The sequence below is a fragment of the Massilia genomosp. 1 genome (assembly GCF_011682185.1).
Taxonomy (GTDB): Bacteria; Pseudomonadota; Gammaproteobacteria; order Burkholderiales; family Burkholderiaceae_D; genus Telluria_A; species Telluria_A rubra.
In genome coordinates this window covers 1-54,499 of the sequence record NZ_WHJF01000044.1, presented here as the reverse complement: position 1 = coordinate 54,499, position 54,499 = coordinate 1, and the positions used below count along the sequence as shown (strand labels likewise).

At 65.3% G+C, this 54,499-nt stretch carries 44 protein-coding genes; 13 read left to right on the top strand and 31 right to left on the bottom strand.

Annotation, left to right across the window (positions count from 1 at the left end; genetic code table 11):
- The first annotated feature begins 262 nt into the window (after positions 1 to 262).
- Both F1735_RS17435 and F1735_RS17430 read left to right on the top strand, forming a co-directional pair.
- Positions 263 to 745 carry a cyclic nucleotide-binding domain-containing protein gene (locus F1735_RS17435; protein WP_166885557.1) on the top strand — a complete coding sequence of 161 codons (483 nt, stop codon included), beginning with the start codon at positions 263 to 265 and terminating at the stop codon, positions 743 to 745.
- Positions 742 to 1,860 (top strand): AI-2E family transporter, encoded by a 1,119-nt coding sequence (locus F1735_RS17430; protein WP_167238106.1) that lies wholly within the window; start codon positions 742 to 744, stop codon positions 1,858 to 1,860. The genes F1735_RS17435 and F1735_RS17430 overlap by 4 nt, the downstream gene beginning before the upstream one ends.
- Before the next feature lie 4 nt (positions 1,861 to 1,864).
- Here the strand turns inward: F1735_RS17430 and F1735_RS17425 are convergent, their stop codons facing one another.
- From F1735_RS17425 to F1735_RS17325, 22 genes are all read right to left on the bottom strand, one after another.
- Positions 1,865 to 4,753, bottom strand: a complete 2,889-nt coding sequence (locus F1735_RS17425; protein ID WP_229505831.1) for an EAL domain-containing protein — start codon at positions 4,751 to 4,753, stop codon at positions 1,865 to 1,867.
- Positions 4,754 to 4,991: 238 nt separating this feature from the next.
- Positions 4,992 to 7,196: a YgiQ family radical SAM protein gene (locus F1735_RS17420; protein WP_229505830.1), complete on the bottom strand. Its 2,205-nt coding sequence runs from the start codon at positions 7,194 to 7,196 to the stop codon at positions 4,992 to 4,994.
- Positions 7,197 to 7,434: 238 nt separating this feature from the next.
- Positions 7,435 to 7,815, bottom strand: coding sequence for a DUF4404 family protein (locus tag F1735_RS17415; protein ID WP_167238104.1), 381 nt, complete (start codon positions 7,813 to 7,815; stop codon positions 7,435 to 7,437).
- Positions 7,816 to 7,822: 7 nt separating this feature from the next.
- On the bottom strand, positions 7,823 to 8,038 hold the full coding sequence (locus tag F1735_RS17410) for a VF530 family protein (protein ID WP_167238103.1): 216 nt from the start codon (positions 8,036 to 8,038) through the stop codon (positions 7,823 to 7,825).
- 99 nt (positions 8,039 to 8,137) lie between these two features.
- Positions 8,138 to 8,521 carry a hypothetical protein gene (locus F1735_RS17405; RefSeq protein WP_222853008.1) on the bottom strand — a complete coding sequence of 128 codons (384 nt, stop codon included), beginning with the start codon at positions 8,519 to 8,521 and terminating at the stop codon, positions 8,138 to 8,140.
- Positions 8,522 to 8,534: 13 nt separating this feature from the next.
- Positions 8,535 to 8,960: a hypothetical protein gene (locus F1735_RS17400; RefSeq protein ID WP_167238102.1), complete on the bottom strand. Its 426-nt coding sequence runs from the start codon at positions 8,958 to 8,960 to the stop codon at positions 8,535 to 8,537.
- A gap of 50 nt (positions 8,961 to 9,010) precedes the next feature.
- Positions 9,011 to 9,289: a hypothetical protein gene (locus F1735_RS17395; RefSeq protein WP_167238101.1), complete on the bottom strand. Its 279-nt coding sequence runs from the start codon at positions 9,287 to 9,289 to the stop codon at positions 9,011 to 9,013.
- Position 9,290: 1 nt separating this feature from the next.
- Entirely contained in the window at positions 9,291 to 9,947 is a 657-nt protein-coding gene (locus F1735_RS17390) for a hypothetical protein (RefSeq protein WP_167238100.1), read from the bottom strand.
- Between the two features lie 22 nt (positions 9,948 to 9,969).
- A complete protein-coding gene (locus F1735_RS17385) occupies positions 9,970 to 10,464 on the bottom strand; it encodes a hypothetical protein (RefSeq protein ID WP_167238099.1) in 495 nt (164 codons plus the stop codon).
- A gap of 25 nt (positions 10,465 to 10,489) precedes the next feature.
- On the bottom strand, positions 10,490 to 11,767 hold the full coding sequence (locus F1735_RS17380) for a tetratricopeptide repeat protein (protein WP_167238098.1): 1,278 nt from the start codon (positions 11,765 to 11,767) through the stop codon (positions 10,490 to 10,492).
- Positions 11,768 to 11,828: 61 nt separating this feature from the next.
- Positions 11,829 to 12,860, bottom strand: coding sequence for a hypothetical protein (locus F1735_RS17375; protein ID WP_167238097.1), 1,032 nt, complete (start codon positions 12,858 to 12,860; stop codon positions 11,829 to 11,831).
- Between the two features lie 105 nt (positions 12,861 to 12,965).
- Positions 12,966 to 15,116, bottom strand: coding sequence for a M3 family metallopeptidase (locus F1735_RS17370; RefSeq protein ID WP_167238096.1), 2,151 nt, complete (start codon positions 15,114 to 15,116; stop codon positions 12,966 to 12,968).
- A 125-nt stretch (positions 15,117 to 15,241) separates the two neighbouring features.
- Entirely contained in the window at positions 15,242 to 17,380 is a 2,139-nt protein-coding gene (locus tag F1735_RS17365; protein WP_229505829.1) for a M3 family metallopeptidase, read from the bottom strand.
- A 156-nt stretch (positions 17,381 to 17,536) separates the two neighbouring features.
- Positions 17,537 to 17,740, bottom strand: a complete 204-nt coding sequence (locus F1735_RS17360) for a SlyX family protein (RefSeq protein WP_166881904.1) — start codon at positions 17,738 to 17,740, stop codon at positions 17,537 to 17,539.
- 41 nt (positions 17,741 to 17,781) lie between these two features.
- The gene (locus F1735_RS17355; RefSeq protein WP_167238094.1) at positions 17,782 to 18,660 is read right to left on the bottom strand and encodes a DUF4214 domain-containing protein; all 879 of its coding nucleotides are present in this window, start codon (positions 18,658 to 18,660) and stop codon (positions 17,782 to 17,784) included.
- A 59-nt stretch (positions 18,661 to 18,719) separates the two neighbouring features.
- Positions 18,720 to 20,360, bottom strand: a complete 1,641-nt coding sequence (locus F1735_RS17350; protein ID WP_167238093.1) for a DUF4214 domain-containing protein — start codon at positions 20,358 to 20,360, stop codon at positions 18,720 to 18,722.
- A gap of 254 nt (positions 20,361 to 20,614) precedes the next feature.
- Positions 20,615 to 23,173 carry an Ig-like domain-containing protein gene (locus F1735_RS17345; protein ID WP_167238092.1) on the bottom strand — a complete coding sequence of 853 codons (2,559 nt, stop codon included), beginning with the start codon at positions 23,171 to 23,173 and terminating at the stop codon, positions 20,615 to 20,617.
- Between the two features lie 278 nt (positions 23,174 to 23,451).
- On the bottom strand, positions 23,452 to 25,893 hold the full coding sequence (locus F1735_RS17340; RefSeq protein WP_167238091.1) for an Ig-like domain-containing protein: 2,442 nt from the start codon (positions 25,891 to 25,893) through the stop codon (positions 23,452 to 23,454).
- Positions 25,894 to 26,061: 168 nt separating this feature from the next.
- On the bottom strand, positions 26,062 to 26,247 hold the full coding sequence (locus F1735_RS36570) for a cache domain-containing protein (protein WP_229505828.1): 186 nt from the start codon (positions 26,245 to 26,247) through the stop codon (positions 26,062 to 26,064).
- Positions 26,159 to 26,545, bottom strand: coding sequence for a hypothetical protein (locus F1735_RS17335; RefSeq protein WP_229505827.1), 387 nt, complete (start codon positions 26,543 to 26,545; stop codon positions 26,159 to 26,161). The genes F1735_RS36570 and F1735_RS17335 overlap by 89 nt, the downstream gene beginning before the upstream one ends.
- A 76-nt stretch (positions 26,546 to 26,621) precedes the next feature.
- Positions 26,622 to 28,682, bottom strand: a complete 2,061-nt coding sequence (locus tag F1735_RS17330) for a UvrD-helicase domain-containing protein (RefSeq protein ID WP_167238090.1) — start codon at positions 28,680 to 28,682, stop codon at positions 26,622 to 26,624.
- 90 nt (positions 28,683 to 28,772) lie between these two features.
- Complete coding sequence (locus F1735_RS17325) at positions 28,773 to 29,765, bottom strand: zinc-binding alcohol dehydrogenase family protein (protein WP_167238089.1); 993 nt, start codon at positions 29,763 to 29,765, stop codon at positions 28,773 to 28,775.
- Between the two features lie 100 nt (positions 29,766 to 29,865).
- On the opposite strand from F1735_RS17325, the gene F1735_RS17320 reads away from it, so the two are divergent.
- On the top strand, positions 29,866 to 30,786 hold the full coding sequence (locus F1735_RS17320; protein ID WP_167222457.1) for a LysR family transcriptional regulator: 921 nt from the start codon (positions 29,866 to 29,868) through the stop codon (positions 30,784 to 30,786).
- Between the two features lie 10 nt (positions 30,787 to 30,796).
- Here F1735_RS17320 and F1735_RS17315 read toward each other — a convergent pair whose 3' ends face one another.
- Positions 30,797 to 31,333, bottom strand: coding sequence for a DUF1003 domain-containing protein (locus F1735_RS17315; RefSeq protein ID WP_167238088.1), 537 nt, complete (start codon positions 31,331 to 31,333; stop codon positions 30,797 to 30,799).
- Between the two features lie 142 nt (positions 31,334 to 31,475).
- Here F1735_RS17315 and F1735_RS17310 point away from each other — a divergent pair, with 142 nt between their 5' ends.
- On the top strand, positions 31,476 to 31,961 hold the full coding sequence (locus F1735_RS17310; RefSeq protein WP_167238087.1) for an SRPBCC family protein: 486 nt from the start codon (positions 31,476 to 31,478) through the stop codon (positions 31,959 to 31,961).
- Positions 31,962 to 32,013: 52 nt separating this feature from the next.
- Here F1735_RS17310 and F1735_RS17305 read toward each other — a convergent pair whose 3' ends face one another.
- Entirely contained in the window at positions 32,014 to 33,456 is a 1,443-nt protein-coding gene (locus F1735_RS17305; protein WP_167238086.1) for a dihydrolipoyl dehydrogenase, read from the bottom strand.
- Between the two features lie 171 nt (positions 33,457 to 33,627).
- On the opposite strand from F1735_RS17305, the gene F1735_RS17300 reads away from it, so the two are divergent.
- Positions 33,628 to 34,569 (top strand): ArgP/LysG family DNA-binding transcriptional regulator, encoded by a 942-nt coding sequence (locus F1735_RS17300; RefSeq protein ID WP_167238085.1) that lies wholly within the window; start codon positions 33,628 to 33,630, stop codon positions 34,567 to 34,569.
- A 168-nt stretch (positions 34,570 to 34,737) separates the two neighbouring features.
- Here the strand turns inward: F1735_RS17300 and F1735_RS17295 are convergent, their stop codons facing one another.
- Positions 34,738 to 36,759, bottom strand: a complete 2,022-nt coding sequence (locus F1735_RS17295) for a primosomal protein N' (RefSeq protein ID WP_167238084.1) — start codon at positions 36,757 to 36,759, stop codon at positions 34,738 to 34,740.
- Between the two features lie 750 nt (positions 36,760 to 37,509).
- A complete protein-coding gene (hemE, locus tag F1735_RS17290) occupies positions 37,510 to 38,595 on the bottom strand; it encodes a uroporphyrinogen decarboxylase (RefSeq protein ID WP_167238083.1) in 1,086 nt (361 codons plus the stop codon).
- Positions 38,596 to 38,734: 139 nt separating this feature from the next.
- Here hemE and F1735_RS17285 point away from each other — a divergent pair, with 139 nt between their 5' ends.
- The 5 genes from F1735_RS17285 to F1735_RS17265 all read left to right on the top strand — a co-directional run bounded on the left by F1735_RS17285 (position 38,735) and on the right by F1735_RS17265 (position 48,249).
- Complete coding sequence (locus F1735_RS17285) at positions 38,735 to 40,684, top strand: dipeptidyl-peptidase 5 (RefSeq protein WP_167238082.1); 1,950 nt, start codon at positions 38,735 to 38,737, stop codon at positions 40,682 to 40,684.
- Positions 40,685 to 40,728: 44 nt separating this feature from the next.
- Positions 40,729 to 44,859: a DEAD/DEAH box helicase gene (locus F1735_RS17280; protein ID WP_229505826.1), complete on the top strand. Its 4,131-nt coding sequence runs from the start codon at positions 40,729 to 40,731 to the stop codon at positions 44,857 to 44,859.
- 55 nt (positions 44,860 to 44,914) lie between these two features.
- Positions 44,915 to 45,433, top strand: a complete 519-nt coding sequence (locus F1735_RS17275; RefSeq protein WP_229476773.1) for a hypothetical protein — start codon at positions 44,915 to 44,917, stop codon at positions 45,431 to 45,433.
- A 112-nt stretch (positions 45,434 to 45,545) separates the two neighbouring features.
- Positions 45,546 to 47,450, top strand: coding sequence for a DUF885 domain-containing protein (locus F1735_RS17270; RefSeq protein ID WP_167238081.1), 1,905 nt, complete (start codon positions 45,546 to 45,548; stop codon positions 47,448 to 47,450).
- Positions 47,451 to 47,460: 10 nt separating this feature from the next.
- A complete protein-coding gene (locus F1735_RS17265) occupies positions 47,461 to 48,249 on the top strand; it encodes an alpha/beta hydrolase (protein ID WP_167238080.1) in 789 nt (262 codons plus the stop codon).
- A 37-nt stretch (positions 48,250 to 48,286) separates the two neighbouring features.
- On the opposite strand, the gene F1735_RS17260 is transcribed toward F1735_RS17265, so the two are convergent.
- Genes F1735_RS17260 through F1735_RS17250 form a run of 3 tightly spaced genes read right to left on the bottom strand, consistent with a single transcriptional unit; the run spans position 48,287 to position 49,725 of the window.
- Positions 48,287 to 49,201 carry a hypothetical protein gene (locus F1735_RS17260; protein WP_167238079.1) on the bottom strand — a complete coding sequence of 305 codons (915 nt, stop codon included), beginning with the start codon at positions 49,199 to 49,201 and terminating at the stop codon, positions 48,287 to 48,289.
- Between the two features lie 14 nt (positions 49,202 to 49,215).
- Positions 49,216 to 49,455 (bottom strand): type II toxin-antitoxin system RelE/ParE family toxin, encoded by a 240-nt coding sequence (locus tag F1735_RS17255; RefSeq protein ID WP_229505825.1) that lies wholly within the window; start codon positions 49,453 to 49,455, stop codon positions 49,216 to 49,218.
- Positions 49,456 to 49,503: 48 nt separating this feature from the next.
- Positions 49,504 to 49,725, bottom strand: coding sequence for a TA system antitoxin ParD family protein (locus tag F1735_RS17250; protein ID WP_167238078.1), 222 nt, complete (start codon positions 49,723 to 49,725; stop codon positions 49,504 to 49,506).
- Between the two features lie 212 nt (positions 49,726 to 49,937).
- Between F1735_RS17250 and F1735_RS17245 the strand changes: the two genes are divergently transcribed.
- Positions 49,938 to 50,591, top strand: a complete 654-nt coding sequence (locus tag F1735_RS17245; RefSeq protein WP_167238077.1) for a hypothetical protein — start codon at positions 49,938 to 49,940, stop codon at positions 50,589 to 50,591.
- On the opposite strand, the gene F1735_RS17240 is transcribed toward F1735_RS17245, so the two are convergent.
- Both F1735_RS17240 and F1735_RS17235 read right to left on the bottom strand, forming a co-directional pair.
- Positions 50,545 to 51,108: a DinB family protein gene (locus F1735_RS17240; protein WP_167238076.1), complete on the bottom strand. Its 564-nt coding sequence runs from the start codon at positions 51,106 to 51,108 to the stop codon at positions 50,545 to 50,547. The two genes, F1735_RS17245 and F1735_RS17240, sit on opposite strands and share 47 nt — an antisense overlap.
- The gene (locus tag F1735_RS17235) at positions 51,101 to 51,586 is read right to left on the bottom strand and encodes a hypothetical protein (protein WP_167238075.1); all 486 of its coding nucleotides are present in this window, start codon (positions 51,584 to 51,586) and stop codon (positions 51,101 to 51,103) included. Before F1735_RS17235 ends, F1735_RS17240 begins: the two co-directional genes overlap by 8 nt.
- A gap of 281 nt (positions 51,587 to 51,867) precedes the next feature.
- On the opposite strand from F1735_RS17235, the gene F1735_RS17230 reads away from it, so the two are divergent.
- Complete coding sequence (locus F1735_RS17230) at positions 51,868 to 53,601, top strand: extracellular catalytic domain type 1 short-chain-length polyhydroxyalkanoate depolymerase (RefSeq protein ID WP_167238074.1); 1,734 nt, start codon at positions 51,868 to 51,870, stop codon at positions 53,599 to 53,601.
- A gap of 154 nt (positions 53,602 to 53,755) precedes the next feature.
- The gene (locus F1735_RS17225) at positions 53,756 to 54,313 is read left to right on the top strand and encodes a hypothetical protein (protein WP_167238073.1); all 558 of its coding nucleotides are present in this window, start codon (positions 53,756 to 53,758) and stop codon (positions 54,311 to 54,313) included.
- The last annotated feature ends 186 nt before the right edge of the window (positions 54,314 to 54,499 follow it).

The window sequence follows — 54,499 nt, the reverse complement described above, 5'->3', positions numbered from 1 at the left end:
TGCTCGTCCTGGGTAAGCACAATCTCCGTCGCAATTCGCATTAGCTTTCTCCTGGTTGATGCACAAGAATAGCGCCTCATCCGCGATATTTCAATACGAAGCACTGAGAATGCAACACTACACTAGTTATCGACACGCTTCTTGCTGTGGCAAAATAGTGGTAAACACGGACGACAGCGGCGCGGGCGGCAAATCTGCTGCACGGCCCGGTTGCATGGCGCATAATCGACATCGTGCGTGACATTCCCCCTCTGGAGTTAATTTGATCTTTGGTTTTCTGAAATCGCCGCCGCTGTCGCCCCGCCTGCACCGCCTCAAGAGTTCGGTCCTGTTCAATTCCCTGACCCCGCTCGAGCTGAAAATTGTCGATGGCCTGATGCACGAGCGCCGCTACCTGCTCGACGAAATCGTGTTCGACCAGGGCGAGGAAGGCCAGGCCCTGTACCTGGTCACGTCGGGCAAGGTGGCCATCAGCCGCGCTCAGGGCGGCGCCTTCATGGTGGTGTCGGAACTGGGGCCGGGCAGCGTGTTTGGCGACATGGCGCTGCTGGACGACTCGCCGCGCACCGCGCAGGCGCGCGCGATGGAGAACTGCGAGCTGGCGGTATTTTTCCGCGCCGATTTCCTGGGCCTGATGGAGACCGACGCCATCATCGGCTATAAAATTTCGCTGACCCTGGCGCGCCTGGTCGGCCAGCGCCTGCGCGACTGGATGGGCGGCAGTCCGCAGGTGGAAGCCTTATGACCTCGCGCGAGCGCGCCGGACCGGTGGTCTGGTGCGGCATCATCGCCGTGACCTGCCTGCTCCTGATCCTGCTCGAGCACATGCTGTGGCTGGCCATTCCCTTCATCTTCGGCACGGTCCTGTACTACATCCTGCTCGCGCCCATGCAGCGCCTGATCCGCGCCGGCGTCGGCCAGGACCTGGCCGCGCTGACCGTCGGCGGCGGCTTCGTGGCGGCCATCTCGCTGCTGCTGGTGCTGGTGTTTTCGTACGTGGCCGTGCCGGAAGAATCGTGGCAGGCGCTGCTCGGGCATTACCTGGAAGGCGGCGTCACGTTCGTGCGCAACACGATGCAGCTGCTGGAGCAAAAATTCCCGGTGCTCGAACAGATGAAGCTCACGCGCCTGGTGAACAGGCGCTTCAAGTCGTTTACCGACAACTTCGCGCAGCAGCACCTGGCCGGCCTGCTGGTGGTGATCGCCGGCTGGCTGCCGTCGCTGCTGCTGGCGCCCTTCCTGACCTTCTTCTTCCTGCGCGACGGCGCCAGCTTCAAGCGCTTTCTGGCGCGCGCGGTGCCGAATGCGTTTTTCGAAAAGACCCTGTTCCTGCTGCACGAAGTCGACCAGACCGCGCGCCGCTACTTCCAGGGGCTGATCAAGCTGACCGTGATCGACACCATCATGCTGGCGCTCGGGCTGTGGCTGATCGGCGTGTCCTCGCCGCTGGCGCTGGCGCTCATTTCGGCGATCCTGGCGTGGGTGCCGTTCGTCGGCTCCGTGGCCGGCTGCATCCTGGTGGTGGTGGTGGCGGCGACCGACGCACCCTCCAATCCGGTGATCGGCTACGGCGCCATCGGGGTGTTCGTGGCGGTACGCCTGCTCGACGACTTCATCTTCATGCCGCTCACGCTCGGGCGCAGCCTGCAGATCCATCCGCTCATGACGGTGCTGATGATCTTCGTGGGCGGCTCGCTGGCCGGCGTGGCCGGCCTGATGCTGGTGCTGCCGCTGCTCGGCGTGGTGATGGTGGTGGGCGAGACGCTCGGCTGCCTGGTGACCAATGCGCGCCTGCGCGCGCGCCACCGCAATGCCATGGCGCTGCGGGTCAGGCAGGCGAGCGTCGGGCTGGCCAAGTAACTGGCTAAGTAGGCTGGGCAGCGACGGCCGGCATGCGCGACTGGGCGACCAGCAAGGCGTCGAATTCCTCGGCCGGCAGCGGGCGCGCGAACAGGTAGCCCTGGCCGTAGTCGCAGCCGGCCGCCAGCAGCAGGTCGCGCTGTTCGTGCGTCTCGACCCCTTCGGCGATCACGCGCAGGCCCAGCTTGTGGGCCATGACGATGATCGCTTCCGACAGCGCCATGTCGCTCGACTCGGGCGCCAGGTTGCGCGTGAAGGAGCGGTCGATTTTCAGGTAGTCGATGTCGAATTTTTTCAGGTACGACAGCGACGAGTAACCGGTGCCGAAATCGTCCAGCGCCACCTGGATGCCGGCGTCGCGCAGTTGCAGCAGCTTGTCGGTCACGCCGCTGCTGGCGTCGAGCAGCAAGCCTTCGGTAATCTCCACCACCACCGCCTGGCCCGACAAGCCCAGCTCGCGCAGGTGCGCCAGCCAGCCTTCGTAGCCCTTGCCTTCGCGCTGGAATTCAAGCGGCGACTGGTTCACGCTGACCTGGAACTCGGGATGGTGTACGCGCCGCCAGTGGCTGGCCCAGCGCGCCGATTCCTTGAATACCCACTCGCCGATATCGATAATCAGCCCGCTCGACTCGGCCAGCGGAATGAATTCCAGAGGGCTCACCAGCCCGCGCTGCGGATGCTCCCAGCGGATCAGCGCTTCGGCCTTGTGGATCTTGCCGCTGCGCAGATGCACGATCGGCTGGAAGTACACGCGGAACTGGCCGCCCTTGAGGGCGCTGCGCAAGTCGTTGGTCATGCGCATGCGGTTGATCGCCGCCACCTGCAGCGCCGGCGTGAAGTAGCTGAAGCGGTTGCGGCCCGCATTCTTGGCCGCGTACATGGCCTGGTCGGCGTGCTTGAGCAGGTCGTCGATGTCGCGCGCGTCGTCCGGATACAGGGTGATGCCGACGCTGGCCGATATATAGGCCTGCTCCTGGCCGAGCGCGAACGGCGCCTGCAGCACGTCGAGGATCTTTTGCGCGATCACGCCCACGCTGCCGGTTTCACCCAGTTGCGGCAGGATCACCGTGAATTCGTCGCCGCCCAGGCGCGCCACCGTGTCCGAGTCGCGCACGCAGGCGCTGATGCGGCGCGCGGCGTCGACCAGCAGCACGTCGCCCTGCTGGTGGCCGAGGGTGTCGTTGACTTCCTTGAACTGGTCGAGATCGATGAACAGGATCGCCACGCGCGTGCCCTCGCGCCGGCAGCGCAGGATGTCGTGCTCGAGGCGGTCGTGGAACATGCGCCGGTTGGGCAGGTGCGTGAGCGGGTCGAAATTGGCCTGCTGCCAGATCAGCGCTTCCGAGGTTTTTTTCTCGGTCACGTCTTCGATCATGCACAGGTGGTGCGCGGCGTCGTCGGGGGCGTCGATGGCGGCGATCGACATGTCGACCCAGACCACGCTGCCGTCGGGACGCAGCAGGCGGCGCGCGCTCTTGAAGCTGGCGATGGCGCCGGCGCCCAGCTGCGCCATGCGCGCCGCTTCGCTTGCCACGTCGTCGGGGTGGGTGATGTCGTCGCAACGCCCGCGCTTGAGCTCTTCCGACGAGCGCCCGGTGATCTTGGCAAAGCGCGGGTTGATGTCCTTGAACTGGCCGCTGGCCGAATCGATCAGGGCGATGCCCATCGGCGCTTCTTCGAACATGGTGCGAAACCGCAGTTCGCCCTGGCGGATGCTTTGCGCGGCGCGGCGCCGTTCGCGCGCCAGCAGCGACACGTGTACGATGGCGCCGCCGACGAGCAGCAGGCCGGCCGCCAGCAGCGAGCGGTACAGCCAGGTCAGGGAGTTGGCCGCCGGGTCGCTGCTGTACATGAAACCGTCGAAGGCGGCGCCGCGTGGAAGCATGCCCAGGTCGGCGTAAATATCGGCGATGTGGCGCCAGCGGTCCGGGTTCATGTAGCCGATTTCAACCAATACCGGCTGCACCAGCGGCTCCATCTGGCGCGCCTCGAACAGCAGGTGCTCGCGGTCGTGGCGACGGGTGTACCTGGACAGGATCAGGTCGGCGATTTCTTCCTGGTTGGCCATGGCATAGGCCCAGCCCTTCATGCTGGCCGCGCGAAAGGCGCGCACCCGTTCCGGGTGGGACGCGATCTGGCGCTCGTTGGTGAACAGGTTGTCGCCGTAAAAATCGATGCCGGCCTCGCGCGGGCTATGCACGTCGTAGTTGAAGCCGAGGCGGTCCAGGTAATCGGGCTCGTTGGTCATGTAGGCTGAATAGGCGTCCACCTTGCCCTTGACCAGGTCGTCCGGATTGAAGCTGTGCTCGACGCGCACCAGGCTTTTGAGGGGGACGCCTTCCCTGTTCAGGTAAGCGATCAGCTCGTCGGCCTGGGTCAGTTCGTCGACGAGCGAGCCAATCATGACGCGCTTGCCCTTGAGGTCGCGAATCTCGGGGGTCCCCTGGCTTTTCCGGACCAGCAGCACGTAGGGGGAATGCTGGAATACCACGCCCAGCACCACCAGCGGCTTGCCGGCCAGGCGCGCCAGCAACAGGCTGCTGCTGCCGACGCCGAACTCGGCCTTGCCGGCGCTGACATTGCGCTCCGGTTCGTTGCCATCGCTGCCTTCGGCGATGTGGACGTCGAGGCCGGCGTCGCGGTAATAGCCTTTTTCGAGCGCGGCGTAATAGCCGGCGAACTGGAACTGGTGGGTGTGCTTGAGCTGGAGCGTGACCTTGTCGCGCGCATGGGCGGGCGCGACGATGCACATGGCGAACGCCGAGGCGAACGCCGAGGCGAGCACCAAGGCGAACGCCGGGGCGGACGCCAAGGCGGACGCCAAGGCGGACGCCAAGGCGGACGCCAAGGCGGACGCCGTCGGCGCGCGGCGGGCCAGGAAGAGTCGGATCATCAGTCGGTCACACCGCTAGGTATGCACTAAAGCAACGTATGGATACGATTGTACTGACCTTCCCGGCCAGGACGGCGGAAAATGCGGAATGTGTGCGTGGAACAACAATCGGTGTTGCAAAAGCGGCTGACCTGGACGCCGCCGTCCGCGCGCAGCCGGCGATTCCAGACACTTCTTGGCGGCTTCGGAAACACCGGGGTCAGACCCCCAAGGGAAAAACCGGGGTCCGACCCCTTGCCTATTTGCGGCGCGCCCCTGCCTTTGCCGCCGGCGCCGCCTTCGGCTTGCTCTTGATGGTGGCCAGGATCGACGGCCGCACTTTTGACTCCGGCGCAATGAAGGGCGACGGCGCCAGCGCGCGTTCGGTCTTGCGCTTGGGCGCGGCCGCAAACTTGTCGAGCGTACCGGCGCCCGAGGTCTGCCGCTTGCGCTCGCCCGCTGCCAGGCCGCCGTCTTCCGACGCCTGCCAGCTCGGCACCAGGTGCTTGTCGCCATTGCCGATCAGGTCGCCCCGGCCCATCTTGACCAGGGTTTCGCGCAGGATCGGCCAGTTGGCCGGATCCTGGTAACGCAGGAAGGCCTTGTGCGAGCGGCGTACCTTGCCGCTCTTGGCCGTTTCCACGATTTCGGAGTCGGCCGTCACTTTTTTCAGCGGATTCTTGCGCGAGTGGTACATGGTGGTGGCCATCGCCATCGGCGTCGGCATGAAGGTCTGCACCTGGTCGAGCTTGAAGTTGTTTTTCTTCAGCCACAACGCCAGGTTGAGCATGTCTTCATCCGTCGTGCCCGGATGCGCCGCGATGAAGTAAGGAATCAGGTACTGCTTCTTGCCAGCTTCCAGCGAGAAACGGTCGAACATTTCCTTGAATTCGTCGTAGGCGCCGATGCCCGGCTTCATCATCTTCGACAAGGTGCCTTCTTCGGTGTGCTCAGGCGCGATCTTGAGCAAGCCGCCCACATGGTGGGTCACCAGTTCCTTGACGTATTCCGGCGAGCGCACCGCCAGGTCGTAGCGCAGGCCCGAACTGATCAGTACCTTCTTGATGCCCGGAATGGCGCGCGCCTTGCGGTACAGCGAAATCAGCTTGCTGTGGTCGGTGCCGAGGTTGACGCAGATGGTCGGGTACACGCACGACAGGCGGCGGCACGATTCCTCGATGCTTTTGTCCTTGCAGGCCAGCCGGTACATATTGGCGGTCGGGCCGCCCATGTCCGAGATGGTGCCGGTGAAACCCTTGGTCTTGTCGCGGATGTGCTCGATTTCGCGCAGGATCGACGGCTCGGAGCGGCTCTGGATGATGCGCCCTTCATGCTCAGTGATCGAGCAAAAGGTGCAGCCGCCGAAGCAGCCGCGCATGATGTTGACCGAAAAGCGGATCATGTCCCAGGCCGGAATCTTGGCCTTGCCGTAGCTCGGGTGCGGGGCGCGCGCGTAGTTCATGTCGTACACGCCATCCATCTCGTCCATGGCCAGCGGCAGCGGCGGCGGGTTGAGCCAGACATCGCGTTCGCCGTGCGCCTGCACCATCGCGCGCGCATTGCCGGGGTTCGATTCGAGGTGGAACACGCGCGAAGTGTGCGCGTACATCACCGGGTCGATGCTCACTGTGTCGTAGGACGGCAGGCGGACCACGGTCTTGTCGTGCTTTTCCTTGGCCATGGCCAGGCGTTCTTCGCGCGACATGATGCGGATCGGCCTGATCACTTCCTTCGGCTGGGCGTTGTCGGTGGCGCAGGCGGACTTGTCTTCCTGGGCCATCGCGTACGGATCGTGGTGGGCGTCGATCTTGCCGGGCACATCGACCCGGGTCGAGTTATGCACGCCCCAGTCGTCGCCCGGCAGCCAGCCGGACGGCACCATGAAGGCGGTGCCGCGCAGGTTGCGGATATCCTTGATGTTCTCGCCGGCGGCCAGGCGGTGGGTCAGGTCGACCAGGGCGCGTTCGGCGTTACCGAACAGCAGCATATCGGCCTTGGAATCGGGCAGCACCGAGCGCCGCACCTTGTCGGACCAGTAATCGTAGTGGGCGATGCGGCGCAGCGACGCTTCGATACTGCCGATGATGACCGGCACGTCGGGAAACGCTTCGCGCGCGCGCTGGGCGTACACGGTGACGGTGCGGTCCGGGCGCTTGTTCGGCTCGCCGTTGGGCGTGTAGGCGTCGTCGGAGCGGATCTTGCGGTCGGCCGTGTAGCGGTTGACCATCGAATCCATGTTGCCGGCCGTGACGCCGAAGTACAGATTGGGTTTGCCGAGTACGCGGAAGGCGTCGGCCGAGAGCCAGTCCGGCTGGGCGATGATGCCGACGCGAAAGCCCTGCGCCTCCAGCAGGCGGCCGACCAGGGCCATGCCGAAACTCGGATGGTCGATATAGGCGTCGCCGGTCACGAGGATGACGTCGCACGAATCCCAGCCCAGGGCGGCCATTTCGGCGCGGGACATGGGAAGGAAAGGCGCAGCGGGAGCGCGGCTAGACCGTTTCGGGACGGTCGCAAACAGGTTGGTTGGGGAGCTCATTGGGCGGTATTGTACCGGAAAACATCGCGGAGCAAGGTGCGCCGCGTTATTTTCCAAGCCGATTGCAACGAAAAAACGTCTTATGTTTCAATAACTTGTGACGTTTCTGCTACATAAACAGGCAGCTGGCGGGGCGCGCGGGAACTGCCTGGCGCCCCGCTGTTCAAATACCCATGTTCGACAGCATGCGGCCCAGCTCGCGCAGGGCGGGCTCCAGGCGCGGGTGTTCGGCGGCGAATTTGGCCGTGATTTCCTGGGTCCGCTCGGCCAGGCCGTAGGTGGTGGTCTCGGGCGGTTCGGCCAGCAGGTGGGCGGCCGGGTCGGCCAGCTCGGCCTGCTCTGCCGCCATGGCCTGCTCGGCCAGCGCTTCGTCGCTCAGGGCGGCCTGGGCGGCGGCGGCGCGCTTGTCGAGCAGGGCCTGGATGTCGCCGTCGAGCTGCATCAGCAAGCCTTGCAGTTCTTCATCGACCTGTTCCGTCTGCGCCAGGTTGGCATGCAGGGTTTTCAGGTGCGACTTCAGGTTCGCTGTGTCGTCGTTCAACATGTCATCCTCATTCATCGGTAAATTGTGTTTCCAGAAACAGTTCTTCGACCCTGGTGCGCGCCCACGGGGTCTTGCGCAGGAATTTGAGGCTCGACTTGATGCTCGGATCGCTGATGAAGCAATTAATATCGATCCGCTTGCCGAGCTCGTCCCAGCCGTAATGCGCGACCAACCTGGTCAACAGCGATTCTAAGGTAATACCGTGTAAGTCGTGAACACTCATTGCTGCGGTCGATCCTATGGCGGGTGAAGGGAAAGCTGATACCGTCCTTATACACCCAAATCGCGGCGCGATCCATGGCGCAGCACCAGGGCGGGCCGCCTACTCGCGGAAAATCCGCACCTCGGTCCAGCACGTCTTGGCGTGTTCGACCATGTGGACGGTGCCGCGCGCGCAGCCGGGCTTGCCGTAATCGGCGTGGAAGGCCAGTACCAGGTCGATGCCGGTGGCCAGCATGCGCTGGTTCAATCCGCGCCAGGCTTGGCCGGGAAAGGCCCGGTGATCGGCACGGTTCTTTTTCATGCGTTTCACCTCCAGCCCCAGTTCGGCGGCCACCGTGACCGCGCAGGCGTCGGCGCCCGGCGTGTCGCCGGTCACGACCGTGCTGCCCGGCGGCAGCGCCGACAAGGCGCGCCGGATCGGTTCGGGATTGTCCCAGGTGGTCGAGCCCGTGACCAGGACGCAGCGCGGCATATTCTCACGCATCGGCCAGCGCCACCTACATCACCACCGAAAAATTGAACTTGCCGTTGACCGCCGCCGCTTCCTGCGCGTAGGCGATGCTCTCTTCGAGTTCTTGCACGATGTCGTCGTGCGCATTGTCTTCGTCGCCAAAGGCGATGTGCTTGTCCCGTATTACCGCCAGCAATTGTTCGAGGACGTCGACGGCCACGCCGGCGTCGGTCCACACGCCGTCGGCAGCCATCAGCTCGTCGGTCGATTCGATGCCGTCGGGAAGTTCGTCCTCGTCACCGATGTTGAACGCCAGGTCGGTGGAGTCGCACCAGTCGGACAGCGGCGCCAGGCCGGCGTCGCGGCAGATTTCATCGAGTTGGTCGATGTGTTCATGCAAGGCGTATTTGTCGGACTCGTCGGAACTGACGACGCCATCGACCAGGTAATTGGCCCACAACACTGTGCTCATAAGGCTCCTTGGGAAATCGGCTGTGAATCGGAATCCTATTAAACCATGAATCACGAGCGGCCAGACCAGCGCGCCAGCAAGGCCGCCACGCCCCACCAGAGCGCGCCCCACAGCATCAGCACGCAGGCCCAGCCCAGCGGGGACGGCGCGGCCCAGCCGCCGGACGCGGCGTTGCCGAACACCGGCAGGGAAACGGCATCGAGCGCAAACAAGGGACCGTAGATGGTGGCCGCGATGGCAGGCCCGAGGGCGGGGCTAGCGGCCCCGATCCAGCACGCCAGCGCGTGGCCGGCGCCCAGGCCGATGAACAGGACAGTGCGCAGCGTCATTCTAGCCAGGGGGATGGGTATCGTCGCGCGGCGGCAGGACCGCAGCGCGCGCCCGCGCTTCGCTGGCCAGCACCAGCCGCTCGAGCAGGACCAGATTTTTTTCGAAGTAGGCTATCTGCGCTTCCATGAGCACCAAGGCCTTGCTGCTGCTCGATTCCTTGCCGACCAACTTTTTCAGCCCGTACATCAACACGCCAGCCATCCCCAGCAAGGGAATCCAGAGGACCAGCACTTCCCGCATCAAGGGATTGACCCCTGATTCGTCCACGCCAGGCTTGATCGCCTCGGCGGAGACAATGCGCACCTCCTGCGAAGCGTAAGGCGCCATCTGATCGTAGATGTTTTCGCGGATGCGCCATCCCACCTCGCCGGCAGGCGGTGCAATCACATTTTCGACACAACGCGTAAAGGTGTCGACCAGCACATGCTTGTCATTGAAGAAACGCAACTCCAGCATCACATTCCTGACCCTGTGGGCGGACGCGTTTTTCAGTATGCCGAACACGAGCAGCTTGCGCCCGTCGTCGGACGGACTGAACGCGACGTTCTGCAGCGATACCTGTGTCAGCGGCACCGGTACCGCGCCGTCACGGCCGCAGGCCCATGCCGCCCCGGAACAGACCAGCAGGCAGACGGCGCGCGCGATAAACGTTTTCATTGGTGCTTTCGGACGAGATGGGTCAAGGCGTGGGCGATGCCGCCCGGATGGCCGCGCAGCCGAGCGGCGTGAAGCGCGCACCGGCCAGCATCGCGCCGGCCTGGAACCAGCCCCACGCGGCCAGCGCCAAAGGGAGCAGCGCCAGCAGCAGGCAGGCGGCGCCAATCAAGGTGGCGCGCCGGCCGCGCCGGATGCGCATGGGCCGCCACACCTTCACGCCGGCAGCGGGAAATTGTCCGCTGCGCAGGCTCTTGTAGCCGGGTACGCCCAGGATCGCGCCGAGCACCAGCGCCAGCTGCAGCGGCATGCCGACCAACACGCCATAAAAAACCAGCTTGACGCCATTCACGCCGCCGATCTCGCGGCACGCGGCCGACGCCGCGAACGCCGCCAGCCAGGGGAACAAGCACCGCTTCATCGCCACCAGCAGGGCGAGCCCGGCGGGCAGGATCAGCAACGCCAGGCGCAGCCGCTCGGCGCGCGTGTATTGCTCGGCAAACTCATTGGTATGCTGCACGATGTCCCTTCCGTCGCGGCCCGGCTTACTTCTTCTTGCGCGCGCCGCGCGGCGCCGGCGTGGCGCATTGCTGGGCGGCGTCATGCGCGTCGAGCACGAACAGTTTGGCGTCGTCATCCTTGGCGATCGACGGCTCCAGCTGGGCGGCGATGCGCCGCACTTCGGCGTCGAGCGCGCCGCTGCCGGCGCAAGCGGCGATCTTGCGCTTGAGCGTGGCCGCCAGCAGGGCCGAGCGGCCGTGCTTGACCGTATTGGGCATGCTCACGCGCCGGATCGCCAACACTTCCTCGAAGCGCAGCAAGGCCGCCTGCGACTGGCCCTGGTGCTGCTGCATATTGCCGATGTCGTTGAGGATGGCCACCGTTTCTTCGGACTGCGGGCCGAAGGTTTGCAGCGCCTGCGGCAGCATCGCCTCGAGCAGTTCCTGGGCGCGCTTGTGGTTGCGCTCGGCGCTGTAGCTCATCGCATGCGCGGCGCGCACTTCCAGCGTCACCGGATCGGCCATGCCGAGCGTGGCGCCGTACACCGCGATGGCGCGCTCGTACCACGCGCGCCCGGCCGCGTTGTCGTTGACGCGCATGTAACTGCCGCCGAGGTTTACGTAACTCATGCCGGTCTGGTAACTGTTCTCGCCGTAGGCTTTGCGCCGCAACTCCATGCCCTCGGTCAGCAGGCGGCGCTCGGCGCTCATGTCGCCGCCGATGCCCATCAGGCGCCCGAGGGCGTCGGTGGCGTCGGCCTCGATCTGGGCATTCGCGTTTTTGCGCGCCAGCACCAGCACCGCAGCGAGCTCCTCGGCGATTTTGGCCGACTCTTCCTTGCTCTGCAGGCCTTGTTCGGCGCTCTCGAGCATGGCTTGCGCGGCCTGGTTCGATTCCTTGCCGAAGCCGGCGCGGCAGGCTTGCACGGCGGCGGCCAGGCCGGTGCGGGCGGCGGCGGCCTCGCCACGGTCGCCGGCGCGCTGGGCGTCGAGCGCATAGGCGTGGCACAGCACGCCGGAGGCGTCGTGGGTGCGGATCTTTTCGGCGCGGGCGCCGGCGATGGCGTCTTTCAGGGCGCTGGCCGAGGCCGGGGCCTTGCCTTCGTTGTCCAGCGCCAGCGCGCTGCAATACTGGCGCTGCGGCGCGAATGCGAGCGCTTCGGCATCGGCGCAGCAGTCGGCGCCGCTGCAGCGCGGGCCGGACTCGCCCGGCTCTTCGGTCAGCTGGACTTCGCGCGGCCCGACCGGTTCGGTGGTACAGGCCGCCAGGCCAAGGGCACACAACAGGACGGAAACGAGCGGGAGAAGGCGAGGTGTGAGCATAGGAGGCAACGTTCGAAATGAGGGACGTGCCATATTATAGAGCATTGTTCCTATGCTAATTTTACATCGCCGGCGCTTGCTTCAGATGGCCGATCAGGCGCTCGACGTGGCGCACCTCGCCGATGCCCATGAAACCGTGGCGGTGCAGCTGCGTCTCGATCGGGGTGGTATCGTCGAAGCCGGCTTCGAGCAGCAGGTCGCCGCTGTCGTGCGCGCCGTCGGCACAGACGGCATGCAGCAGGCCGGCCGGTGCATAGGTGCGCACGACCAGCGGGCCATTCATGGCGATGGTCAGGGCGCGCGCGGTCGTGATGGCATGCAGCACGCCGAGCGCATCCTGGCGCATGCGAAGTGGCTGCACCAGGTGGTGGATGCCGATCCACAGCAATAGCGAGGGCACGCCCACCACCAGCAGCAGGTCCCATCCCCGCACGTCCGAATTCCATACGGCCGGGGCGCCCCCGACGCTGATGAACAGCGTAAACAAGGTCCATGGAATATAGAAAAACCACTTGCGGTATCCCTTTTTCAGATAGCTGGCCGGGATCGGCTGCGCCGCCCACACCAGGCGCTCGTCCGGCCCCAGTTCGGCCCGCAGCGCCTGGCCTAGTTCGGCGGGCAAGGTGGGGATGGCGGGCGCCAGGAGCGCCCGCTGGAAGCTGGAATGCGGGGTGCCTGGGGCCAGCGGCAGGGTGGCCGCCAGCGCCGCGACCAGCCCGTGCGCGCGCCGCACATCGGCCACCGCAAGCAAGCCGTGGCGCTCGGTGGTGTAGCCGCCATCGCCGTCGGAGACGTGGCCGGTCTCCAGGATCAGGTCGCCCCAGCCGCCCTCGTGCTCGGTGCGTTCGAGTTGCTGCAGTTGCGCCGGGGCGTACGACCTGACGCTGTCGGGTTGGTCGCCGCCGCCGAGCAGGAGCACCCGCGCGCTGGTGATGGCGTACACCGTCGAGCCCGGCAAGGCCGGGTAAGCATAGGCGAGTGTCATGTAGTGCGCCGCGATCGGCTGACCGACCCACACCAGGCGCTCGCCCGGCGTCAAGGCCGCCCGCAGGCGGTTTTGCAGAAGTGTCGAAAGGTCCGCGATGTCGGTCACACTGGCTCCATGGAGGAAATCGGCGCTCCCATTATCGCGCACGGCAAATCCGCGGACGAAAAAAATGCCGCTCGCGCTGAACGGCATTCTTGGCGTCGGTGCAGCTTACTTGGCGTTCAGGCCACGGCGTTCCAGCAGCGGTTCGATTTTCGCATCGCGGCCGCGGAAGTTGCGGTACATCTGCATGGCGTCGAGCGTGCCGCCTTTGGACAGCAGCGTCTTGCGGAAATGGTCGCCGTTCTTGCGCGACAGGCCGCCGTGTTCATTGAACCATTCGACAGTATCGGCATCGAGCTTTTCACTCCACAGGTAACCGTAGTAACCGGCCGAATAACCGCCCGAGAACACGTGCGAGAAGTAGGTGGTGCGATAGCGCGGCGGCACCGGTGCAAAGTCGACGCCGGCGTCTTTCAGCGCGGCCGCCTCAAAAGCGACCACGTCGGTCGGGATCTGCGCCGCGCTCAACTGGTGCCAGCGCTGGTCCAGGATCGACGAGGCCAGGTACTCGGTGGTGCGGTAGCCTTCGTTGAACTGTTTCGAGGCGATCACCTTGTCGAGCAATTCCTTCGGCATCGCTTCGCCGGTCTTGTAGTGCTTGGCGTAGTTGCCCAGCACTTCAGGCCAGACCGCCCACATTTCGTTGACCTGCGACGGGAACTCGACGAAGTCGCGCGGCACGCCGGTGCCGGCGAAGCGCGGGTATTTCACGTCCGAGAACATGCCGTGCAGGGCGTGGCCGAATTCGTGGAACAGGGTGCGCAGTTCGTCGTAGGTGAGCAGGGTCGGCTCGCCGGCGGCCGGTTTCGGAATGTTCAGGTGGTTGCCGATGACCGGGCGCGTACTCATCAGCTGCGACTGGGGCACGTAGGCGTTGGCCCAGGCGCCGCCGCGCTTGTTGCCGCGCGCGTAGAAGTCAGCCACGAAGATCGCCAGCGGCTTGCCGTTGGCGTCGATCACGTCGAACACCCGCATGTCGGGGTCGTACACGGGCAAGTCCTTGCGTTCCTTGAAGGTCAGGCCATACACCTTGCCGGCGGCGTAGAACACGCCGTTGGTGAGCACGTTGTTCAGTTCAAAGTAGGGGCGCAGCTGGCTCTGGTCGAAATTGAAGCGCTCGGCGCGCACCTTGTCGCTGTAGAAGGCCCAGTCGTGGGCGGCCAGCTGGAAGCCGCCTTTTTCCGCATCGATGACGTTCTGGATGTCGGCCGCTTCCTTGCGCGCGTTGGCCACGGCCGGCTTGGCCAGCTCGCCCAGCAGCTTGTTGACGGCGCCGGTATCCTTGGCGGTCTGGTCTTCGAGCATGTAGGCGGCGTGGTTGGGGTAGCCGAGCAGTTCGGCGCGTTGCGCACGCAGCGTCGCGATCTTGAGCACGACGCCGGTGTTGTCGAACTCGCCGCCACGGCTGCCGCGCGCCAGCGAGGCCGCCAGCAGGCGTTCGCGCACGCTGCGATTGGTCAGCACCGACAGCGGCGCCTGGCCGGTGGTGTTGGTGACGGGAATGGCGAACTTGCCTTCCAGGCCGCGTTTCTTGGCGACGTCGGCGGCGACCGCGATGGCGGCGTCGGACATGCCGGCCAGTTCGGCGCGGGTATCGACCACCAGCGCGGCGGCGTTCGCTTCGCTCAGCACGTTCTGGCTGAAGGTGGTTTGCAGGCTGGCCAGTTCGGCGTTGTAGCCTTTGAGCTTGTCCTTGTCGGCGGCGTTGAGCTTGGCGCCGGCGCGCACGAAGTCCTTGCGGTAGCGTTCCAGGAGGAAGGCCGATTCGGTATCGAGGCCCAGCCTGGCGCGTTTGGCGTACAGGGTGTCGATGCGGTCGAACAGTTTCTGGTTCAGCAGCATGGCGTCGCGGTGGGCGGCCAGCTTGGGCGCCAGTTCGCGCTCCAGGCCCTTGATGGTGTCGTTGGTGTTGCCGCCGGCGAAGATGCCGAAGGCGCCGCCGGTGCGCGCGAGCAGCGTGCCCGAGCGTTCCATGGCGACGATGGTATTCTCGAACGTGGCCGCTTTGCGGTTGTTGGCGATGGCGTCGATTTCAGCGGCGTGCTGGCGCATGCCTTCGGCAAAGGCCGGGGCGAAGTGCTCGTTCTTGATCTTGTCGAAGGCCGGGTAGTTGAACGGCAAGGTACTGGTTTTGGCGAACGGATTGGCGGCGTCGAGCGCGGCGGCGGCCGGCGCGGCGGAAGCTGGCGCAGGGGCGGCGAAGGCGAAATTGGCGACGGCCAGGCTGGCCGCGATGATCATGAGTTGGGGGCGGGTCATTGTGTTCTGCAGATAAGAGGGAGAGTCCGTCGTTCCCGCGCAGGCGGGAACCCAAGTTCGTGCCGAAGCCGTTAGCTGCTCAACGAACTTGGATTCCCGCCTGCGCGGGAACGACGTGGTGTAGGTCAGTTACCAGTCAACCCACGACGGTTCAGCAGCGCTTCGATTTTCGGCTCGCGGCCGCGGAAGTTGCGGAACAGGTCGAGCGCATCGGCCGTGCCGCCGCGTGACAGCAAGGTCTTGCGGAAATGGTCGCCGTTCTTGCGCAGCAATCCGCCATTTTCCTTGAACCATTCCACCGTGTCGGCGTCCAGCTTCTCGCTCCACAGGTAAGCGTAGTAACCAGCCGAGTAGCCGCCCGAGAAACTATGCGAGAAGTACGTCGTGCGGTAGCGCGGCGGCACCGGCGCGAAATCGACGCCGGCTTCCTTCAGCGCGGCCGCTTCGAAACCGAGCACGTCGGTCGGCACTTGCGCCGCGCTCAACTGGTGCCAGCGCTGGTCCACCAGCGACGCCGCCAGGTACTCGGTGGTCAGGAAACCCTGATTGAATTTTTTCGAGGCAATGACCTTGTCCAGCAATTCCTTCGGCATCGCGTCGCCAGTCTTGTAGTGCTTGGCGTAGTTGGCCAGCACTTCCGGCGCGATCATCCACATTTCATTGACCTGCGATGGATACTCGACGAAGTCGCGCGGAACATTGGTGCCCGAGAAACGCGGATACTTCACGTTCGAGAACATGCCGTGCAGCGCGTGACCGAATTCGTGGAAGGCGGTCTTGACTTCATCGACCGTCAGCAAGGTCGGCTCGCCCGCCGGCGGCTTGGGAATGTTGAGGTGGTTGGCAACGACCGAGTGCGTACCCATCAGGCCCGACTGCGACACGTATTCGTTCATCCATGCGCCGCCTTGCTTGTTGCTGCGCGCATACATGTCGGCCAGGAAGATGGCCAGTTGCTTGCCGTTGGCGTCGAACACGTCGAACACGCGCACGTCCGGGTTGTACACCGGCAGGTCCTTGCGTTCCTTGAACGTGAGGCCGTACAGCTTGCCGGCGGCGTAGAACACGCCGTTGACCAGCACGCTGTCGAGCTCGAAGTACGGCTTGAGCTGGCTTTCGTCGAAATTGAAGCGCTGGGCGCGCACCTTGTCGGTGTAGAAGGCCCAGTCGGCCGCGCCGACCTTGAAACCACCTTTTTCAGCGTCGATGACCTTCTGGATATCGTCCGCTTCCTTGCGCGCATTGGTCACGGCCGGCTTGGCCAGTTCCGACAGCAGCTTGTTGACGGCGCCCGTATCCTTGGCGGTCTGGTCTTCCAGCGAGTAGGCCGCGAAGTTCGGGTAGCCGAGCAGGGCCGCGCGTTCGGCGCGCAGCTTGGCCAGCTTGATGACAACGCCACGGTTGTCGAACTCGCCGCCATGGCTGCCGCGCTGAAGCGAGGCGCTCATCAGGCGCTCGCGCACGGCGCGGTTGCTCAGCACCGCCAGCGGCGGCTGGCCGCTGGTGTTGACCAGGGCGATGGCGAACTTGCCGTCCTGGCCGCGCGTCTTGGCGGCGGCGGCGGCGGCGTCGATGGCCGCCTCGCTCATGCCGGCCAGTTCGGCACGGGTGTCGACGATCAGCGCCGAGGCGTTGGTTTCCTTGAGCACGTTCTGGGTGAACGTGGTCTGCATGGTGGCGATTTCGCTGTTGAAGGCTTTCAGCTTTTCCTTGTCTTCGGCCGACAAGTTGGCGCCGGCGCGCACGAAATCCTTGTGGTAGCGCTCGAGCAGGTAGGTGGATTCGGCATCCAGGCCGAGCTTGGCGCGCTTGTCGAACAGGGTCTTCACGCGCTGGTACAGCTTGGCGTTGAGGAACACGGCGTCGTTGTGCGCGGCCAGCTTGGGCGACATTTCGCGGTCGATGGAATCGAGCGTATCGTTGGTGTTGGCGCCCTGCAGGGACGAAAAGGTGGTCGCCACGCGCGTGAGCAGCTGGCCCGAGCGTTCCAGCGCCACCACGGTGTTATCGAACGTCGGCGCCTTGCGGTTGTTGGCGATGGCGTCGACTTCGCGCAGGTGGTCGCTCATGCCGGCCGCATAGGCGGGCAGGAAATGCTCGTCCTTGATCTTGTCGAAGGCCGGGTAGTGGAACGGCAAGGTGCTCAGTTTGGCGAAGGGATTGGTCGCGGCCAGCGAGGTCGCGGGTGCGACTGGTGCGGCAACGGCGGCGACATTGACCAGCGCCAGGCTGGCGGCAACGATAAGCATGTTTGGACGGTTCATGGCATCTTTCACGGGCGCTAAGTAAAGCTGCCGACGGATAGCCGGCAGCGCATCAGCGCACGATCATAGCAGCATGGTCACACGCCTGTCATCCGCAATGAGATATGCATGTCCCGGCAACGATATCCGTATTGACGGACGCATGGACAGGGAAAATCAGTAGTGCGGCGGGCGGTCGTTGACCATGTTCGGTCCCGACTGGGCATTGTTGCGGATGTGTTCGGCCAGCTTGTTGACCATCGCTTCGAGCTGGTCGATGCGACGGCCTTGCTGGTACACCATCTGGTTCAGGGATTCGACCAGGTCTTCCTGGTGCGCGAGCTTGATCTCGATATCGACAAAACGGTCTTCCTGGCTCACGGCGGCGTCCTTGGGGGCAAAGCCGCCATTATGCCAGTCGCTCACATCGGCGCATCGCCCCATTCGGCCGCGGCCAGGCCGACCAGTTGCAGCGGCGCCGCCATGTCATGGTCCGGGGGCGGCGCGCCGGACACGCCGTTCAGTTCGCCGGCCATCACCGCCAGCATCTGCTTGATGACTGCCTGGAACGGCCCGAGGTCGCTGTCGGCGCTCACGGTAGCGAGCATGGCGCGCACCATCGACGCGGCCAGCTTGCCCGCGTAGCCGGCGATTTCGGTGGGCCGGTCGAGCGCCAGGGTGAAGTCGGACGCCACCGCCAGGGTGTTGTCGATGTGTTTGGCGTCGAGCAAACCCTGCGGGCTGGTGTTTTCCAGCGCCCCGGCCATGATCGACAGGGCGGCATTGGCTTGCGAGAGCGCGCCGCTGTCGATCGCACCGCTCCAGAACGCCAGGCCCTCGGCGTCGGCGCTGCGCCCGAGCACGTTCTTGTACACGGCGCTGACAAAGGCGCCCACGCCGTCCGGGTACAGCGCGTCCGATTCGACGCTCTTGCCGAAACTGTCGATCAGCTGGCGCAGGGCCGGATTGCTGCCGTAGGCGCTGTTGATGCCGACGATATCGTGCGGCGCGTCGAGTTTGGCCAGCTGTTCCTGGAAGCTGCGCATGCCGCCGGCGTCGGCGGCGCGGCCGAAATAGGCCACGTACAGCGCTTGCACCACCTCGTCGTATTCGACGTTGACGGTGGTGTCGGAAAACTTGAACAGCTCGAAGTTGACCAACTGCGGCATGGCGCTGGCCGCGCCGTTCTTGGGCAGCACCGCATAGCCGCCGCCGGCGCTGCTGGTGATGTTGTAATCGGCGCGCGCGCCGGCAAAGCCGAACAGGTCGACACCGGCGCCGCCGTTAACATGAGCTTGCATGGAAAGTCCCTTCGATCCGAACACGACGGCGCCACCACCACGGCCGGCGCCTGCCCTCACTATACCAGCGTCGGCTCCCACGACGGGTAGCCGGCGCCAATCAATTCCGCATGGCTGACAGGCAGGTCATGCTCGACGCTGGCGGGCGCCCGGGCCGGCCCCGTCATCCCGTTGAGGGTGGCGACGATGGTGGCCTGGTAATCGATCAGGTCGGTGGCGGCGGTCACGCCACCGAGCATGCCGCGCACCTTGGCGGCGGCGGCCGCGCCGCCATAGCCTTGCACTTCCTGCGGCGTATCGATGAGCAGGGTGAAGCCGGAGGCGACGGTCAGCTTGTTGTTGACCAGCTTGGCGTCGAGCACGCCCTGGGCGGTCTTGTTATCGAAGGCCCCGGCCATGATCGAGAGCGACGCGTTGGCGCGCGACAAGCCGCCGCTGTCGATCGCCTTGCTCCAGAAGGCCAGGCCGGCGGCGTCCGCCGCACGTCCGAACACGTTCTGGTAGAGCGCCTGGATGAAGGTGGCGGTATTGCCCGGATACAGGGCGGCCGACTCGGCGCTGCTGGCGAAGCTGTCGATCAGCTTATGCAGGCCGGCATCCTTGCTGTAGGCGCTGGCCAGGTCGCGCAGGTTGTCGGGCGCGTTCAGGGCGCCCAGTTGCTGCTGGAAGCTCTGCATGCCGCTGTAATCGGCCGCGCGGCCGAAATAGCCGACGTACAAGGCTTGCACCACCGCCTCGTAGGCGAAGTTGACGGTACGGTCGGCAAACACCACTTGTTCGACGTTGACCAGCACGTCCTGGCCATCGTTGCCGAACTGGTCGATGACCACATAGCCGGCCTCGATCTTGGTGATATCGTATTCGGCGCGCAGCCCCTTGTAGCTGGCTTCGTCGACCCCGCCGTAGCCGTTGATGACGTCGTTGCCGCCGGCTCCTTCCAGCCGTTCATTGCCGGCGCTGCCGCTGATGGCGTCGTCGCCGTCGGTGCCGGTAAGGTAATCCATCGCGCCGTGGGCGCCATACTTGCCGCCCAGGCCGTCGCCGCCGTAGATCCAGTTCAGCGCGGCCAGGTCGTACTGCCCGTAGGTGCTGTGAAAAGTCGGGCGGATCGCATCGTAGGACATCAGCGTATTGTCGGTATGGTCACCGTCGTAAGGCAGCTTGATGTCGCCTTCGAAGGGATGCTTCAGGCCGAGCATGTGCCCTAGTTCGTGCAGCAAGGTTTCGTAGCCGGCGCCGCCCGGGGTCAGGTCGGCATTTTGGGCGCGAAATTCCACGTTGTCGATGTAGACATACGCCTCGGCGCTGTAATCGAGCACGTAATTGAGGTACTTGCTGGTCGGGGGCGTATAACTGGTGTGCCAGCTCGACAGGCCAGTGACATCGGCGCCGGGAATATTGATCGACGCCAGGTGAATGTCGGCCCCGGTGCCGAACCCGGTTTCGACAAAGCGGATGCCGGTCACTTGCTGCAGGTAGGTAAAGGCGGTGCGCGCGGCCGCTTGCTGCGCTGCGGAAAACGCGGTTTGCCCGCGTTGTCCGTCTTCATTGCCAGTGGTGACGGAAAAGGTGTAGCGCAAATCGGTCGGCGGGCTGATGCCGACAAAATTCCAGTCGGGGCCTTCGCTGATCAAGGCGTCGATATGGTTGGCGCCGGACAGGCGCAGGTTCTTGATGTCGGAAACGAGGGTAAAGGGCATGAATACGCAATTCGTGAAGACGAGCCGGGAACGCGCAGCGCCGCGCGCGGGCGCGGAACGGAAGACTGGCGAGGGCATGGGCCGGAAACCTTACCGGCAGATACCACAAGTATCTCAAAGGAAAGTATTGACGTCAAACACTTGCTTACAAAATAGGCAGCCAAGGCCGTATTTTGTTCAAAAAACCACATTTTCCAACAACACCACGACCAAGGCAGGCGCCACCCGCACCGGGTGCCCCCTGCCTTGGCCGGCTACGCCAGATCGATCAAGTCGTTCAGTCCGACCAGCACGATAGGCTGGTCTGGCGGCGCGGCCTCATAAGCAGCCCAGGCAGCGCCGCTTTGCCCCCTGCCATTGACCATCTCCTGCAAGATGCTGGCGATGGTCGGCTGGAAGGCCGCGATATCGGTCGTGGCCGTGACCGTGGCGAGCATGCTGCGCACCATCGCGGCCGCATTGGCGCCGGCATAGCCGCTCACTTCAGCCGAGGTGTCGATGGCCAGGGTAAAGTCGGAGGCGAGGGTGACCTTGTTGTTGACCAGCTTGCCGTCGAGAATGCCCTGGGCCGTGGTATTTTCCAGCGCCCCGGCCATGATCGAGAGCGAGGCGTTGGCGCGCGACAGGTTGCCGCTGTCGATCGCCTTGGTCCAGAATGCCGCGCCGGCGGCGTCGGGGGCGCGGTTGAAGATGTTCTGATACACGGCGGCGATGAAGCTGGCGGTGCTGCCCGGATACAGGGCCGCCGATTCGGCGCTGGCGCCGAAGCTGTCGATCAGGCTGTGCAGGCCGGCATTGCCGGCGTAGGCCGCGCTGATGGCCGAAAACGTCAGCGGCGCCTTCAGGTCGGTCAGCTGCGACTGGAACGATGCCAGTCCGCCCGCATCGGCCGCGCGCCCGAAGTAAGCCAGGTACAGGGCCTGCACCACCTCGTCGTAGTCGAGCTGGAGAACGCCGCCCTTGAAGCGGATGGCTTCGACATTGCGCAGCACGTCCACGCCGCCGCCGCCGACTTTGTCGGTGACGACGAAACCGCTGTCGTCGCGCACCACGTAATAATTGCCGCGCGGGCCGCCGTAGCTGACCGAATCGGTGCCGGCCAGGCCGTCGATGAGATTGTTGCCGCTGGTCGGCAGCAACTGATCGTTGCCGGGCGTGCCCGTGAGCGTGCTCGATCCGCCCAGCGCGAACAGCAGGTGCTTGGCGGCCGTGCTGGTGTTGCCGGCCTTGTCGAGCGCGCTGACCAGGACATCGTAATTGCCGTCGGCCAGGGCGCTGCCGCCCAGGCTCCAGTTGCCATCGGCGCCGACCGTGCCTTCGGCGAGGGTGGCGCCGGCGTTGCTCAGGCGGATCGTGCTGCCGGCTTCGCCGCTGCCACTGAAGCGGACCACGCTGCCGGCGCTCACCAGCGCGCTGCCCGAGGGCGCCGCTGGCGCCACGGTATCGACGCCAAACACCAGCGCCGCGCTCGGCACCGAGACATTGCCGGCGGCGTCGGTGGCGCGCACCGTCAGCGCCACGTTCGGGCCATCGGCCAGGACCGAGGTGGCGACCGCCCAGGCGCCGCCGGCGCCGGCCTTGGTACTGGCCACCAGCGTGCTGCCGCTGTACACATCGACCTTGGCATTGGCTTCGGCGCTGCCGCTCAGCATGGGCTTGTTGCCGGACACAAAACCGTTGGGATTCTTGTCCAGGCTGGCAATCGGCGCGGCCGGCGCGGTGCTGTCGGCCGCCGGGGGCGCGACTACCGGCGGCGGGGTGACGACTGGCGGCGGAGTAAGGACTGGCGGCGGCGTCACCACCGGCGGCGTCACCACCGGCGGCGGCGTGACCACCGGCGGCGGGGTGACCACCGGCGGCGCCACCACCTGGCTCGACTGTACGCTGCGGTCGTCGAACTTCAGCACTTCGACCGAGCTCAGGGTGTCGACGCCGTCGGCGCCGCTCACGCGCAGCTTGCCGCCGCCCAGGTCGGTGAAGGCATACGCGGAGAACTTGCCGCGAAAGACGGCGGTATCGGTGCCGTTGCCACCGTTGAGCGTATCGTTGCCGCCGTCGCCTTCGAGGCGGTCGTTGGCGGCGCTGCCGGTCAGGGTGTCGGCTCCGTTGGTGCCGGTGACGTAACGCGCGCCATCGGTCGAGTTGATGCCGAGCGCGCCGCCCAGGCCGTCGCCGCCGTACAGCCAGTTCAAGGCCGCCAGGTCATACTGGCTGAAGGTGGCGTACGGACCGCCCTTGTTGGTGTACGAGAGCAGCGTGTTGCTGGTGTTGTCCTCGGCGGCCGGCAAGCGGATCGCGTCGTCGAACGGGTGCTTCAGGCCCAGCATATGGCCGAGTTCGTGCAGCAGGATCTGCAAGCCGCCCGAGCCGGGCGCCAGGGTGGCGTTCCCGGGCAGGGCGGCGGCGACGTCATCGAGATACACATAGGCTTTGGTGCTGTAACCGGTCAGCCGTTCGCCCGCGTACGTGTAGCTGGAACTCCAACTGGCCAGGCCGGCCGTGCCGCCGCCCAGGTCCTTCGAGGCCAGGTGTACGTCGGCGGCGGCGGTATCGGCCGTTTCGGCGAACACGATGCCGGTGATCGTAGCGAGGTAGGCCAGGGCCGCGCGCGTGCCGGCCTGCTGGCCCGCGCTGAAAGCCAGCAGGCCGTTGGCGGCGCTGTTGGCGCCCTCGTTATTGGCCGCAATCGAAAAGGTGTAGCGGATGGTGTTGCCGGCAGGCGTCACATAGTTCCAGTCGGGGCCGCCACCGAGCAGGGCGTCGATGTGGTTCAGGCCGGAGAGGACGGTATTGAGATCGGAGGTATTTGGCATGCAGTGGCTCGGTTTGGATATGGAAAGGTTTCCAAACGCGAACCGATCTTGAACGTCCGGCAAACAGATTTGGAATATTGCCGCGTTTTACTCGACAAGCGGCGCAGTATTCCAAATTTATGTAATGACGTCAATTAAATTATGAAATGTGCATCTTCGGCTGTACACATCGCGCCACTGCCCGCGCATGGCGACAAGCCGGCGCCGCCCGAGAAGGGCGACGCCGGCCGCGGGCCGGACAGCCTGGCGCGGCAAGCCGGTGCGGCAAGCCGGTGCGCTTACAGCGGCAGGTCGACCAGGGACGTGTGGTTGACGCCGACCAGGGCGATGGGCTGGGCCGGCAGGTCGGCTTCGTAGAAGGACGAGGCAGCCGCCCCCTGCACCCCGGCCCCGCTCATCTTCAGCAAGGTGCTGGCGATGGTGGCCTGGAAGGCCGCGATATCGGTCGTGGCCGTGACCGTGGCGAGCATGCTGCGCACCGTGGCGGCCGCCGTGTTGCCGACATAGCTGCCCAGCTCGGCCGGGGTATCGATGGCCAGGGTGAAGTCGGAGGCGATGGTGATCTTGTTGTTGACCAGCTTGCCGTCGAGGATGCCCTGGGCCGTGGTATTTTCCAGCGCCCCGGCCATGATCGAGAGCGAGGCGTTGGCGCGCGACAGGTTGCCGCTGTCGATCGCGTTGGTCCAGAACGCCGCGCCGCCGGCGTCGGGGGCGCGGTTGAAGATATTCTGGTAGACCGCGGCGATGAAGCTGGCGGTGCTGCCCGGATACAGGGCCGCCGATTCGGCGCTGGCGCCGAAGCTGTCGATCAAGTTGTGCAGGCCGGCATTGTTGGCATAGGCCGCGCTCACGCCCGAAAACGACACGGGCGCCTTCAGGTCGACCAGCTGCGACTGGAAGGACGACAAGCCGCCCGAATCGGCCGCGCGCCCGAAGTAGGCCAGGTACAGGGCCTGCACCACGTCATCGTATTCGAGCTTGAGGGTGCTGTCGCTGAACTTGACCGCTTCTATGTTGCGCAGCGCGTCGACGCCGTCGGTGCCGCTGCGGGCGGTGAGCACGAAACCGCTGCTGTCGCGCACCACGTCGTAGTTGCCGCGCGGGCCGGTGTAGTTGACCGTGTCGGTGCCGGCGCCGCCATCGATGACGTTGTTGCCCGCGGTCGGCTGCAGGGTGTCGTTGCCGGCGCTGCCACCGATGGTGCTGCTGGCCCCGACCGTAAACAACAGGTGCTTGGTGGAGGTGGTGTTGTTGTCGGCCTTGTCGAGCGCGCTCACGGTGACATCGTAAGTGCCGTTGCCCAGGGTGCTGCCGCCCAGGCTCCAGCTGCCGCCGGCGCCAACCGTGCCTTCGGCGATGATGGCGCTGGCGTTGGTCAGGCGGATGGTGCTGCCGGCTTCGCCGTTACCGCTGAACAGCACTGCCCCATTGGCCGAGACATTCACGCTCGCCGTCGGCGCCGTCGGCGCCACGGTATCCACGCTGAACTGCAGCGCCACGCTGGGGAGCGAGACATTGCCGGCGGCATCGGTGGCGCGCACGGTCAGCGCCAGGTCGAGTCCATCGGCCAGGGCCGAGGTGGCGACCGCATAGCTGCCGTTGGCGGCCGCCGTGGTGCTGGCGACCAGGCCGGCCGCGCTGTAGATATCGATCCTGGCGTTGGCTTCGGCGCTGCCGCTGACCAGCGGCTTGTTGCCGGACACGAAACCGTTGGCGTTCTTGACCAGGCTGGCAATCGGCGCGCCCGGCGCGGTGATGTCGCCGCCGGGCGGCGTCACCACCTGCGGCGACTGCACGCTCTGGTCGTCGAACTTGAGCAGTTCCACCGAGTTCAGGGTATCGCTGCCGTCGGCCCCGGTCACGCGCACGCTGCCGCCGCCGAGGTCGAGCACGGTGTACGAGGCGTAATTGCCGCGGAACACGGCGGTATCGCTGCCGCCGCCGCCGTTGACAATATCGTCGCCGCCGTCGCCCTCGAAACGGTCGGCGCCGGCGCCGCCGCTAAGCGTGTCGGGCAGGCTGGTGCCGACCAGGTAGCGCCCGCCGCCGGTCGAATTGATGCCGAGCGCACCGCCCAGGCCGTCGCCGCCGTACAGCCACTTGAGGGCCGCCACGTCGTAGGGGCTGAAGTCGGCGTACGGGCCGCCCGCGTCGGTGTAGGAGAGCAATGTGTTCGAGGTATTGTCGTCGCCCACCGGGAGTCGGGTGCTGCCGTCGAAGGGGTGCTTCAAGCCCATCATATGGCCCAGTTCATGCAGCAGGGTCTGGTAGCCGCCGGTGCCGGGCGCGAGGTTGGCGTTGGCGGCTCCGAACTCGACGTTATCGAGATAGACATACGCTTGCGCATCGTAGGCGGTCACGGTGCTGCCGCTGTAGTTATAGCTCGAACTCCAGCTGCACAAACCGCTCGTGTTGGCGCCGTTGATATTGACCGAGGCCAGGTGTACATCGGCCGCCAGGCCGCTCGCCGTTTCGGTAAACGTGATGCCGGTCAGCGCCGCCAGGGTGGCGAACGCCGCGCGCACCCCGGTTTGCTGGGAAGCGGAAAACGCGCTCTGGCCGCCCTGCGTCGCTTCATTGCCGCTCGTGACAGAGAAGGTGTACAGGATGGTATTGCCGGCCGGCGTGAGGTAGTTCCAGTCCGGCCCCGAGTCGAGCAGGGCATCGATGTGGATCAGGCCGGAGGTGGGGGTGACGGTGATGTCGGATACGGTCGCCATGCTTGTGTGCTCGTCATTGGAAGTGAAGGGGTCCAAATGACGCGCGACCGGTGTACTGACAAGCCCCGGCAGGCGATTTGGAAAGTGGCGGGCGCATGCGCCGGCGGTGAATTCAGTATTTCAAACTCGGAAGTTACCGTCAAACAAAATTTGAATCGTGCGTGCAATTTATCGCAAATAAACACCACCGCAGATGATCACCTCATCGCTCGGCTGGCAATACATTGCCTTTGGTTCAATCTTACCGCTGACAGGATTAGTGAACTTATATTCTTGCCAAAAAGAAGGATTCTTTTTGGCCATCTCGACCCGTTCTTTCACGAACGCCTTGCCGTCGATATCCTTTAACTCCATCAGATTCTTGTTCAGCATGTTCGGATGGGCGCCATGCGCGCACCACCACCCCATCGACGCCGTACGCGACCATGTACAGGTCGCGCTCGGTGAAGGGACCGTCCTTGCGGTTGATCTCGCTGTAGGTCTTGTCCTTGCCGTTGGCCTTCATGAAGACGATGGTTTTCTTGACCATGGCTTCGGCTTCCGGCCTGGTGGCGAACTCCTCGGCCACGGCGGGCGTGGCCACGGCCCAGGACAGCATCGCGGCGACCAGGGTAACAACAGCGCCGCGCGCTACGGTGGTCAATGTCGACATGAAAACTCCCTTCGGGGACGCGCGCCAGGGCGGCGCATTGATCCATCCTAGCACTTCTGTGAGGTGCTGCCGAGTGTTAAGTTTTCGGTGTTGCAAGCAGCGCCTTGAGGCTGGCCAGGCGGTCCTTGGGCGAGATCGTTTCGGCCTCGGTGGGCGGGGCGGCGCCGACGTCGAGCGCCATTTCTTTAATGAAACGCGAGACGTCGCAATGGACTTGTTCACCGGCCCGCTTGCGTTTCTTGCACCAGGTAATGTGCAAGGTGCGCTGGGCGCGCGTGATGCCCACGTACATCAGGCGTCGTTCTTCCTGGATGCGCGCGCCGATGGTTTCCACCGACGCGTCCGGATCGCCCTTGTGCGGCAAGATGCCCTCCTCCACGCCGACCAGGAAGACGTGCGGAAATTCGAGTCCTTTGGACGCGTGCAGGGTCGACATGCGCACCGCGTCCGGCTCTTCGTCCTTGCCTTCGAGCATGCTCATCAAGGCCACCATCTGGGTCAGTTCCAGCAGGTTTTTTTCCTCGCCGGATTTATCCTTGCCGCCACAGCCGCGCTCCTTGAGCCAGTTGGTAAATTCGAGCACGTTTTGCCACTTGCTTTGCGCCGCGCGGTCGTCGAAGGTATCGTACAGATAACTCTCGTACGCGATCTCTTTCATCATGTCGTCGAGCACGGCGGCCGCGTTCTCGCCGCTGCCGGACGGACCGGGACGGCTGGCGCGCGCTTCGAGCTGGTTGATGAAGTTGCAAAAGGATCGCAAAGGCAACAACTGCCGGTCCGGCAACTTCGCTTCGATGCCGCCCTTGAAAGTCGCTTCGAACAGGGAACAGTTCCATTGCTTGGAAAACGCGCCCAGCACTTCCAGGGTGGCCATGCCGACCCCGCGCTTGGGCGTGGTGACGGCGCGGATGAAGGCCGGGTCGTCGCCATCGTTGGCGATCAGGCGCAGGTAGCTGATGATGTCCTTGATTTCGGCCTTGTCGAAAAAGCTCTGGCCGCCAGAAATCGTGTAGGGAATGCGCTCCTTGCGCAGGCATTGCTCGATCACGCGCGCCTGGTGGTTGCCGCGATACAAAATGGCGTAATCGGACCACTTGTTCTTGCGCTGGAAGCGGTCGCTTGAGATCATGATCGCCACCTGCTCGGCTTCCTGGTCATCGTTCTGCATGCCCAGCACCGAGATCGGCTCGCCCAGGCCGTGCTCGGACCACAGGGCTTTTTCGAACAGCTTGGGATTGTTCGCAATGACCGCGTTAGCCGCCTGCAAGATGCGCGTGGTGGAACGGTAATTCTGTTCGAGCTTGATGACGCGCAAGTCCGGGAAATCGTCGCCCAGGGTTTTCAGGTTTTCCACCGACGCGCCGCGCCAGGCGTAAATGGCCTGGTCGTCGTCGCCCACGGCGGTAAACATCGGTTTCTTGCCGATCCCGGTGACCAGCAGCTTGACCAGTTCGTACTGGCAAGTGTTGGTGTCTTGATACTCGTCCATGAGCAGGTAGCGCAGGCGGCGCTGCCATTTGTCGCGGATCGGATCGTTGTTGCGGAACAATTCCACCGGCAGGCGGATCAGGTCGTCGAAGTCGACCGCCTGGTAGGCCGCCAGGGTCGCCACGTAGCTGCGGAACACGCGCGCGGCCTGGGCTTCGTCCTCATCCTTGGCGTTGTTGACGGCGTCGTCGGGGTCGATCAGGGCGTTTTTCCACAGCGAAATTGCATTCTGTATGCTGCGGATCAATTGCTTGTCGGTGGTAATGGCCAGATCCTGGACCAGGCCGAAGCAGTCGTCGCTGTCCATGATCGAAAAGCGGTCCTTCAAGCCCACGCCGGCCGCTTCCTGGCGCAGGATTTTCACGCCCAGCGAGTGGAAGGTGGACACGGTAAGCTGCTTGGCCTGGCGCGGTTGCTTGAGCAGCTTGGCGATGCGCTCCTGCATTTCCAGCGCGGCCTTGTTGGTGAAGGTCAAGGCGGCGATGGTGCGCGGATCGTAGCCGCGGTCCTCGATCAGGTGCGCGATTTTCTGGGTGATGACGCGCGTCTTGCCCGAGCCGGCGCCGGCCAGCACCAGGCAGGGGCCGTCAAGGTACATGACCGCCTCGCTCTGCGGAACGTTCAGGCCGAAACTGGGAGTGGTGGACATCGGGCGGGGCAATCAGGTGGGGGACGACCGGGCATTGTAACGCACCCCACCGCCGTTTCCGTCGCCCCGGGCGCGACCGCCCCGGGCGTCTCAGAAGCCCGACAAGACAATCTTCCCGATCGTGCTTCCCGCCTCCAGCGCCGCGTGGGCGCGCGCCAGGTTGGCGGCGTCGATCTTGCCGCCGCTGGCGCCCACGGTCGTTTGCAGGACACCGGCGTCGACCAGCGCCGCCACCTCGCCCAGCAAATGGTGCTGCTCGATCATGTCGGCCGTGCCGAACATCGAGCGCGTAAACATCATCTCGAACACCACGGTGACGCTCTTGCCGAACACCAGGTCCATCGGCAGCGGCCGCTCATTGCGCACGATCGCGCAGATTTTGCCCTGCGGCGCGATCGCCGTCGCCAGCGCCGCGAAATGCAGGTCGATATCGTTCAGGCACAAGATGTAATCGACTTGCCCCAGGCCCAGCGCGGCCAGTTGCGCCGGCATGTCGCCGTGGTGATCGATCACATGGTCCGCCCCCAGCGCCACGCACCACGCGCTTGAAGCCGGGCGCGAGGCGGTCGCCACCACGGTCAGCCTGGCCAGTTTTTTGGCCAGCTGGATCGCAATCGAGCCCACCCCGCCGGCGCCGCCGATGATCAAGACCGACTTGCCCGCGTCGGCCCCGCTGCGCGAGACGCCCAGGCGCTCGAACAGCGCTTCCCAGGCGGTGATGCTGGTCAGCGGCAGGGCGGCGGCCTGCTCGACGGTCAAACTGGCAGGCTTGCGCCCGACGATGCGCTCGTCGACCGCATGGAACTCGCTGTTGGCGCCCGGCCGCACGATGCTGCCGGCGTAATAGACCGCATCGCCCACCTTGAACAGGGTCGCCTGCGGCCCCACGGCGCTGACGGTGCCGGCCACGTCCCAGCCGAGCAAGTGCGGCTCGCCATCGTGGGCGGCCCCCTGGCGCTGCTTGTAGTCGACCGGATTGACCGAGATCGCCTCGACCTTGACCACCAGGTCGCGCCCTAGCGGCTGCGGCTCGGGCAGGTTGACGTCGTGCAGGGCTCCGTTGATGACGGCGATGGCTTTCATGTTGTTTCCTTGTCTGGTTGCGAGAAGATCCAGTGTAGACCGTCACGATTCGATTGATAATTGGCATAATGATTGAATGTCTCTTCGGCAAAACAAAACAATGCACCTCGACCTGACCGATGTGGCGCTGTTCGTGCGGGTCTGCGCCACCCGCAACCTGTCGGCCGCCGGGCGCGAGTTCGGGCTGTCGCCGGCGGCCTCGAGCGCGCGCATGGCCCAGCTCGAACGCCAGCTGGGCGCGCGCCTGCTGCACCGGACCACGCGCCAGATCGCCCTGTCGCAGGATGGCGAAGTCTTTCTCGAGCGCGCCGTGGCCCTGCTCGACGCCGCCGAACAGGCGCGCGCCTCGGTCGGCGCCGGGCGCGAACCGCAGGGCTTGCTACGGGTGGCGGCCTCGGTCTCGTTCGGACGCCTGCACCTGATGCCGTGGCTGCCGCAATTCCTGGAGCGCTATCCGGGCCTGCAACTCGACCTGCGCCTGTCGGACCGGGTGATCGACCTGGCCGCCAACGGCATCGACGTGACCATCCGCAACGGGCCGCTGCACGATTCAGCCCTGATCGCGCGCGTGCTGGCGCCCAGCCGCCTGCTGCTGGTGGCCTCGCCCGATTACCTGGCGCGGCACGGCACGCCGCAGCGCCCGCAGGAGCTGAGCGAGCACCAGTGCCTGGTGCTGGAAGGCCTTAATCCATGGAATTTCAGGGATACCGACGGCAGCCTGATCAGCGTGCGGGTGGGCGGGCGGATGCGCAGCGATAACGGCGAAGCGATGCGCGACGCCGCCCTGGCCGGGCTGGGCATCGCGCTGCAATCGACCTGGGCGGTGTACCAGCAGCTCAAGAGCGGCGCCCTGCTGCCCCTGCTGGCGGCGTATCCGATGGCCTTGAATTCGGTGGTCTCGGCCCAGTACCTGAACCGCAATTTCTTGCCGCCCAAGACGCAAGCGTTCATCGACTATTTTGCCGCCCGCTTCGGGCCGACCCCGTATTGGGACGAGGGCTTGCCCGGGATCGGGAATTAGGTGGCCTTGCTTACGTGGCGACCTTGTTGTCCGCGCACAGGGCGTTGAGCAGGCGCAGCTGTTCATGCTGCATGTCGAGCAGTTGCTGCTTGAAGCCATCCATCTTTTCGTGCAGGGCCATGATTTCGAGCTCGGCCTTGAGGTTGATCTCGTAATCGTTCTGGGCGTTGAGGCGGTCGATTTCGCCCTGGCGGTTCTGCGACATCAGGATCACCGGCGCCTGGATCGAGGCCAGCATCGACAGGAACAGGTTCAGCAGGATGTAGGGATAGGGATCGAAAGGCTTGGCGCCGCCGCGCGTAAGCAGGAAGGAATTGAGCGCCACCCAGCACACCAGCACCAGCGCGAACAGCATGATGAAGGTCCAGGAGCCGCCGAAGCGGGCCACGGCGTCGGCCGCGCGCTGGCCGAAGGTGGGATCGTCTTCCGGATCGGGCTGGCTGGGGGTGAGCGCGCGCCGTTCGGCGATGTGCTTGGCCACGGTGTCGTCGCTGCGTTTTTGCAGCTCTTCGATGTGCGCCAGATAGTCTTTGCGGGTGGTCCTCATGCTGTGTTCTTCACTGGTGGTGCGGGCCGGTTGCCTGCTCGATAACAGTGTATCCGCAAGTCACTTTCCAGCGCGCACAGATCGCTTGCGTTACCATCGCACTATCCGGGCTGCATGCCCTTTACCGACGAGCCAGAGCACCATGAAATTCGAACACTTAATTGAAATTAACGATCCCTTGAACCCGCTGATCGACACCTTGACGCGCGAGCAAGTGTGGCGCGGGCTGGTGCTGTGCGCCGAAATGCCCAAGCTGTTCGTGCCGCATCTGGACGAGTGTACGATCGATGAGCGCGAGAGCGGCAGTTTCCGGCGCAGCCGGCGGTTCGGCGAGCTGGTGGTGCTCGACCGCGTGCTGCTCACGCCGCTGCAGGAAGTGCGCTACGAGGTGCCGGAACAGGGCGAGATCGCCGCCTCGAGCCTGACCGTGACGATCGAAACGCCGGCCGAGCACACCCTGTTCGTGCGCTTCAAGTACGACGACGGGCATGATGCCGAGACCGACAAGGTCAATGCCATGTATGACGAGTACAAGAAGTCGGCGTACCAGGAGGCCGATATCGACACCATCCGGATCGTGCGCGAGATGGCGGGGGCGGGACGGCTCGACGCGAGCTATTTGAACTAAGCGGGCGACGGGCGGCGGGCGGCCGGCAGCCGGCGCCTGGCGCCCCTCAGGCTCACACGCCCGGCGTCGTGTCGGGCGCGCCACTGGCCTTCGGCGCGCCTTTGTCCAGCTCCAGCGCCAGGTCGCGCAGGGCGGTGCGCACGCCCTCCTCGATCACCGGATGGTAGAACGGCATGTCGAGCATCTGCGCCACCGTCATGCGCGCCTGGCAGGCCCAGGCCAGCAAGTGCCCCAGGTTCTCGGCGCGCGGCCCGATCATCTCGGCGCCCAAAAAGCGGCCGGTGCCGTACTCCCCATACACGCGCAGCATGCCGTGGTTTTGCAGCATCACCCGGCTGCGCCCCTGGTTCTCGAAGGACACCTTGCCGACCGCGAACTTGGGCTTGCCTTCCGCACACAACTCCTTGTAGCTCTCGCCCAGGGTCGCGATCTGCGGCTCGGTAAACGCAATCGTGAGCGGCGTGCGGCGCAGGCCCGGTCGCACGTCCGGATAGCGGCCGGCGTTGTCGCCCGCGATCTTGCCGTGGTCGGCCGCCTCCGGCAGCACCGGACGCTCGTTGTTGGCGTCGCCGGCGATGAAAATGTGGCTGGTGCCGCACTGCATGGTGCTGGCGTCGAACAAGGGAATGCCGCGCGCGTCCAGCGCCAGGCCGGCGTGCTCGATGCCGATCCGGTCCACATTCGGCGTGCGCCCGGCCGCCACCAGCACATACGCAAAGCGGTCGGTCTGCTCGGCGCCGGCGGCGTTACGCGTTGTCAAGACGACTTCCTCGCCCTGCTGCTCGGCGCCGATGATGCGTTGCTGGAAGCGCAGGTCGAGCTCGCGCCCGAGGGCCTTGCCGGCCACGTGCAGCACTTCCGGGTCGCTCAGCTGGGCCACGCTGCCGCCGCGCGCGAACACGCTCACGCGCACTCCCAGGCGATGCAGGGCCTGGCCCAGTTCCAGGCCGATCACGCCGGTGCCGATCACCGCCACCGATGCCGGCAAGTCGGTCCAGTCGAACACATCGTCGCTGACGATGACGCGCGTGCCCACCTCCTTGAGCTGGGGCAGCATGACCGGGGTGGAACCGCTGGCGATGACCATCCGCGACGCCGCGACCGTGGTGTGCTCGTCGACCTGCAGCGACTGCGGCCCGGTGAAGCGGGCGTGGCCGCGCAGCTTGTCCTGGTCCGGGATGTTGTCAACGCTCTCGAGCACGAAGCCGACGAAACGGTCGCGTTCGCTGCGCACGCGCGCCATCACGGCCCGGCCGTCGATGCGCACGCCCTCGGGATGGACCCCGAATTGCGGCGCCAGCGCCAGCATGTGGGCCGCCTCGCTGGCGGCGATCAGCAACTTGCTGGGCATGCAGCCGACGCGGGCGCAGGTGGTGCCGTAGGGGCCGCTCTCGATGAGGAGCGCGGTTTTCCCCTGGGCGCGGGCGGCGCGGTACGCGGCGAGACCCGCGGTGCCGGTGCCGATGATGGCGACGTCGACGTGTAACTTGTTCATGGCGGACTCTTTTTCAACTGGACGTACAAAGGATGCGGGCGGGTGCCGTTTTCAGGCGTCAACGATACGCCAATTTTCGGTTTTCCGTGGGGTGGGGCTGTTGCGCGTTGGCAGCATGAGGCGAAGCGTATTAGTATCGCTGATCAATATCACCATGGATAAGCTTAGCTGATGAGTACTCTCGACTATCGCGGCCTGGCCGTGCTCGACGCGGTGGCGGCGAGCGGCAGTTTCGACAAGGCGGCGCTGCTGCTGGGAATGAGCCAGTCGGCTGTATCGCAGCGCATCAAGGCGCTCGAAGACAGCTGCGGCCGCCTGCTGGTGGTACGTGGCGCGCCCTCGGCGCCGACCGGGCTGGGGCAGCGGCTGGTGCTGCATTTCCGCCATGTGAAGCTGATGGAAGCGGCGCTCGACATCGACCTCGGGCGCGACGCCAGCCTGCCGACCCTGGCCCTGGCGCTCGACGCCGACAGCCTGGCGACCTGGTTCGCGCAAGCGCTGCCGGCACTGCTGTCACCGCCGCGCTGCCAGTTCAACATCGAACTGGCCGACGGCGAGCGTGCGCTGCGGCTGGTGCGCGAAGGCGCGGCGTTCGCCTGCGTGGCCGAGGCCGATGGCGGCGGCGCTGGCGAAGCGGCGGTCGGCACCAGCGCCACGGCGCTGGGATTGCTGCGCTACACCTGCGTGGCCACGCCCGCGTTTGCGGGGCACTGGTTCGGCGACGGCTTCATTGCCGAGGCGGTGGCGCTGGCGCCGGCGGTGGTCAGCGAGCGCAAGCAACTGGCGCGCTTCCTGGCGCGCGAGTTCGACGGCGAGGTGGCCTTCCCGCACCACACCATGCCGGTCTCGGCGGCGCTGGAGAACTGCATCCTGCACGGCGTGGCGTACGGCCTGATGCCCGAGCTGAGCGCGCTGAGCCGGATTGCCGCCGGCCAATTGGTCAATTTGACGCCCGGCCGCACCTGGAACACGGCCTTATCGTGGCACGCCTGGAACATCGACACCCCCTTCACGCGCGCCCTGACCGAGCACATCGTCACCAGCGCCCGCCGCTACCTCCCGCAACCCCACACCGCCCCCCCCCACCGGGGTCAGAGCTTTAACTTGCAATAGTTGCTGAACGGATCAACGTTACAGAGAAATTGGACGAATGCCGGTTCAGTTGCGGCAAACGGCGTGTAGAGCCACCGAAGCCGTCGTGATAAGCCAACAAAACCGTTGCGGCCAAGCTGTTTGTTGCTAGTTAAAGCTCTGACCCCGGTGGTGGGGGGAGCTGTTGCTTCAGATGTCGAGGGGGTCGACTTCGAGCGACCATTTGACCCGGCTTTTCATGGCGCGCAATAGGGCCAGCCATTCTTTGAGAAAGGCTTGCAGCGCCGGCCGCGAGGGACTTTCCACCAGCAGCTGCGCGCGGTCGACGTTGTGTACCCGCGTCATCGTCATCGGGATCGGGTCATTCAAGGTGATGCCGTCGAATGCCAGCGCGTCGCGCGCACTCTCCAGGAAGCCAATCGCCGTTTCCAGCTCCGGCGCTTCGGCCCGCAACAGCGCCTGGTACAGGTACGGCGGCAGCGCGGCAGCGCGCCGCTCTTCCAGCAAATCGGTGGCGAAGCGGTCGTAGTCGTGGTTGACCACCGCCGTGTACAGCGGATGGCTGGCGTAACGCGTCTGGATCAGCACTTCGCTCACGCTGCCGCCTTCCGTGCGCGCCGCCCTGCCCGCGCGCCCGGCCACCTGCATCAACTGCGCGAACAGGCGCTCGCTGGCGCGGTAATCCTGCGAGAACAGCGCGGTGTCGGGATTCAAAATCCCCACCAGGGTCAGCTTCTTGAAGTCGTGCCCCTTGGCGACCATCTGGGTGCCGATCAGGATATCGACTTCGCCCCGGTGCACCGTGGCGAACGCGGCTTGCGCACTGCCCTTCAGGCGCGTGGAGTCGGCGTCGATGCGCAGGATGCGCGCCTCGGGAAAAACCAGCTGCAAGCCTTCTTCCACGCGCTGGGTGCCGCGCCCGAGCGGCTGCAGGTCGACATTGCCGCAGGTCGGACAATGGCGGGGTATGCGCAGCTCCAGGCTGCAGTGGTGGCAGCGCAGCCGGTGCTCGGGCTTGTGCAGCACCATGAACGAGGTGCAGCGGGTGCAGTTGCTGATCCAGCCGCACGATTCGCAGCAGATCACGGGCGCATACCCGCGCCGGTTCAAGAACAGCAGCGATTGTTCGCCGCGCTCGAGGCGCTGGCGCAGCGCCGCCATCAGGTGCGAGGTGATTCCGTCGACCGGCTTGTCGCGCTCCATGTCGAGCAGCTTCACGCGCGGCAGCACCGCGTCCTTGACGGCGCGCTCGCGCAGTTCGAGCTTGCGATAGCGCCCGGAGCCGGCATGGTGCCAGCTCTCGAGCGACGGCGTGGCCGATCCGAGCACGATCGGAATGCCGAGCTGGCGCGCGCGCCACACCGCCAGGTCGCGCGCGGAGTAGCGCAGCCCTTCCTGCTGTTTGTACGAGGGGTCGTGCTCTTCGTCGATGACGATCAGCTTCAGCTTCGGCAGCGAGGCCAGGATCGCCAGGCGGGTGCCGAGGATGATGCGGGCCTGCCCCTGGTGCGCGGCCAGCCAGTGCAGCATGCGTTCGCCCTCCGACAGGCTGCTGTGCAAGGTGGCCAGCATCACGCCCGGAAAGCGCGCGCGGATGTTCCCTTCCAGCTGCGGGGTGAGGTTGATCTCGGGGACCAGGATCAGGATCTGGCCGCCCTCTTCGCGCGCCAGCACCCGGGCGCAGGCCTGCAGGTACACCTCGGTCTTGCCGCTGCCGGTCACGCCGTACAGCAGGATCGGCGTAAAACCCTGGGCCCCGCCGATGGCATCGGCCGCTTGCTGCTGCGCCTCGTTCAGGCGCGGCATGTCGAGCGGCGTGTGGTCGTGCGCGGGCGCGCCCTTGGCCAGCTTTTTCAGCGCGCGATCGAGCGCCACGGTGGTGAGCACGCGCAGGTTCTTGGGCAGTCCCGGCAAGGCGACTTCGCCGAGCGGACGCTGATAGTAGTCGGCCGCAAACGCGGCCAGCGCGATCCATTGCGGCGACAGGGGCGAGAGCTCGCTGCGCACGGCCAGCGCGTCTTTGAGCTTGTCGGCCGGGACCTCGGTGTCGTGCTTGATGGCGACGATGAGCCCGACTACCTCGCGGCGCCCGAAGCTGACCAGCGCCAGCTGGCCCACGCGCGGCTCGTCGCCCGGCGTACACGGCCAGCGGTAATCGAAGCAGCTGGTGAGCGGCGTGTCGAGCGCGATGTTGAGGATGCAGTACGCCATCTGGGTTGCTTCGGTCAGGTTGAGGGAGGTGCGGACAGCCCATCGCCATGCATGTCCAGGACATCGTTTCAAGCATGCTCAGCTTGTGGACAACTTTGTGGACAAACAATTTGTGCGAGGCCAAAAGCTTTGTGCTTGCACAATAGATGAGCCGAACAACTGAAAATCAAAGAAATTTAATCCTTACGAATCAATCACTTGCGAAAACAGCCTTGGGAAGGCGGGAAAACCATGTTTGACCGCCGTTCTGTGCATAAGTAAGGCGCGGTACCCTGAAAATGTAGTCGGATTGGCCGCTTGCGGCTGGGTATCAACGGCTCCCGCAGCCGGCTGGCCGGGCCGCTGCGGGACCCGCCGCACACCTTCGGCGAGTTGCCGCCGACACAGTCCGGCACCATCATGCAGCACAGCAAATCCTCAGGTAAAACCTTAACAATCGCGCTAAGTCGCGGTAAACGCGGGACTTTTCATTTTTATCCACACTGCCTGTTGATAACTTTGTGGACAATGCTGGAAAACCCGGGTTTTCCCTCTGTACCTTGTCCACATTTTCGCCAGCCATCTCGACAGGTAAATTTTATAAACCGTTTTACATCAATGACTTAAAAGTTCAAGAAACTTTTCTTGACCGCCTGATTTTTAATCAGTGATGTTCAGAAAAATTGTGAATAAGTGGGATATTGTCATTCAGAAAACGTCTTCCGCAGCCCAGCGACACCACCCTGGCAAGGGGGCGTCGCTGTAGCCAGACTACAGGCTGGCGCGTTGCTGGCGGCTGAAGCTGTGTACTGCCTCGACCATGGCGCTGACCGACTCGGGCGGGGTGAATTGCGAGATGCCATGCCCCAGGTTGAACACGTGACCTGAGCCGTCGGACGGCTTGCCGTAGCTGCTCAGGGTACGCTCGACTTCGGCGCGGATCTGTTCCGGGCTGGCGAACAGGATGGCCGGGTCCAGGTTGCCCTGCAGGGCGACCTTGTGGCCGACCAGGGCGCGCGCGCGGCCCAGGTTGACGGTCCAGTCCAGGCCGACCGCATCGGCGCCGATGTCGGCGATCTGGTCGAGCCACAGGCCGCCACCCTTGGTGAAGACCACCGCCGGGATGCGCACGCCGTCTTTTTCGCGCTTGAGCTGGCTCATCACCTGGCGCATGTACTCCAGCGAGAAGGTTTGGTAGGCGCCGTCGGCCAGCGCGCCGCCCCACGAGTCGAACATCATCACGGCCTGGGCGCCGGCGTCGATCTGGGCGTTCAGGTAGGCCGCCACCGCCGCCGCGTTGGTCGACAGGATGTGGTGCATCAGGTCGGGGCGGTTGTACAGCATCTTTTTGATGGTGTGGAATTCCTTGGAGCCGCCGCCTTCGACCATATAGCAGGCCAGGGTCCACGGGCTGCCCGAAAAACCGATCAGCGGCACGCGCCCGTTCAGGGCGCCGCGGATCTGGGTGACCGCCTTGAAGACGTAGTCGAGCGAGTCCAGGTCGGGCGCGCGCAGGGCCATGACGTCGGCTTCGGTGCGCAGCGGACGCTCGAACTTGGGACCTTCGCCATCGACGAAGTACAGGCCCAGGCCCATCGCGTCGGGCACGGTGAGGATGTCGGAAAACAGGATCGAGGCGTCCAGCGGGTAGCGGTCGATCGGCTGCAGGGTCACTTCGGTGGCGTAGTCAGGGTTCTTGGCCAGGCCCAGGAAGGAGCCGGCGCGCTCGCGCGTGGCGCGGTATTCCGGCAGGTAGCGCCCCGCCTGACGCATCAGCCACACAGGGGTGTAATCGGTCGGTTGGCGCAGCAGCGCGCGCAGGAATGTATCGTTCTGGAGCGGGGCGAATTGGGGCATGGGGAACCGTCGAAAGCTTGGAGAAAGGCGCTATTATCGCATTCTCCCGCATTCTCACCCCCTGCGCCGCGCGAGCGCATTTGCGCCGGCGCGGGGGATTAACTATCATGCCATACCACCGCCAACCCAGTAAATCCCCATGACAGCTCCCACCAGCCAACAGAACGCCGCTTTCGGCCTCTGGCCTTCCCCGATCAGCGCCGCCATCGTGGCCGCCGGCGCCACCCCGCTGTCGCAGCCGCAGGCCGATGGCCAGGATGCCTACTGGCTGGCCGGACGCGCCAGCGAAGGCGGGCGCACCACCCTGCTGCGCCAGCGCGGCGCCGACCTGGTCGAGCTGACCCCGGCCCCCTTCAATGTGCGCAGCCGCGTACACGAATACGGCGGCGGCGCCTACCTGGTGGCGGCGGGCACGGTGTATTTCTCGCATTTTGCCGATAATTGTATTTACACGATTGCTCCCGGCGCGGCCCCGCAGGCACTCACCCGCCCGGGCAGCGCGCGCTACGCCGACTTTGCCCACGATGCGGCGCGCAAGCGGCTGGTAGTGGTACGCGAGGATCATGCACAAGGAAGCGCGCAGCCGGTCAATACGCTATGCGCCATCGGCGCCGACGGCGGCGAGACCATCCTGGCCCAGGGCAGCGACTTTTACGCCGCCCCGCGCCTGTCGCCGGACGGCCAGTCGCTGGCATGGCTGAGCTGGGACCATCCGCGCATGCCGTGGCAGGGCACCGAACTGTGGCTGGCGCAAGTCAATCCGGACGGCTCGCTTGGCAAGCCGGCGCTGGTCGCCGGCGGGCCTGAAGAAGCGCTCTGCCAGCCCGAATGGTCGCCGGCCGGCGTGCTGCATTTTGTGTCGGACCGCAGCGGATGGTGGAACCTGTACCGCCTGGCCGGGGGCGAGGTGCAGCCGCTGTGCGAGCGCGCCGCCGAATTCGGCTCGCCGCACTGGACCTTCGCGGTGTCGATGTACGGTTTTACGGGCGACGGCGAGATCGTCTGCACCTACATCGAAAACGGCGTCAGCCGCCTGGCCCAGTTGTCGCCCGAGAGCGGCAAACTGGCGCCGATCACCAATCCCTACCAAGAAATCCGCGAGCTGCGCGTGGGCGGCGGCGTGGCGCTGATCCTGGGCGGCTCGCCGCACATCCCGCTCGAGCTGGCGCGTTTCGAGCTGGCCAGCGCCACGCCGCACGTGCTGGCGCGCTCGATCAGCGCGCTGCCGGCCGACGGCTACCTGTCGGTCCCCGAGAGCGTCACCTACGCCAGCGGCGCCAACGGCCAGCGCAGCGCGCACGCGTTCTACTACCCGCCCTGCAATGCCGACGTGCGGCCGGACCCCAGCGCCAGGCCGCCGCTGATGGTGATCAGCCACGGCGGCCCGACCGGCATGGCCACCAACACCCTCAAGCTGGCCACCCAATACTGGACCAGCCGCGGGTTCGCCGTGCTCGACGTGAACTACGGCGGCAGCAGCGGCTTCGGACGCGCCTACCGCGATGCGCTCAAGGGCCAGTGGGGCGTGGTCGACGTCGACGATTGCGTCGCCGGCGCGCGCTACGTGGCCACGCGCGGCCTGGCCGATCCGGAACGGCTGGTGATCCGCGGCGGCAGCGCCGGCGGCCTGACCACCCTGTGCGCCCTCACCTTCCATGATGTGTTCAAGGCCGGCGCCAGCTACTACGGCGTGTCGGACCTGAAGGGCCTGGACGACGACTCGCACAAGTTCGAGTCGCACTACAACGAGTACCTGATCGCACCAAAGGCGGAGTCGGAAGCCCTGTACCTGCTGCGCTCACCGATCAAGCACGCCGACAAGCTGACGCGCCCGATGATCTTCTTCCAGGGCCTGGACGACAAGGTCGTGCCGCCGCAGCAGTCGGAAGTGATGGTCACGGCGCTGCGCGCGGCCGGCGTACCGGTGGCCTACATGACCCTGGAAGGCGAAGGCCACGGCTTTCGCAAGGCCGACAGCATCGTGCGCACGCTCGAAGCGGAGCTGTATTTCTACCTGCGCATCTTCGGTTTGACTACACAAGGCCAGCCGGCGGTGGTGGCGATCGAGAACCTGCCCGGCGCTGCATGAACGAACAGGAAACAGCGACCATGCGAGCGACCATGCGAGCGACCATGCGCGAGCAATTCGCGCACATGGACACGGTCGAGCAACATAGCGTCGCCATGCTGGCGATGGCGGGCGAGCCGATGGGCCGGATCCGCCTCCAGGAGCACCTCGCCGCCGCCGGTGTCGCGGTGGACAACGAGCGCATGGTGGCGGCGATGGATGCGCTGCGCGGCGCCGGCATGGCCAGCGAGTTGCAGCAGCGCGGCTGGATCGTCACGCCCGAGATCACCTGGCTGGCGCTGAGCGCCGCGCTCGACGCCGGCACCTTCGGCGCGCTGGCCGCTGCCTACGACAAGCTGACCCCGCTGCGCCGCAACTGGGAAGGCTTTGCCATCCTGCGCAGCTACCGCCAGGGGGTGGCGCTGCTGCGCATCGCGCTGGCCAGCGGCCAGGGCCCGGCCCAGGTGGCGCCGCTGCTGGCGGCCTGCATGAACTGCCACGAGGCGCTCTACCTGCATCCGCTGGTCGATATCTGCGCGCGCCCGTTCGAGCCGGCGCTGTTTGCGCGCATCCACCCGCTGGTGCGCGACGAGGTGCTCACGGTGCTGCTGGAAAATGCCCAGCGCGAACCGGCCAGCGCGGCGCAGTTGCGCGGGTTCGCCGAACGCCACCTGGCGAAAGGAGCGCCCTCGATGGCGCTGCGCATCGTCATGGCCGAACACCTGATTTTATGCGGCCGCCTGGACGACGCCTCGAACCTGCTGCACGACCTGGACGACTCGATGGCGCTGTTCTACCGCAGCGTCATTTTGCTGCTGCGCGATCACCACATGGAGGCGCTCGCCGGGTTCGAGCAGGCGCTCAAGGCGCTGCGCCGCGAAACCGGCAAGCGCAAGATGGCCTTTCCCGGCATCGGCGGCCACCTGTACGTGCTGGCGCTGCTGCGCAGTCCCGATCCGAAGCACGCCAAGGCGGCCGAAGCCTATCTCGACATCGTCACGCGCACCGCGCAAAGCCACGACACGGCGGTCTACCAGCAACTGAACCTGCTGCGCCAGATCCGCGGCGGCACGGTCGACGCCGCGGTACTGCCCACGCGCAGCTGGGAAAGCGCGCTGCAACCGTTCATGTTCCGCGCGTTGCTGCACTACTGGCTGGCGTTGCCGCAGCTCGACGACAAGCGCGCGCAGCTCGAACAGATGATGACGCAGGCGCGCGAAGGTGGTTTCGACCTGGTGGCGGCGCAGCTGGGCGCCCTGCTGGGCCGCATCGGCGCCGTCTCGCGCGACCAGGAAGCGACCGCCCTGCGCCAGCGCCTGCGCTGTGCCGACATGAGCGTCTGGTTCGAGCGCGAGGAGCCGTGGGAACGCCAGCTCAATGCGCTGATCAACCTGCAGCCGGCGGTGAATGTCGAAGTCGTGAAAGAAGCGCGCCTGGTGTGGGGCCTGCGCTTCGATCCGCTGTACGGCGTGCAGGACATCGAGGCGCGCGAACAGAAGCGCGACGCCCAGGGCGGCTGGAGCCGCGGCCGCGCCATGGGCCTGAAACGCCTGTCGGAGGACGCGGCCAGCTTCGACTTTTTGACCTCGCAAGACCTGCACGTGGTGGCCACCCTGAACGCCTATAAATACTACAGCGGCGGCGGGGTGCGTTACGAATTCGACATGGACAAGGCGGTGGCCGCGCTGATCGGCCACCCGCTGCTGTTCTGGATCGATGCGCCCGGCACGCGCGTGGAACTGCTGCCGGGCGAACCGGAACTGATGATCAAGGCGCGCGCCGGGAATGTGACCATCACCCTGCAACCGTCCATTGTGGACAATACCGACGACGTGTGCGTGACGCGTGAAACGCCGACCCGCCTGCGGGTGGTGCGCATCAGCGACGAGCACCGCCGCATCGGCGCCATCGTCGGCAATGGCCTGGTGGTGCCGCTGCACGCGGAAAAGCAGGTGCTCAAGGCGATCGGCGCGATTTCGTCGATCGTCACGGTGCAGTCGGACATCGGCGGCAGCGCGGCCGACATCGCCCGGGTGGAGGCCGACAACCGCCTGCACGTGCATCTGCTGCCCTATCAGCAGGGCCTGAAAATGCAGGTGCTGGTGCGCCCCTTGCCGGACGCCGGCGCCTATTACCCGCCCGGTTCGGGCGCCGAGAGCGTGATCGCTGAAGTTGGCGGCGCGCGGGTCGAAGCGCGCCGCAACCTGAACGCCGAACGCGAAGCCGAACGCCAGTTGGTCGGGGCGTTGCACGTGCTGGAGCAATCCGAAGCCGACCACGGCGAATGGCTGCTGGCCAATCCGGTCGCGTGCCTGGAACTGCTGGCCGAATTGCAGGAGCTCGACCCGGCCAGGGTGCTGCTGGCCTGGCCCGAGGGCGAGCCGTTCCGGCTGGCCAAAAAGGCCGATTCGAGCTCGGTGCGCCTGTCGATCAAGCGCGACAAGGACTGGTTCGCGGCCAGCGGCGAGGTGCAGATCGACGAGAACCGCATCATGGACCTGCGCACCCTGCTCGATCTGCTGCGCGAGAACGGCAGCCGCTTCGTGGCGCTGGGCGACAACCAGTTCATGGCATTGACGACCGAACTGCACCGGCGCCTGATGGAGCTGTCGGCCTTCGGCACGCCGAGCGCGGACGGGGTCAAGGTGCATGCGCTGGCCAGCTTCGCGCTGGAAGAACTGGCGCAGGACGCCGGCAAGGTCACCACCGACAAAGCCTGGATCGCCCACCTGGCGCACATGGAAAGCAACGCGGCCTTCGTGCCGCAGATGCCGAGTACCCTGCAAGCCGAGTTGCGCGACTACCAGGTCGAGGGCTTCGAATGGCTGGCGCGCCTGGCCCACTGGGGCGTAGGCGCCTGCCTGGCGGACGACATGGGGCTCGGTAAAACCTTGCAGGCGCTGGCGCTGCTGCTCTCGCGCGCGCCGCAAGGCCCGGCGCTGGTGATCGCGCCGACCTCGGTGTGCATGAACTGGATCAGCGAGGCGGCGCGCTTTGCGCCAACCCTGAACGTGAAGCTGTTCGGCAGCGGCGACCGCGCCGCCATGCTCGATGAGGCGGGGCCGTTCGACCTGGTGGTCGCCAGCTACGGCCTGCTGCAACTGGAAGCGCCGGCGTTTGCCAGGGTGCGCTGGAACAGCATCGTGCTCGATGAAGCGCAGGCGATCAAGAACACCGCGACCAAGCGCTCGCAGGCCGTGATGGCGCTGCAAGGCGAATTCCGCATGGTGGCCACCGGCACGCCGCTGGAAAACCACCTGGGCGAGTTGTGGAACCTGTTCCGCTTCATTAATCCGGGCTTGCTCGGCACCAGCGACCAGTTCAACCTGCGCTTTGCCGGTCCGATCGAACGGGCGCAGACTGCAACAAAGACATCAACGCGCGCTGACGCCGGGGCGCGTTTGCGCCTGCGCCGTTTGATCCAGCCCTTCATTTTGCGCCGCACCAAGGCGCAGGTGCTGGCGGAACTGCCGCCGCGCACCGAGATCGTGCTGCCGGTCGACTTGACCGAAGAAGAGACGGCGCTGTACGAATCGCTGCGGCGCGATGCGATCGCCAAGCTGGCCGCGCTGGAAGTGCCCGAGAGCCAGAAGTCGATCCAGATCCTGGCCGAGATGATGAAGCTGCGGCGCGCCTGCTGCAATCCGGCGCTGGTGGCGCCCGAGCTGGGCCTGCAAAGCAGCAAGCTCACCGTGTTCGCGCGCCTGCTCGACGAGCTGCTCGACAACCGCCACAAGGTGCTGGTATTCAGCCAGTTCGTCGACCACCTGACCCTGATCCGCAAGCATCTGGACGAACGCGGGATCAAGTATCAGTACCTCGATGGCTCGACCCCGATGCAGGAGCGTAAAAAGCGGGTCGATGCGTTCCAGGCCGGCGAGGGCGATGTGTTCCTCATTTCGCTCAAGGCGGGCGGGGTCGGGATCAACCTGACGGCGGCGGACTACGTGATCCATATGGACCCGTGGTGGAATCCGGCGGTGGAAGACCAGGCCTCGGACCGCGCGCACCGCATGGGGCAGCAGCGGCCGGTGACCATTTACCGGCTGGTGGCACGGCATACGATCGAGGAAGGCATCGTCGAGCTGCACAAGCACAAGCGCGACCTGGCCGACAGCCTGCTCGAAGGCAGCGACGTCTCGGCGCGCATGTCGCCGGGGGATATGCTGCGCATGCTGCAGGAGGGCTTGCGGTAGGCCAGGAACGACGTGGTAGCGGTCGGAGTAGCGCCCTGCGCCATTCCATGACATCATGCGTTTTTATCAAGCGGCGCCAAAATCCATGGAAGAAGACAACGCATCGAGAAGCTCCCCCGACGCTCACGTGATCGGCGTGAAGTCATGGCTGGCCTACACCGGCGTCGTGATCCTCGCGGCCCTGCTGTTCGGCGTCGCGCTGCCGCTGGCGTTCAGCTACGGCAACGAGATCGCCGCCGCCGTCGTCTTCGCCATCTCGGCGATCGTGGTCGGCTACCGCTTCCTGCTGCTGCGCAGTATCCAGCTGTACTACGATGACGTGGGCGTGTGGCTCTACTCCGGCGTGCTGCCCTGGAAAAAAGGCGTCACCGGCGTCAAATGGCGCGACATGGAAGACGCCAGCTTCGCGCAGGGCTTCTGGAGCTGGGTCACGCGCTCTTACACCGTGCGCATCGGCCACCGTTTCACCAAGTCGAGCGAGATTGTCCTGACCAATATCGCCAACGGCAAACACACCGTCGCCACCCTCAACGCGCGGCAGCAGGAGATGATCCGCGCCGGCGCCATCGACTGATCTCCCCTCTTCAACCCGACAAAAGCGCGCAAGCGGCGCGATTGATGCTAATCTGACGCCCCGCCGCATGCGTGCGGCTGCTCCTGTCCCTGTCACTACAAGGCCCAACACAATGTTGAAAACGAAAATTGCGCTGGCTGTTTTAATGACGTGCTTCGCGCTGGCGCCCGCAGGCGCTGCCAAGCCGAAAAAACAGTCCCAAGCACACAGCACCAAGACGGTGAAAGCCGCCAAGCCAGGCAAACCCGCTAAATCAGGCAAAGCCGCCAAGCCGGCCAAGGCAGCGGCCATCGCCGCGCCGGTCGCCGCCGCCGTTGTCGCCAGCGCACCCGCCGCCGGCGCCGAACGCTCGCAGGACCGGCGCTTCAATACGGTCAGCATGCAGTTCCTCGGCGCGCTGTGGCGCATCGATCCGGAAAGCGCGATCTATTCCGGCAAATACGACGGCGCGGCCAACCTGACCATCCCGAGCGCCGCCACGCGCGCCGCGCAACTGGCGTTCGCCGACGAATGGCTGCAAAAGCTGGCCAAGCTCGATACGCGCCAATTGTCGGTCAGGCAGCGTACCGACCACGTCCTGCTGGTCAACAAGCTCAATGCCGACCGCTTCTACCTGACCACCCTGCGCGAGTTCGAATGGAATCCGGCGCTGTATAACATCGCCGCGCCGATCGATTTGATCATGGGTTCCGAATACGCGGCCAAGCCGCAGCGCCTGCGCACCCTGCTCAAGCGCCTGACCAATGTGCCGGCGTATTACCAGGCGGCCCAGGCGAGCATCGTCAACCCGACCCACGAACACACGCAACTGGCCTTGCAGCAGGCGCCCGGCACCATGACGGTGCTGGCGGACCTGGGCAAGGCGGCGCAGGAATCGATCCTGAACCAGGCCGAAAAGGACCTGTTCGCGCGCCGCATCGCGGCCGCCGGCGACGCCCTGATCGGCTACGTCAACTTCCTCACCGATCTCGATAAGACGCAGCAGGCCAACAACAGCGCGCGCTCGTTCCGGATCGGCAAGGCGCTGTACGAACAAAAATTCGGCCATGACATCCAGGCCGGCGTGAGCGCGGAGCAGATGTACCAGAAGGCGCTCGGCGCACGCGAGCAGCTGCTGGCGCGCATGGATACCCTGTCCGACGAGCTGTGGAGCAAGACCATGGGCGGCGCCGCCAAGCCGGCCGACCGCACCAAAAAAATCGGCATGGTGATCGACAAGCTGTCGGCCAAGCACGTCTCGCGCGAGGAGTTCTTCCCCGAGATCCGGCGCCAGATCCCGCTGCTGCAAGACTGGGTGGTGAAGAACAAGCTGCTCACGCTCGATCCGAAAAAGCCGCTGGTGGTGCGCGAAACGCCGCTCTACCAGCGCGGCGTGGCGGGCGCGAGCATCGATGCGCCGGGGCCGTATCGGCCGCAAGACCGCACCTTCTACAATGTGACGCCGCTCGACGGCCTCTCGCCCGAACAGGCCGAGAGCACCCTGCGCGAATACAACCACTGGATTTTGCAGATCCTGAACATCCACGAAGCCATTCCGGGCCATTACGCGCAACTGGTGTATGCGAACAAGTCGCCATCGTTGATCAAGTCGCTGTTCGGCAACGGCGCCATGATCGAAGGCTGGGCGGTGTACGGCGAGCGCATGATGCTCGAATCGGGCTATGGCGACAATACGCCGGAAATGTGGCTGATGTACTCGAAGTGGAACCTGCGCGTGGTCACCAACACCATCCTCGACTACAGCACACACGTGCTGGGCATGAGCGAAGCCGATGCGATGGACATGCTCACGCGCCAGGCCTTCCAGACGCGCAGCGAAGCGGGCGAGAAGTGGCACCGCGCCAAAGTGAGCTCGGTGCAGTTGACCAGCTACTTCAGCGGCTACAGCGAGATCATGGACCTGCGCGAGCAGCGCAAGCAGGCGCTCGGCGCGCGCTTCGAGCTCAAGCAGTTCCACGAACAGTTTCTCGGCTACGGCAGCGCGCCGGTGAAGATGATCAAAGAGCTGATGCAATAAGGAGAGCGCGATGCGCATAGTAATAGGTGTGATTCTTGCGGCGCTTGCCTTGTATGTCGTCGCCTGCGTCGGCCTGTTTCTGGCGCAGCGTTCCTTGATCTACTTCCCGCAGCCGCGCCGTTTCGGCACGCCCGATTCGCTCATCAAGCTGCCCGTGGACGGCGCCGTGCTGGACGTGTCGGTGCGGCTTGACACCGGGCCGCGCGCGCTCATTTACCTGGGCGGGAACGCCGAGGATGTCTCGGCCAGCCTGCCCTTCCTGGGCGAGACCTTTCCCGGACAGGCGCTCTATCTGCTGCATTACCGCGGCTACGGCGGCAGTACCGGCAAGCCGACCGAGGCGGCGCTGTTCGCCGATGCGCTGGCCCTGTTCGACATGGTGCAGGCGCGCCATCCGCAGGTGACCGTGATCGGGCGCAGCCTGGGCAGCGGCGTGGCGGTGCATCTGGCGAGCATGCGGCCAGTGGACCGGCTGGTGCTGGTGACGCCCTACGACAGCATCGTCGGCATCGCCGAACTGCAGTTTCCGTGGTTTCCGGTGACGCTGCTCTTGAGGGATACATTCGAGTCGGGCGTGTACGCCGCCAGGGTCAATGCCCCGACCACGCTGATCGTCGCCGGGAATGACGAGATGATCCCGCGCGCCAGTTCGGAACTGTTGATGACGCGCTTTCAACCCGGCGTGGCGCGCTATATCAATGTGCCGGACACGGGGCATAACGCGATTTCGGACAGCCCGCTGTACGGCCCGGGGCTGGCCGGCGAGACGCTGCGCCAGCCTGCGCTGAAGGCGTACTAGCCGTCTGCGCGGCAGAAGCGCGCCAGGGAGTTTGCCGCTATGCGCCCGGCTGGCGTTCCCGCAATCGCGGCGTGGGATCGGGCAGGCTCTTCAGGCACGCCGGAGCGGCGCGCTCGCTCAGGCATGCACGCCACTGCGCCGACCAGTCGTTATTGGTGGCGCTTGCGCAGCCGGTTTCGGGGGGGGGGTGCTTGCATGCCTCCTGTTCCGCTTTGAATAGCTTGAACTGCCAGGCATTCCATGCGAAGCTGGCGCGCTGCCGGTCCACCTCGCTGCTGGAAAAGACAGTGGGATCGACGCTGCCGATCGGCCCGGTCCATGTCTTTCCGCGATTGGCCGACACAAACAACAAAAATTTGTCGAAACTGAGCGGGTCGGTGATCTCCAGCTGATACTGGCCGCCCAGGATCCGGAAGCGCGATCTGTAATAAGCAAACGCTTGAAATGCGGCCTTCAACTGCGTGTTGGCGCCGGCCTGTAAAGGTGCATTGGGGTGAAGGTTGTCGCTGAAGGTGAGGCCACCGTCGTCGCTGACGACCAGCACCGAGCCGCCGCGCTTGCCGTCCGCTGTCATGAAACGAAAGACCGCTTTGTCGGTCAGCGCGTAGATGGTGTTTTCACTCATGCCGTAATCGACGCAATCGGGCAGATCGTCGTTGAATGAGGCCAGGGTCGTGGCGACATGCTTGCCTCGGTAGGTGATGTGAAACGCGGCAGCGAAGGCATCCCTGATCTTGCCGCTGTGAAATGCATCGTACTTGCCGAGGTGGGGCGCGTGGGCAGTCAGTGCGAACTGCGAGCCATCCGGTAGAGAACATGTCCGGTCTCGCCCATCCGCCGAGCGTTTTTCGGTCTCGCTCAAGCCGGGCTGGTGTTCCTGCTTGCCGGACCTGCACGCAGCCAGGGACAGCACGCCGACGCTTACAACGATTGCCAGTACAGCTTTTTTCACATGGTTCCCGGTTGTTATGTTATCCACAGATCAGAATAGAAATTCTCATGCGAACCAAGGTTAAGCAGCAGCGCCGCGGCGGGTGAGCGCTTGTCTGGCTGAAGCTGATATGCCAGTAAAACTTCTTGCTTGTTGATCTTGAATTTATGCACAAAAAACCCTGCAAGATCGCCCTTCTTTTCCTCGCCGATCGAAGGATCGCCAGCGATCATTTTGACGGCTTTGTCGACGACAACCTTGTCTTTAGGATGCAACTTTTATAGCCCTTGCAAAAGTTGGCGTGACAAGGATCGCCAACACAGTCATGCCCCAAATTGGTAGGGCGCAAGCAGTCCCGCTTTTGCCTCCTGAGCAGACAGCAAGGTATCTTTGATGAACTGCAACGGCAGATCGGGATTGTCTTCGACAGCCTTGCCAAGGCGTGCCCAATATTCAATCTGCTTTGGCACCGAGCGATGCCCGGCGGCCGCATGCGGCTTGGCCATTTCGATCAGTTCATCTGACAATTTCAGCGTAGTGGACATGGATTGACCTCCTGTACGTTTTAGTATGCAGCTGTCTGCACCCTTTTACAAGCGCTTGGACCATACGCTACATGACTGCCGGACTGGCCTGTTAACAAGCACTGTGGTATTTCGCGCACCTTCCGCTAACGTTGATTATAGGCAAGTTACTTGCCATATTGCATCGTTAGAATGTGTGAAGTTCTTGTTCAACTCCACGCAAAGGATACGCCATGACGCCAGGCCCAAACCCTGCCCTGCTCATCGCGCTGACAGCCATGGCCCTGGCCGGCTGCGCCAGCAAACCGCCGCCGGCCGCAGCGCCGCCAGCCGGCATCAAACCGCCCAACAGCCAGCTTGAACATTGCCCTGGCGCCTTGGGAACCCTGTCTTTCGGCAAAGATGCCGAGCAGTCCGGCACCTTGCCGCTGCTGCGCCTGATGGTGCGGGCGTCGAACTGTTTCACGCTGGCCGATGCCGCTCTCCATGACGGTAAGCGCACACTTACAGCATCCGATTACACCGCCACGCCCTCGCTCAGCTTCGGCGACGGCGCCGCTGTCGGGCGCCTCGGTTCCCTGCACGATATCGCCCTGCAACCGTCCACCCTGCTCACCTTGACCGACAAGCGCTCCGGCGCCGCCCTGGCGGTGGCGCAGGGCAGCGCCAGCCACTGGCGTTTCGGCGCGGCGGGCGGCTTTTTCAATGGGGGCTTCGCGGGCGCCGACAGCTACACCGGCACGCCGCAGGGCAAGGTGCTGGTGGCCGCCATGGTTGATTCATACAATCAAGTGGTGCGCTCGCTCAAGCGCCACGCGGCGCGCGCCGACGCCGACGCGCTCAGGCCGGCGCAGATGGCGCGGCATGATCCGCCACGTTCTCAATAAGCATCAACAAGTCGGTCACGCCGAGGTCGACGCCCGCCTGCGACAGCAAGGTGCTCGCCTGCCCCCGATGGTGGGTCTGGTGATTGAAAAAATGCAGCAGCAGGTCGCCGAAGCGCTTTTGCGAGCGAATCCCTTTGGTGCTGGCGTAATGCAGCACATGGTCGAGGTCGGCGTCGGCCAGCTGCGCGAGCCATCCCCCGATCAGCTCGTCGAGCCAGCGCCGGTGCGCGGCCAGCATGGCCAGCTCGTCGCTGTAGACGGCGTCGAGCGCGCCTGGTGCGGGCAGCGCCAGCACCGCATCGAGCGCGGCAAAGCGCGCCGGATGGGTGGCGAAACGCCGCAGCCAGATGGTATCGGCCGCCACCAGGTGATTGAGCGTGCCGAGCAAGGAACCGAAGAACGCGCCACGCCCGGCCGCCAGTTCGTGCGCGGGCAGCGTGGCCGCGGCGTCGACGATTTTCTGGTTCATCCAGCTGTTGTAGCTGGCCATCAATCGAAGGTGACTCAGTTCAGACATGGTAACCCCTTGCACGCAATTGTTGGAGGACGGCGCCGTGGCCGCTGAGCAGCACCGACAGGCGGATCACGCTGCCGCTGCGAAATGTCAGCACATACATGGCGCAGTACGAACGGTAGCGCACGCTGCGCAGGTCGCGCCACGCCTCGTTGCGCCGGCCGCCCCACGGCGTGATGAACACAATGCCGCCATCGTCAACCTGGCCGCGCGTCATGATGCCTTCGCACAGGCAGTAGACGCCGCCGATGGCCAGCGCGAGCGCCAGCACGATCAAGGCCGGGTAATTGTCGTGCTCGCGCGAGAACGCCACCCAGGCCAGCACAGCCACGCCCAGCAATTGCAGGATGCCGAGCCGTTCCAGGAAAGGCGCGAACACCAGGGAGCCGTCGCCGGCGCCGAGGCGCAGGCGCGCGCCGATCCAGCGCACGGCGAACCAGGCGGCAAAGGCACCGAACAAACCTGCGGCAAGCACCGACACAATCACTCCTCCAGGAAACGCAGCGTGTCATTGTGCCTCACATCGCGCGCGCCTGCTGCGGCCCCTGTGCAATGACGCACAAGCATCGTGCCGGGACGCTCCGGTGCATCAGGAAGATATTTGATTCCCGTACGGTAGAATTATTTCCGGCTGTTACTTCCCGTGAACCGTCCCGAAGGCTGGCCGCCCAGCGCGGTACCCCCTCTACGCCCCCAACCGAGCTCTTCCCTGCAAGCACGCGCAGCCTTCCCGTATGTTCAAGACAGAAAAATGGAGACATCATGGACATCAAGCACTCTCTCGGCCGCCGCGCGGCTTCCTTACTGCTGTGCCTGCCAGCGTGCGCGCTGGCCCAGGTCCAGGCCGGCCCCGGCGCCTGGAGCGGCAACCAGACCTGGGGCGCGGACAGCGTCAACGGCGGCAACCTGAGCGGCTACTTTTACTGGCCCGCCACGCAACCGGTGCTGGGCGGCAAGCGCGCGCTGGTGATGGTGCTGCATGGCTGCCAGCAAACGGCGGCCGGCGACGTCATCGATGCCGGCGCGGACAAGGGCTTTAACTGGAAGGGGGTGGCCGACCAGTACGGCGCCGTGGTGCTGGCGCCTAACGCCACCGGCAATGTCTCCGGCAGCCATTGCTGGGATTACAGCCTCGGCAACCACAACCGCGCCAGCGGGCACGATGGCGTGCTGCTGAACCTGGTCAGCCGTTTCCTGGCCGATGCGCGCTACGCCATCGATCCAGACCAGGTGTACGTGACGGGCCTGTCCTCGGGCGGCGGCCAGACCATGGTGCTGGGCTGCCTCGCGCCGGATGTGTTTGCCGGCATCGGCATCAACGCGGGGCCGCCGCCGGGCACCACCACCATGCAGATCGGCAGCGTGCCGTCCGGGTTCAACGCGAACACGGCGGGCAACAAGTGCATGACGATGGCCGGCGCCCAGCAAGGCAAGTTCGCCACCCAGATCGCCAGCGTCATCTGGGGCAGCAACGATTACACGGTGGCGCCCGCCTACGGGCCGATCGATGCGGCGGCCATGCGCATCGCCTATGGCGGCGTGTTCACCAGGGGTGCGCAGGTGCTGGTGCCCGGCGGCGGCGGCAACACGCCCTATACCGACGGCAACGGCAAGCTGCGCACCTCGGAAATCGCGGTGAGCGGCATGGGCCATGCGTGGCCGGCCGGTCCCGGCGGCCAGAACGGCCACTTCGTCGACCCCACCAAGGTCGATTACCCGGCCTTTGTGATGGATTTCTGGTTCAGGAACAACCTGCGGGCGAGCGCCATTGCGGCGCCGCTGATGACGGTCTGCACGGCCAGCGTGGCGGGCAACGCCGCCACCATCGGCGGCGCCGCCGTGGATGCGGGCGGGACCATCGGCAGCTACCGGGTGGCGCTCTCCGGCGCCACCCCGGTCAATGACGCGCAAGCCGGCAGCGGCGCCGCCTTCAGCATCGCTTACGCGCTGGCCAACGGCTACTACAGCGGCACTGTCACGGCCACCAGCGCGCGCAGCGGCCAGACCTCGGCGCCCTGCACCCTGCCCCAGTTCCTGGTGGGACCGGCGCCGGCCGTGCAGCCGCCGGCCGGCTTGAAAGCCGGCGCCGCCAGCGCCAGCAGCATCGCCCTGTCGTGGAGCGCGGCCGCCGGCGCCAGCGGCTACAACCTCTACCGCAACGGCGGCAAGGTCACGCCGAGCCCGCTCACGGGCACGTCCTACACCGATACCGGGCTGGCCGCCTCCACCAGCTACACCTATCAGGCCTCGTCGTTGGCGGGCGCGGTCGAAAGCGGCTTGTCGGCCGGCGTGAGCGCCAGCACCAGCAGCGGCTTTATCTGCAGCACGGTCACGGCCAGTAACTTTGCCCACGTGCAGGCTGGGCGAGCGCACGCCAGCGGCGGCTTTGCGCTGGCCAACGGGTCGAACCAGAACATGGGCCTGAACAACCTGTTCTACATCCAGACCCTGGCGCAGACCTCGGCCGGGCATTACGTGCTCGGCCACTGCCCGTAAGGGCGGCGCGGACAGCGCCCGGCCCCGATTAACGCACCGCGATGGTTGACGCACCTCACGCGCGCGATCGCTGCGGCTCCTAATCTGGACGTGCCAGGCAGGCCGTCATCATGGCGATGGCGGTCGCGCCTGGCTTCACTGTCAAGGAGCCGCCATGTCTACTTATCTTCCAACCTTGCGCGCCACCCGTCCTGCCCGCGTGGGTGCCGCGCTCGCCGTGATCGCGCTGGCGCTTCCCGGCCTGGCGCTGGCCGGCAGCAACTGGTCGTCCGTGGGATCGACCGGCACGCCGGATGAGTCGTGCAGCGACAGGGTGTCGTTCCACAATAACGATGCCGGCCTCGTCAGCGGCGCCACATCCCTGAGCTGCACCATCCGTTACCAGGTGCATGATACCTGGGACGGCAACGGCATCTTGAGCGTGTATTCGGGCGCGCGGTTTACCGACAACGGTATCTATTCCGAAGTGCGCACGCGCCTGCGTTCGCACAATACCGCCACCGGCGCCTTGAGCACCCTGGCGACCCTGTCGAGCAACAGCTATGCGCCGGCGGCCACCCCGCAAACGCGCTACCTGAGCAACTGCGTGGCGCTGAACTTCAACGCCAACAGCTACTTCATCGAGGTGGACCTGGTGCGCAGCGCCTCGCCCGTCGGCGCGATTCCCGGCTTGCCTGTGCTGGGACAACTGCGCCTGCTGCACTGCCAGTAAGGCCATGCGCCCACCTGTAGCGCGCCGCCAATGCCCCAAGGGAGAGCAATGATGCGACTGATTCCCGACACCGCCCTGCTGGCCGTGATCGTCATGCTGGGCGCCTGCGGCAGCGACGACGATCCGCCGGCCGCACCGGCGCAGGCGCCGCCGGTGCTGGCCGCCGCCGCTGCGCCCGAACCGGCG

Bases quoted from the DNA above. Each gene is read 5' to 3' on its own strand.
- F1735_RS17320 (WP_167222457.1), top strand. From the start codon at position 29,866: ATGCACCTCGACCTGACCGATGTGGCGCTGTTCGTGCGGGTCTGCGCC.
- F1735_RS17265 (WP_167238080.1), top strand. From the start codon at position 47,461: ATGCGCATAGTAATAGGTGTGATTCTTGCGGCGCTTGCCTTGTATGTC.
- F1735_RS17300 (WP_167238085.1), top strand. From the start codon at position 33,628: ATGAGTACTCTCGACTATCGCGGCCTGGCCGTGCTCGACGCGGTGGCG.
- F1735_RS17395 (WP_167238101.1), bottom strand. From the start codon at position 9,289: ATGACGCTGCGCACTGTCCTGTTCATCGGCCTGGGCGCCGGCCACGCG.
- F1735_RS17400 (WP_167238102.1), bottom strand. From the start codon at position 8,960: ATGAGCACAGTGTTGTGGGCCAATTACCTGGTCGATGGCGTCGTCAGT.
- F1735_RS17350 (WP_167238093.1), bottom strand. From the start codon at position 20,360: ATGCCCTTTACCCTCGTTTCCGACATCAAGAACCTGCGCCTGTCCGGC.
- F1735_RS17295 (WP_167238084.1), bottom strand. From the start codon at position 36,759: ATGGCGTACTGCATCCTCAACATCGCGCTCGACACGCCGCTCACCAGC.
- F1735_RS17410 (WP_167238103.1), bottom strand. From the start codon at position 8,038: ATGAGTGTTCACGACTTACACGGTATTACCTTAGAATCGCTGTTGACC.
- F1735_RS36570 (WP_229505828.1), bottom strand. From the start codon at position 26,247: ATGGAGTTAAAGGATATCGACGGCAAGGCGTTCGTGAAAGAACGGGTC.
- F1735_RS17240 (WP_167238076.1), bottom strand. From the start codon at position 51,108: ATGTCTGAACTGAGTCACCTTCGATTGATGGCCAGCTACAACAGCTGG.
- hemE (WP_167238083.1), bottom strand. From the start codon at position 38,595: ATGCCCCAATTCGCCCCGCTCCAGAACGATACATTCCTGCGCGCGCTG.
- F1735_RS17355 (WP_167238094.1), bottom strand. From the start codon at position 18,660: ATGCAAGCTCATGTTAACGGCGGCGCCGGTGTCGACCTGTTCGGCTTT.
- F1735_RS17315 (WP_167238088.1), bottom strand. From the start codon at position 31,333: ATGAGGACCACCCGCAAAGACTATCTGGCGCACATCGAAGAGCTGCAA.
- F1735_RS17415 (WP_167238104.1), bottom strand. From the start codon at position 7,815: ATGTTGAACGACGACACAGCGAACCTGAAGTCGCACCTGAAAACCCTG.
- F1735_RS17245 (WP_167238077.1), top strand. From the start codon at position 49,938: ATGACGCCAGGCCCAAACCCTGCCCTGCTCATCGCGCTGACAGCCATG.
- F1735_RS17305 (WP_167238086.1), bottom strand. From the start codon at position 33,456: ATGAACAAGTTACACGTCGACGTCGCCATCATCGGCACCGGCACCGCG.
- F1735_RS17430 (WP_167238106.1), top strand. From the start codon at position 742: ATGACCTCGCGCGAGCGCGCCGGACCGGTGGTCTGGTGCGGCATCATC.
- F1735_RS17335 (WP_229505827.1), bottom strand. From the start codon at position 26,545: ATGTCGACATTGACCACCGTAGCGCGCGGCGCTGTTGTTACCCTGGTC.
- F1735_RS17380 (WP_167238098.1), bottom strand. From the start codon at position 11,767: ATGCTCACACCTCGCCTTCTCCCGCTCGTTTCCGTCCTGTTGTGTGCC.
- F1735_RS17225 (WP_167238073.1), top strand. From the start codon at position 53,756: ATGTCTACTTATCTTCCAACCTTGCGCGCCACCCGTCCTGCCCGCGTG.
- F1735_RS17390 (WP_167238100.1), bottom strand. From the start codon at position 9,947: ATGAAAACGTTTATCGCGCGCGCCGTCTGCCTGCTGGTCTGTTCCGGG.
- F1735_RS17340 (WP_167238091.1), bottom strand. From the start codon at position 25,893: ATGGCGACCGTATCCGACATCACCGTCACCCCCACCTCCGGCCTGATC.
- F1735_RS17370 (WP_167238096.1), bottom strand. From the start codon at position 15,116: ATGACCCGCCCCCAACTCATGATCATCGCGGCCAGCCTGGCCGTCGCC.
- F1735_RS17280 (WP_229505826.1), top strand. From the start codon at position 40,729: ATGCGCGAGCAATTCGCGCACATGGACACGGTCGAGCAACATAGCGTC.
- F1735_RS17420 (WP_229505830.1), bottom strand. From the start codon at position 7,196: ATGTCCCGCGCCGAAATGGCCGCCCTGGGCTGGGATTCGTGCGACGTC.
- F1735_RS17325 (WP_167238089.1), bottom strand. From the start codon at position 29,765: ATGAAAGCCATCGCCGTCATCAACGGAGCCCTGCACGACGTCAACCTG.
- F1735_RS17285 (WP_167238082.1), top strand. From the start codon at position 38,735: ATGACAGCTCCCACCAGCCAACAGAACGCCGCTTTCGGCCTCTGGCCT.
- F1735_RS17270 (WP_167238081.1), top strand. From the start codon at position 45,546: ATGTTGAAAACGAAAATTGCGCTGGCTGTTTTAATGACGTGCTTCGCG.
- F1735_RS17230 (WP_167238074.1), top strand. From the start codon at position 51,868: ATGGACATCAAGCACTCTCTCGGCCGCCGCGCGGCTTCCTTACTGCTG.
- F1735_RS17345 (WP_167238092.1), bottom strand. From the start codon at position 23,173: ATGCCAAATACCTCCGATCTCAATACCGTCCTCTCCGGCCTGAACCAC.
- F1735_RS17330 (WP_167238090.1), bottom strand. From the start codon at position 28,682: ATGTCCACCACTCCCAGTTTCGGCCTGAACGTTCCGCAGAGCGAGGCG.
- F1735_RS17310 (WP_167238087.1), top strand. From the start codon at position 31,476: ATGAAATTCGAACACTTAATTGAAATTAACGATCCCTTGAACCCGCTG.
- F1735_RS17365 (WP_229505829.1), bottom strand. From the start codon at position 17,380: ATGAACCGTCCAAACATGCTTATCGTTGCCGCCAGCCTGGCGCTGGTC.
- F1735_RS17250 (WP_167238078.1), bottom strand. From the start codon at position 49,725: ATGTCCACTACGCTGAAATTGTCAGATGAACTGATCGAAATGGCCAAG.
- F1735_RS17275 (WP_229476773.1), top strand. From the start codon at position 44,915: ATGCGTTTTTATCAAGCGGCGCCAAAATCCATGGAAGAAGACAACGCA.
- F1735_RS17425 (WP_229505831.1), bottom strand. From the start codon at position 4,753: ATGATCCGACTCTTCCTGGCCCGCCGCGCGCCGACGGCGTCCGCCTTG.
- F1735_RS17405 (WP_222853008.1), bottom strand. From the start codon at position 8,521: ATGCGTGAGAATATGCCGCGCTGCGTCCTGGTCACGGGCTCGACCACC.